Here is a 56,063-nt window from a genome sequence, read left to right on the forward strand (position 1 = left end):
TTTGAACTTTTGCTTTGTCACAGGATGTCGCTACAGGGTCAGGAGTGTGGTGATCTGATCCTAATTTCGGCTAAAAGTTCGATTTATTCAACAAAGCCATTCACCGGTTATCAGATAACGCCCTGGCTGGCCGCTGAAGGTGGCTATGATTATCTGGGCAATATGCAGCTTAATGGTAAACAAGGCGCCCCGGGCGCCAGAATGAAAAGCCAGGGCCTGCAGCTGTCGCTGAAAGCCAGCTACGGATTAACTGATAGCTGGGACATTTATACCCGCGCCGGCGCGATGGGTTATCGTGCTGAATCCGACAGTCGTGGGCATAACAAATTTGAAACCGGCGTCCGCCCCCTCGTGGCAGTGGGTACCGAATATGCCTTCACCCCTGCCCTGGCGGGCCGCCTTGAATACCAGTGGGTCAGCAATGTGGGTAACACAAATCAGATTGGTGTTAGCGCTGATGCCAGCAGCCTCACCGCCGGGGTGGTATATCGCTTTGGTCAACACGATAACGCTCCAGCGCCTGCTCCGGCGCCTGTCGCGGCCCCGGCAACGGTAGCGCCAAAAACGTTTAACCTCAAATCAGACGTTATGTTCGCGTGGGATTCAGCCACCCTCACCACGGAAGGTAAGGCAGCCATCACCCGGTTGTACAACTCCCCTGAATTACAGGCCGCCAGAAATCACAGCACCACGGTCATCGGCTATACCGACCGTATGGGGGATGCGGCTTACAACCAGGCACTCTCTGCCCGCCGGGCACAAACCGTGGCCGACCAGCTTGTTGCCCTCGGGATGTCGCCGTCGCAGGTCACCACCGAAGGACGAGGCTCTCGTGATTCGGTTACCGGCGGCAGTTGTGATTATCTTAATAGTCATGCGCTGGTTAAGTGCCTCGCGCCGGACCGCCGAGTACTGGTGCAAATCTCCGGCCAATAATCGCGCCACTTCCTTGTGTCTGTTAGTCTTTTGCCCGATCTCCCATCGGGCTTTTTTTTATCCGTACCCGCCATCATGATCTTTTCGTTGCCGCCACTTAGCGCCGGGCTAGCGTGACCAATTCACGGTTAATCACCTCAAGTCCCTGAATATTCTGTTGCTGCAAATAAATCGCGTTCATTGCGGCCAGATCGCCAAGGTGTGTCAGGGCAGCAAATACCTGCCGGGCCTCGCTGTGCGGATTCATCACATCTTCACCGTGGATGTCCCGCAAGTAATCATCTTTCAGCGACTGGCTCAGACGGTTAATCTGCTGGGCGCTATCCTGGTAATAATGTTGCAGCGTATCATCTGACGGATGCAGGCTATTGTCTGCGGTAACTATCGGTACTGGCAGGGCGTTTACCCGGTGCACCTGGGTCATACTGGCCGAACTGCACCCGGCCAGTAGCAGGGTAGTTAACAGCACTGCAGATCGTAAATTCATGGTTCCCCTTATGGACTTGTCCATCATCTGGTCAAGGCGCAAAGGGATACTTTAGCCGTCGGGGGGGAGCAGGAACCAGCGAGGGTTTGTTTATAAATAAACCACTGCGGCCTGATAAGCAGGCAAAAAAAAGACGCCATCAGGCGTCTCTTTCTTAAATATTGGTACCGAGGACGGGACTTGAACCCGTAAGCCCTATTGGGCACTACCACCTCAAGGTAGCGTGTCTACCAATTCCACCACCTCGGCACAGAACTTAGTGCGGGATATCGCTGGTCGGCTTAGCCGGTGCAGCTGGCTGGGTCTGCTCAGACTGTGCTGGCTGACTCAGGTTTTCCCACTCGCTTCCTTTGCTGGTTTTGTTACTGTTGATATTACCCAGAGCCAGGCTCATGATGAAGAACAGCGCCGCCAGAATTGCCGTCATACGGGTCATGAAGTTACCAGAACCACTTGAACCGAACAGCGTGGCGGAAGCGCCTGCACCAAAGGAGGCTCCCATATCAGCGCCTTTACCTTGTTGCAGCATAATCAAACCCACCAGGGCGATGGCTACAATAAGGAAAACTACTAACAGAGCTTGATACATAATTAACCTGTTCCTTGCGGGTCATCCGCATACCAAAGCTTCACCAGTCAAAGCGGGACATTTATCTTCCCACTGAAGCGGGTGTGAATACTAACCAATGGCTGTCACCTTAGCAAGCCCATTTTCTGAATAACGTATTGATTGAATAAATTTTCAGCACACTATTTCAATCTCTGGATAAAAGTTGCCAGCAGTGTCGCAAAACCGGCCGATTTCCGTCGCGATTACACCAGATAGTAATCGGAATATCGCAGGTAAGCGCTGGATCCTGGGGACAAAATTGCACCAGTTCGCCGCTGGCCAGTTGCTCTGCGACTGTTGACTCCGGTAACCAGGCCAGCCCGAGGTGGCGCAGCACCATTTCGCGGATACTTTCACTTAGCCCGCTTTCAAACACTTTATAGAGCCGTTTCTGTAGCCGGGCCTCTGCCGGGGCCACAATGCGCCGCACAAAGGTATAGTCGCTATAACACAGCCAGGGTATCGGCGCGTCATCCACCATCGCGGCCTGATAAAGCCGCGCTGAGATAACCGGAATAAAGCGCTCATAGCGCCACACCGTACTTTGCAGGTGCCCGGCAATCTCTACCGTGGGGTGGGCATCAGTCGAATCATAGGTGACCAGCAGATCCACCTGGCGGTTGAGCAATGCCTCAAAATGGTTATCTACCCCCTGTACAGAGGCATTAACCGTAAAGCTCAGGGACTGCGCCTGCTGGCGCAAGTAGCTGATGATATCGGGCAGCACATTGACTGACAGAGTATGCAGGCTCACCATCACCAGCGTGTTGTCCGTAACCGGGGACAACGCCCCCAGTTCGCTGCGCGCCTCTGCCAGGGTGGTCAGCACCTGCCGGGCATAGGGTTCAAAACGCTGACCAAAATGGGTCAGGGTGACGGGGGTCGTGGTGCGATCAAACAGCGGCACCCCAAGGCTGGTTTCCAGAATTTTAATCCGTCGGCTCAGGGCCGGTTGTGTAATATGCCGCGCCGCAGCGGCCTGTGAAAAACTGCCGTATTGACTCAGGCACAAAAAATCCTCCAGCCATTTGCTGTCCATATGCTTTCCCTGTGGGTATGTCGTTTCGGTATAGCTGAATAAAAATTTGGCAATGGTACTGCCGCCCCTCTGCCTTTATGGTGGCGGCCAATAACAATAAAAAACCACCTGCTGCTGCATCACGCTAATTATCCCTTTTACTGAAGCGGAGTGGTTATATGTTTACCCTACTGAGTAACGCACGTATTTATGCACCACAAGATATGGGGGTCGGCTCACTATTATTATGCCGTGATCATATCGTCGCGCTCGATGAGCACATCCCTTCCCTGCCGTTTCCGGTTACCCATTATGACTGCCGCGGTAAAATTATCATTCCGGGCATTATTGATCAGCATATCCATCTGACTGGCGGCGGCGGCGAGGCCGGGTTTGCCAGCCGGACACCCCAGGCCAGGATGAGCGATCTGATTGCCGCCGGGATCACCACCGCGGTTGGCGTGCTGGGCACGGACGGGATCTCCCGCTCCCCTAAAGATCTGTATGCTAAAATGCAGTCGCTGAACAGCCAGGGCCTTCGGGCCTATATGCATACCGGCTCCTACGAGCTCCCCACCCGCACGATAACCGGCAGTGTCCGGGATGACATTGCGTTTATTCCCCATGTGCTCGGGGTCAAAATCGCCCTGGCGGATCACCGTAGTTCATTCCCCAGCCATCAGGAACTGTTGCGCCTGGTGAGTGATATTCGGGTTGCCGCGCTGCTGGCCGGGAAAAAGGGCGTGCTCCATGTCCATATGGGGGGGCTGCCTGAAGGGCTGGCGCCGCTGATGGCACTGTGCGATGCCGGGTTGCCTATCCACCATCTCTCCCCTACCCACCTGGCGCGCACCCGCCCCCTGTTTGAGCAAGCCGTTCAATTTGCGCTGCGCGGCGGCACCATGGATATCACCTCCGGCGGCAGCCACTTTGCCCCCCAGGAAGAGGTGGTAGCCGCGGCCCTGGCCGCCGGGGTACCGGCAGAACGCATCACTATCAGTTCCGACGGTAATGGCAGCGTTCCGCGCTTTAACAGCCAGGGAGCGGTAGAGGGCCTGTCTGCGGCGCCGGTGAATGGCAATATTACCCTGTTACCGCGGCTCATCGATAACGGTGTCCCGCCCGCCGAAGGCATTGCCATGATGACCGCCAATGTTGCTGACTCGCTGGGGATCACCGGCGGCCGCCTGCACCCCAGGGAGCGGGCCGATATCTGTGTGCTGAACGCGGACTTTTCCCTCTACCAGACCTTCGCCGCCGGGCAGTTGATGTATCGCGATGGTGAGTGTCTGGTACGCGGAAATTTTGAATAAGGAGCAGGAACTGATGCCATTACTTATTGCGCTGGTCGCTATCGTCTTTGCCGGTAGCCTGATCCTGAAACGCTATCATCCCCAGTCGGTACTGCTACTGACCGGGATCGCGTTATTATTGATTGCACAATTTACCCAGGGCACCAACCTCAGCACGCTGGTAAACAAGACCACCGGTCTGGGGCTGCTGGATGCGTTTGAATATATCCGCGATATTCTCAGCAGCCGCACCGGCGGGCTGGGGATGCAGATCATGCTGGTAGGCGGCTTCGCCACTTATATGTCGGTCACCGGTGCCAGCCAGGTGCTGGTGCGGATCGCCTCCCGGCCGCTGCAACGCCTTAACTCCCCCTACCTGTTGCTGGCGCTCGCCCTGGTGCTGGGGCAGTTTCTGTCGTTGTTTATCAGCAGCGCGACCGGCCTTGGCCTGTTGTTGATGGCCACTCTCTACCCGCTGTTGATTCGCCTGGGTTGCAGCCGTGCAGCGGTCGCCGCCGTGATCGCCAGTACCTGTGCGGTGGAATTTGGCCCGGGTTCCGGTAACTCTGTCCTGGCGGCCAAAACAGCGGGTATTGAGGTGGTGGATTACTTCGTCAATGACCAGCTGCCGGTTGTGGTACCGGTTATCCTGTTCGTGGCGCTGGTTCATGCCCTGACCCAGCGTTTTTTTGACCGGCGGACCCGCCAGGAGGCGGCGGCGACACCGCATGATCTCGCCGACAGCCTGAACCAGGGCCCGCAAGCCCCGCTGCTGTATCTGCTGCTGCCCATGCTGCCACTGGCGATTATGCTGCTGTGCAGTAAGCTGGTCTTTTCCTCATTGCGTATCACCATCGACACGGCGGTGCTACTTAGTCTGGCAATCGCCCTGCTGTGTGAGTATGTCCGCTGGCGTAATGCCCGGGAGGTGATGGCGGGGGTTCAGAAAGTGTTTGATACCATGGGCGGCGTATTTGCCAGCGTGATCACGCTGATTGTCGCCGGTGAGATCTTCTCCGCCGGGTTAAAAGCTATCGGTGCCGTGGATGCGCTGCTGAGCCTCTCCGGGGAAGCAGGGCTCAGCGCCGCGTCGATTATTCTGATGATGACCCTGGTCACCTTTGTGATCTCCGCCCTGATGGGGTCCGGCAATGCGGCGTTCTTCTCGTTTGCGCCGATGATCCCGCAAATCAGTGCGCACATTGGCAGTGATGTCGCGGTGATGATGTTACCGGTGCAGATCTCGGCAGGCATTGGCCGCACGCTGTCTCCGATTGCCGGGGTGATTATCGCCATTGCCGGGATTGCCGGGGTTTCACCGGTGGAGATTGTTAAGCGTACCGCCCTGCCGATGTTGAGCGGCTGGTTGCTGATGATTGTGATTACCTTCCTGCGCTCCGGGCATTTGCTGGCTATCGTGCCCTGGCTGGCGGGTCTGGTGGTTGTCGCCCTGGCGGCGGTTCTGTTGATGCGCCTGCGGCGCAAAGTCCCGCAACACGCCGCCTAATAATCAAAAGGCCCATGTTCAACATGGGCCTTTTTAACGGTGAACCGGGGTCAGAAGCAGTAATCAGACCGCTTTAACGGCATCGGCAATCCGGTTAGCCAGCGAGGTCACCAGGGTTTCGTTCTCGCCTTCCACCATCACGCGGATCAACGGCTCGGTACCGGATTTACGCAGCAGCACCCGGCCCCGGTTGCCCAGCTCCGCTTCTACCGCAGCCATGACGGCTTTCACATTGTCATTTTCCAGCGGATCGCCACTGCCGGCGGTATAGCGCACGTTAACCAGTATCTGGGGCAGCAGTTTCATACCGCTGCACAGATCTTGCAGGGTCATGTTATTGCGTACAATCGCGGTCAGCACTTGCAGGGCCGCGACAATACCGTCACCGGTGGTGGTTTTATCCAGCAGGATCACGTGGCCGGAATTTTCCGCCCCAATGCGCCAGCCTTTCTCTTTCAGGGTTTCCAGTACGTAGCGGTCCCCCACTTTCGCACGGGCGAACGGGATACCCAGATCTTTCAGCGCCAGCTCAAGGCCCATATTGCTCATCAGCGTGCCAACCGCCCCGCCCTGCAACTGGCCCTGGCGCAGACCTTCACGGGCAATAATGTACAGGATCTGATCCCCGTCCACTTTGTTCCCTTCGTGGTCCACCATGATAACCCGGTCACCATCGCCATCCAGCGCAATACCGAGGTCGGCTTTCTCTGCCAGAACCCGCTCCTGGAGCATACGCACATCGGTAGCGCCACAGCGGTCATTAATATTGGTCCCGTTCGGAGAGCACCCAACGGCAATGACGTCGGCACCCAGTTCACGCAGCACGCTCGGGGCAATGTGGTAAGTCGCACCATTGGCGCAGTCCACCACAATTTTCAGTGTGCTCAGGCTCAGCTCATTCGGGAAGGTGCCTTTGCAAAATTCAATATAGCGGCCAGCGGCGTCCACAATGCGCGCCGCTTTCCCGAGGTCCGCCGACTCAACGCAGCTGATCTCTTGTTCCAGGCTGTCTTCAATGGCCTGCTCAACATCGTCCGGCAGCTTGGTGCCTTCGGTAGAGAAAAACTTAATGCCGTTATCGTCATAAGGGTTATGGGAGGCGGAAATCACGATCCCGGCCTCCGCACGGAAGGTGCGGGTCAGGTAGGCAATAGCCGGGGTCGGCATCGGGCCGGTAAAGGCAGCTGACAGCCCCGCCGCCGCGAGGCCTGCTTCCAGCGCAGACTCCAGCATATAGCCAGAGATACGGGTGTCCTTACCAATAATGACCTGGCGGGAGCCGTTACGCGCCAGCACTTTGCCGGCAGCCCAGCCCAGTTTGAGAACAAAGTCCGGGGTAATCGGTGACTGCCCGACCTTGCCACGCACACCGTCAGTACCAAAATATTTGCGGTTACTCATAATATGTATTTCCCTTCGCAGAAAGCGTCGCCTCTACCACACGCATGGCGTCTACAGTCTCTTTGACATCATGAACCCGCAGGATCTGTGCCCCTTGCATGGCCGCAATCACAGCACACGCCAGGCTACCACTCAGACGTTGATCCGGGCCGACATTAAGCAACTGCCCCACCATTGATTTACGGGACATTCCCACCAGAAGCGGTAAACCAAAACGATGGAATTCAGCCAGCCGCGCCAGAAGCTGATAATTATGGCTGAGATTTTTACCGAAACCGAAGCCAGGGTCGAGCAACAATTTATCTTTCGGAATGCCGGCAGCGTCGCAGCGGGCAATATGGTCAGTAAAAAAGTGCATCACATCGGCAAAGACATCGTCGTATTTCGGGGCGGACTGCATGGTTTTCGGCTCACCCTGCATATGCATCAGGCACACCGGCAGCCCGGTTTCGGCGGCTGCCTCCAGCGCCCCGGGCTCCTGCAGGGAACGAATATCATTGATAATATGCGCCCCCACCCGGGCAGACTCACGGATCACCGCCGCTTTCGACGTATCCACGGAAATCCAGACCTCAAACCGCCGGGCGATAGCTTCCACCACCGGGATCACCCGCTCCAGCTCCTCTTCCGTGCTCACATCCGCCGCCCCGGGACGGGTAGACTCGCCGCCGATATCAATGATGGTGGCGCCCGCGTTAATCATCAGATTAGCGTGTTTAACCGCTTCCACCAGGGAGTTATGCTGACCACCGTCAGAAAAGGAGTCCGGCGTGACATTCAAAATGCCCATCACGTGAGGGTGGGTAAGATCCAGCGTAGTGCCCTGAGCGGTCAGAATCATTGCAGTTTCTCTCATAAATAATAGGGGTCACAAAAAAAAACCCCGGGCACATGGCCGGGGTTTTACGATTACTCACACGTGTCGTCTGACAGGATGATTATTTATCATCCAGCTGTTCAGACATGGTGTTGCCTGGGTTCGGTGTACGGGGTTCGTCTACCGGACGCGGCGCACGCGGTGTGCCGTTGCTGTCTGAATTACCGTTGGTGCCCGGATCTTCCCAGCCAGCCGGCGGGCGAACATCACGACGCGCCATCAGATCATCAATTTGCGGTGCATCGATGGTTTCATACTTCATCAGTGCATCTTTCATGGCGTGCAGAATATCCATATTGTCGTTCAGGATCTGGCGGGCACGACCGTAGTTGCGTTCAATTAACGCTTTTACTTCCTGGTCGATGATACGCGCAGTTTCATCAGACATATGTTTCGCTTTCGCCACGCTGCGGCCGAGGAACACTTCACCTTCTTCTTCGGCATACAGTAACGGGCCGAGTTTGTCAGAGAAGCCCCACTGGGTCACCATGTTACGGGCAATGGAGGTCGCGACTTTGATGTCGTTAGACGCACCGGTAGACACATGTTCTACGCCGTAGATGATTTCCTCTGCCAGACGACCGCCGTACAGCGTAGAAATCTGGCTTTCCAGTTTCTGGCGGCTGGCGCTGATGGCATCCCCTTCCGGCAGGAAGAAGGTTACCCCCAGGGCGCGACCGCGCGGGATAATCGTTACTTTGTGTACCGGGTCATGCTCCGGTACCAGGCGGCCGATAATGGCGTGGCCTGCTTCGTGGTAGGCGGTAGATTCTTTCTGCGCTTCCGTCATCACCATAGAGCGGCGTTCCGCACCCATCATGATTTTGTCTTTCGCTTTCTCGAACTCAACCATCGATACCACGCGTTTGTTACCGCGGGCAGCAAACAGTGCGGCTTCGTTGACCAGGTTAGCCAGATCCGCACCGGAGAAACCCGGGGTACCGCGGGCAATAATTGCCGCATCAACATCCGGCGCCAGCGGCACGCGACGCATATGTACTTTCAGGATCTGCTCACGACCACGAACATCCGGCAGCCCTACCACAACCTGACGGTCGAAACGGCCTGGACGCAGCAGCGCAGGGTCCAGTACGTCCGGACGGTTAGTGGCGGCAATCACGATGATACCTTCGTTGCCTTCAAAGCCGTCCATTTCAACCAGCATCTGGTTCAGGGTTTGCTCACGTTCATCGTGACCACCACCCAAACCGGCGCCACGCTGACGGCCTACCGCATCGATTTCATCGATGAAGATAATGCACGGTGCCGCTTTTTTAGCCTGTTCGAACATGTCACGCACGCGGGATGCACCCACACCAACGAACATTTCGACGAAGTCAGAACCTGAGATGGTGAAGAACGGTACTTTAGCTTCACCGGCAATGGCTTTTGCCAGCAGGGTTTTACCGGTCCCCGGAGGGCCAACCATCAGCACGCCTTTCGGGATTTTACCCCCCAGCTTCTGGAAACGGCTCGGCTCCCGCAGGTATTCCACCAGTTCGCCCACTTCTTCTTTTGCTTCGTCACAACCGGCGACGTCAGCGAAGGTGGTCTTGATCTGGTCTTCGGTTAGCATACGCGCCTTGCTCTTGCCGAACGACATGGCGCCTTTGCCACCGCCGCCCTGCATCTGGCGCATAAAGAAGATCCACACCCCAATCAGCAGCAGCATCGGGAACCAGGAAATGAAGATCGACGCCAGCAGGCTCGGCTCTTCAGGCGGTTCACCAACAACTTTTACGTTTTTGGTTAATAAATTATCAAGCAGCTTAGGATCGTTAACGGGGATATAAGTCGTGTATCGGTTACTATCTTTCTTGGTAACGTTGATCTCACGTCCGTTGATACGCGCTTCGCGAACCTGATCCTGATTAACTTCTTGCAGGAACGTAGAGTAATCCACTCTACGGCTATTAGACTCGCTGGGCCCAAAGCTCTGAAAAACTGATATCAGCACAACCGCGATGACCAGCCAGAGTATTAGGTTCTTCGCCATGTCACTCAAGGGATTAACCTCATATTACAACTGTGTTAAAAACAGCGTCAGGATACTATATATCCAGCGTCTTTCAAGCTTGCAGCCCAATACACTGGCCCCTTCCCCGCTGAAAACGCTCGTAATGCGCCTTTTCAGATCCCGGGTAGAGTACCAGGTTACCGCTGCCGGAAAGACAGTCTGGTTATCATTTTCGCCCGGTCGCTACAATATAAACTTCACGTGAACGGGCACGGGAAGAATCCGGCTTACGAACCTTCACGGTTGTAAACAGGGAGCGAATTTCCCTTAGGTACTCATCGAAACCTTCGCCCTGGAACACCTTCACAACAAAACTACCGCCGGGGGCAAGAACATCCCGACACATTTCAAGCGCCAGCTCCACTAAATACATAGAGCGGGGAATATCGACTGCAGGGGTCCCACTCATGTTGGGCGCCATATCGGACATCACCACCTGCACTTTACTATCACCTACTCGTTCCAGTAACGCTTTCAGCACTAATTCATCACGAAAGTCGCCCTGAAGGAAGTCCACACCAACGATGGGATCCATCGGTAAAAGATCGCAAGCGATGATACGACCGCTGCCACCAATTAAGCTAACCACATATTGTGACCAGCCACCAGGCGCAGCCCCGAGATCAACAACCGTCATTCCCGGTTTAAAAAGTTTGTCACTTAGCTGTATCTCTTCAAGTTTAAACCAGGCACGGGAACGTAACCCCTTTTTCTGTGCCTGCTGAACATATTTATCGCTAAAGTGTTCCTGGAGCCAGCGGCTAGAGCTGGCAGAACGCTTTTTACCTGTCATTTCACATTCCATCCGGGTTCATCGACAGCGACTTGCCAAAAAATGCGCAGTTGCTATTTGGCTATAAGTGGGAGATGGCGGTAGAATGACCCGTTTTCAATCCCAACCTAAGCAAAAATATACGATGAATCTGAGTACTAAACAAAAACAGCACCTGAAGGGTCTGGCACATTCGCTCAAGCCGGTTGTTCTGCTTGGCAATAATGGTTTGACCGAAGGGGTACTGGCCGAGATTGAACAAGCGCTTGAGCACCATGAGTTAATCAAGGTGAAAATTGCCTCGGAAGATCGCGAGACTAAAACCCTGATCGTGGAAGCTATCGTGCGGGAAACCGGCGCCTGTAATGTACAGGTCATCGGTAAAACGCTGGTGCTTTATCGCCCAACTGCAGAGCGTATAATTTCACTTCCCCGCTAAAAACCCGTTCAGTCAGGCGATTTTTTGCCCTGAAGCAGCGGATTCCCCCGTGGTGATACGAAAATGCCACGGGCCGCTTGCGGGTAAAAGGCCGGTTAACGGCCTTTTACCATGCTTTACAATCTACAATAAGCTTTACGCTCTGGATATCAGAGATAGTCAACTTTCGTGATTTCAAACTCAACCATCCCCCCAGGGGTGTTGATAGCCACCACATCATCCTGCTCTTTCCCCACCAGACCGCGGGCGATCGGCGAGTTTACCGAGATCAAGTTCTGTTTGAAGTCCGCTTCGTCATCACCAACAATGCGATAGGTTACTTCTTCATCGCTGTCCAGATTCAGCACGGTCACTGTCGCGCCAAAAATCACTCGGCCATTATTGGGAATTTTAGTGATATCAATAACCTGAGCATTAGACAGCTTCGCTTCGATATCTTTAATCCGGCCTTCACAGAACCCTTGTTGTTCACGGGCGGCGTGATATTCGGCATTTTCTTTCAGATCGCCGTGTTCACGCGCATCGGCAATGGCGGCAATGATTTCCGGGCGGCGTACCGATTTCAGAAAATCCAGCTCTTCGCGCAATCTTTCAGCACCACGTAATGTCATCGGAATAGCTTGCATTGTTATACCTCTTTTAATCGGCCTGCAGGTGAGCAACCCTGTGGTTACTGCGCTTGTGGCCCCGGGGCAGCAGTACCAGCCCGGGAAATAAACAAAAGAAAACCGACCCAGAAGTCCTCCGGGTCAGTGTGATATGGCATTTTGATAAATATTTTACCGCGAAGTTCCGCGGGGGTCACCCACCGTTTACTTTACAGGGTGTTGCACCGTAGTATGACGGGCACGTTTCCCGGCCGTAACGCGAGATTATGCGATTTTCCAGATTTGTGGTTGGATTGACCACCGTCGTGGCACTCAATGCCCAGGCAGCAAATGTAGAAGAATACGTCAACCAGTTACCAGCCGGGGCCAACCTGGCAATGATGGTACAGAAGGTCGGAGAGAGTGCGCCGCTGGTGGAGTATCACAGCCAGCAGATGGCGTTGCCTGCCAGTACCCAGAAAGTCATCACGGCGCTGGCCGCCCTGTTACAACTGGGGCCTGATTACCGGTTTACCACCACGCTGGAACGCCGCGGCGAAGTGAAAGATGGCGTACTGACCGGGGATCTGATCGCCCGGTTTGATGGCGACCCCACGTTCCGCCGCCAGAGCCTGCGCAATATGGTGAATGCGGTGAAAAAGGCTGGTATTAACCGGATCACCGGTAATGTGGTGATTGATACCTCGGTCTTCGCCAGCCACGACAAAGCCCCGGGCTGGCCGTGGAACGACATCAGCCAGTGCTTCAGCGCCCCCCCTGCGGCGGCCATTGTCGATCGTAACTGTTTCTCCGTTACCCTGAATACCACCCAGCCCAATGAGAACGCGTTTGTCCGCATCGCGTCTTATTACCCGGTCAATGTCTTTAGCCAGGTCAAAACCCTCGCCAGGGGCGCCCCAGAGGCGCAGTATTGCGAACTGGACGTGGTTACCGGGGATCTTAACCGCTACACGCTGACAGGCTGCCTGACCCAACGCCAGGACCCGCTGCCGCTGGCCTTTGCGATTCAGGACGGTGCCGGCTATGCCGGGGCAATTCTAAAGCAGGAGCTGAAAACCGCGGGTATAAGCTATCAAGGGTCGCTGATCCGCCAGACCCAGCCAAACCCACCGGGAACCGTACTGGCCAGTACCCAGTCCCCGCCGCTGCACACGCTGCTGCGGACCATGCTGAAAAAATCAGACAATATGATTGCGGATACCGTCTTTCGCACCATTGGCCGCAGCTATTACAACGTGCCCGGGACCTGGCGCGCCGGGGCAGATGCGGTGCGCCAGCTACTGCGCAAAAACGCCGGTATTGACCTGGGCAATAGTATCCTGGTGGACGGCTCTGGCCTGTCACGCCATAACCTTATCTCCCCGGCCTCGATGATGCAGGTGTTGCAGTACATCGCCCAAAATGACAGCAAGCTCAATTTTATTTCGATGCTACCCTTATCGGGGCATGACGGAACCTTGCAGTACCGGGCGGGTCTACACCAGGCAGGCGTAGACGGTAAACTCTCCGCCAAAACGGGCTCTCTGCAAGGGGTATATAACCTGGCAGGCTTTCTGACCACGGCCAGCGGGCAGCGAGTGGCATTCGTCCAGTTCCTGTCCGGTTATGCCGTGCCGCCGGCCGATCAGCGTAACCGCCGTATTCCGCTGGTCCGCTTTGAGAGCCGTCTCTACAAAGATATTTATCAGAATAATTAAGCGATGAAACTACTGATTGTTGAAGACGACACACTGCTCCAGGAAGGATTGTCCATAGCGCTGCGCAACGAGGGCTATGCGCTGGATTGTGCCGGTACTGCCGCACAGGCAGACGCGTTTATGCAGTCCGGTGAATATAGCCTGGTTATCCTGGATCTCGGCCTGCCGGACAAAGACGGCGCCACCCTGCTGGGTGCCTGGCGGCGCAGCGGTAAGCAAACCCCGGTGTTGATCCTGACAGCCCGTGATGGTCTGGCCGATCGGGTTAACGGCCTCGATGCCGGTGCCGATGATTATCTGGTGAAGCCGTTTGCACTGGTGGAGCTACAGGCCAGGGTCCGGGCGTTGATCCGCCGCTATCAGGGGCAGAGCGACAATCTGATTACCCTCGATGATCTGGCACTTAACTTACAAACTCAGCAGGTGTATCTCGACGAGAAAGAGATAGAGATAACCCCGAAAGAGTTTGCCCTGCTGTCCCGGCTGCTGATGCGCGCCGGGCAAACGGTGCACCGCGAAACGCTGCAACAGGACTTGTACAGCTGGCAGGACGATCCCGGCTCCAATACCCTGGAAGTCCATATCCATAATTTACGCCGCAAGCTGGGGAAAGAGCGCATCAAAACTATCCGTGGTGTCGGCTACCGGCTGGAGAAATAACCGTGAACAGCATGCGCCAGCGTCTGATGATCCTGCTTGCCTGTATTTTGCTGTTTTTTCAGTTGCTGAGCGCTATCTGGCTATGGCATGAAAGCCAGGAGCAGATTGGTTTCCTGGTCAATGAGACCCTGAGCGCCAAAGCCCGTAACCACCATGTTGAAAAAGAAATTCACGAAGCAATTGCCTCACTGCTGGTGCCCTCACTGGTCATGGTTGGTTTTACCCTGCTGTTCTCTTTCTGGGCCATCAGTTGGATCACCCGCCCGCTTAACCGGCTGCGCGCCAGCCTGACGAACCGCTCGGCGGATAACCTCTCCCCGGTACCGATCTACTCCGATATGACGGAGATTGTCTCAGTCACCAATTCACTGAATCAGTTGCTGTCGCGCCTTGACCATACTATCCAGCAGGAGCGGTTATTTACCGCCGATGCGGCCCACGAGCTGCGCACCCCGCTGGCCGGGATCCGCCTGCATCTGGAGCTTATGGAACAACAGGGCAACACCCAGGCGAGCATGCTGGTCGCACGGATTGATCAACTGATGCACGCCGTTGAACAGTTGCTGATGCTTTCCAGGGCCGGCCAGGCCCTGGCCAGCGGCCACTATGCCACTGTGGGTTGGTATCAGGATGTGGTCTCCCCTTTGCAGACCGAGATAGCAGAACTGCTCAGCCAGCGGGGGCAGCAGCCCATATGGCCAGCGCCATCAACCCTGAGTGCCCAGGGGGACGCGGTGCTATTACGCCTGATGCTGCGTAACCTGCTGGAGAATGCCTCCCGCTACAGCCCGGAGAACAGCACCATCGAAGTGCGCATTGAAGCGCGGGACAACGGCACCTGCCTGCGGGTTCTCGACCAGGGGCCGGGTATTCCGGCGGAACAGCGCCTGAATATTACCGAGCCGTTCCGCCGCCTGGATCAGCGCTATGGAGGCTGCGGCCTCGGGCTGAGTATTGTTCAGCGTATTGTCCAATTACATCACGGTAAGTTACTGCTCGACGATCGCCCCGACAAGCCCGGCCTTGATGCCGCCGGCTGGTTCCCCGATCACATTTAGTGCGTGATGCAACACCCTTTGTGCGCCATAAATCGTGCGCAATAAAAAAGGCCCCTCAGGGGCCTTTTTTGTCACCGAACGACAGTATTAGTGCTGGTAGATTATCTCGACGCCTTCGTCGTCTTCATCGTCCCAGTCGTCATCCCAGTCTTCTTCCGCTTCATCTTCGACTTCTTCGAGCTGCTGGCGATGGTAGTCATCCCACATAAACTCGACTTTCTCTGGCTGTTTGTCCTGCTCAGCGCTGGTTACCGGGTTGTCGATGATAAACTGCATCACATCCCAGCACAGGTCCTGGACGCCATTATGGCTGGCGGCGGAGATCAGATAATGTTTATCTTCCCATCCCAGGGCCTCTACAATCGCCTGTGCTTTGGTTTCGGCTTCAGCATTGTCCATCAGGTCGATTTTGTTAAACACCAGCCAGCGTGGCTTAGCGGCCAGTTTTTCGCTGTATTTCTCCAGCTCGCCAACAATAATGCGGGCGTTTTCCACCGGATCGGAACCGTCAATCGGATCGATATCAATCAGGTGCAGCAGTACCCGGCAGCGCTCGAGGTGTTTGAGAAAACGGATCCCCAGGCCGGCGCCGTCCGCCGCCCCTTCGATCAGCCCCGGAATATCCGCGACCACGAAGCTTTTTTCGCTATCCATACGCACCACGCCCAGGCTAGGCACCAGGGTGGTAAACGGATAATCCGCCACTTTCGGCTTCGCGGCAGACACCGCGCGAATAAAGGTCGATTTACCGGCATTCGGCATTCCCAGCATCCCGACATCGGCCAGCAGCATCAGCTCAAGCTGCAGATCGCGTTTGTCCCCCGGCGTACCGTTGGTTTTCTGGCGCGGGGTACGGTTAACGGAAGACTTAAAGCGGGTATTCCCCAGGCCGTGCCAGCCGCCTTTGGCAACCATCAGCCGCTGGCCGTGGGTGGTCATGTCGCCCATGGTTTCGCCGGTGCCCTGGTCAATAACCCGGGTACCGACGGGGACTTTAATTGAGACGTCTTTACCGCGTTTACCGGTACAGTCACGGCTCTGGCCGTTTTCGCCACGCTCAGCGCGGAAGGACTTTTCAAAGCGGTAATCAATCAGGGTGTTAAGGTTTTCGTCCGCTTCCAGCCAGACATCACCACCGTCACCGCCGTCACCGCCGTCCGGACCGCCCCTCGGGATATATTTTTCACGACGGAAGCTTACACAACCGTTGCCGCCATCACCGGCAACAACCAGGATCGTTGCTTCATCAACAAACTTCATTTTACTTCTCCGTAAATCATTCGCCCGAACGAGGCACCGGTACCACAGCGTCTTTCCTGCGCCAGCGTCCCCAAAGACGATGACCAATCGCGGAATACATCGCGCCTGAAACCACAACACATGCCCCGATGTACCCCAGTATATTCAGGGTTGGCGCGGCGAAAATATCAGGCCAGGCGAGCGACAGCAAATCAGAAAACAGCAACGTAAACAGCGGGGTCAGCGTTATCAGGGCACTTACCTGCGCTGCCTGCCAGCGCGCCATGGCCTCAGCCAGTGCGCCATAACCGATCAGGGTGTTCAGCCCGCAAAAAAGAAGACACGCGAGCTGCCAGCTATTCAGTTGCATGATCACCACCGGCTTCGCCAGTGGGAACAGCGCTATTGTACATAAAGTGTACAGCAAAAGAAGGATTTGTTGCGAGGCGAGGCGGCGTAATAATACTTTCTGCGCGACCCCATAACTGACCCAAACCATTGCTGCACTGACCCCGAATATCACCCCCCAGGTGTAATCCGTAAGCCGGGTAAAAATCTCCACCAGGCTGGTATTAAAAAACATCACCAGCCCACACAGCAACATCAGTGCACCTATCACCTGCGTGCCGCGCATTTTCTCCTTCAGGACCACCACACTGGCCACCATTAAACCAACCGGGGAAAGCTGGCCGATGACCTGCGACGCTGTCGGGCTCAGGTACTGAAGTGAGGAACTGAATAAAATAAAATTGCCGAATAACCCACCGGTTGCGACGGCAAGAACGCCCAGCCAGCGCGGTTTACGAAACAGTTTCAGGGACGGTAACTGGCCGCGTAGCGCCAGGATAACCGCCAGACCCGATCCCGCCAGCAGGAAGCGATAAAACACAATCGTTGCCGGCTCCATCGCCGGCAACACTTGCTTCATGGCAATCGGTAATACACCCCAAAACATGGCGGTGGTAAGTGCCAGAAGTATCCCGGCAACTGCCTGCTGATTCATACTATCACTCCCTGTAGTACACTGCCGGGCTTAGTATTCAGGTATTGCTGCGGTGCAACCAAAGGACGCCAGGTCCCCCGGCATTAGAATGTAAAAAGCCCCGCAACATGTGCGGGGCTTCAGTCCGTTTCCGGGACACGAAAAACTTATTCAGCTTCGATGCTGATAAATTTACGATTTTTCGGGCCTTTAACTTCGAACTTAACTTTACCGTCAGCCAACGCGAACAGAGTGTGGTCTTTGCCGCAACCTACGTTGCTGCCAGCGTGGAATTTAGTACCACGTTGACGAACGATGATGCTGCCAGCCAGAACTGCTTCACCGCCGAAGCGTTTTACGCCCAGACGTTTGGATTCGGAATCGCGACCGTTACGAGTTGAGCCGCCAGCCTTTTTATGTGCCATTTAATCTGCTCCTCTGTATTAAGCGCTGATGCCAGTAATTTTAACATCAGTGAACCACTGACGATGGCCCTGCTGCTTACGATAATGTTTACGACGACGGAACTTGACGATTTTAACTTTCTCGCCACGACCGTGAGCCACAACTTCAGCTTTGATTACGCCGCCATCAACGAAAGGAACGCCGATTTTGACTTCTTCACCGTTTGCGATCATCAGCACTTCGGCGAACTCAATGGTTTCGCCAGTTGCGATGTCCAGCTTTTCCAGGCGAACGGTTTGACCTTCGCTTACTCGGTGTTGTTTACCACCACTTTGGAAAACTGCGTACATATAAAACTCCGCTTTCCGCGCACACCTTGTGTGATTCAGGGGGCGCTATAAATATTCACAATAGGGCGCGAATATTACGCAAATCGGGTGGCTTTGACAAGAGCGATCATCAATCTGCGTAGAAAAAAAAAGCAACCGGCCCAGGTACGTTTATCTGTCTCGTTTTTTAAGTACAATCTGTACTACATTATGCATCTTCCGCCCCGTCATTCGTTGGGGGGGTATGTGGTAAACAGGACGATAGCCAGACTTTTGCGATGAATCTTGAAAATATAACTGAATTAACCGCGCAAGATATGGCGGGCGTCAATGCAGTGATCCTTGAGCAGCTCAGTTCCGATGTGCAACTGATAGGCCAGGTGGGCTATTACATTGTCAGTGGCGGGGGGAAACGTATCCGCCCGATGATTGCCGTATTGTCTGCCAGGACCCTGGGCTACCAGGGGGATGCTCATATCAACATTGCTGCACTTATCGAATTTATCCACACCGCAACGCTGCTCCACGACGATGTTGTCGACGAGTCAGACATGCGACGGGGGAAAGCGACGGCAAACGCGGCATTTGGTAATGCCGCCAGTGTACTGGTAGGGGATTTTATCTATACCCGTGCTTTCCAGATGATGACCGGGCTTGGCTCTCTGAAAGTGCTGAAAATCATGTCCGAAGCGGTCAATGTCATTGCCGAAGGCGAAGTATTGCAGTTGATGAACGTTAACGATCCGAACATCACTGAAGAGAACTATATGCGGGTGATTTACAGCAAAACCGCCCGTCTGTTCGAAGCCGCTGCGCAGTGCTCTGCTATTTTGGCCGGGGCGGATGATGCTCAGGAGGCGGCGCTGCGCGATTATGGCCGCTATCTGGGGACCGCCTTCCAGCTGATTGATGATCTGCTGGATTACAGCTCTGACGGCGCCACCCTCGGCAAGAACGTCGGTGACGATCTTAACGAAGGCAAGCCAACCCTGCCCTTGTTACACGCCATGCGTCACGGCACGCCAGAGCAGTCCGCCATGATCCGTAGCGCGATTGAACAAGGGAATGGGCGCCACCTTCTTGAGCCGGTACTGAGTGCCATGGCCGATTGTGGTTCTCTGGAATGGACCCGCATGCGGGCCGAGCAAGAAGCCGATAAAGCCATCGCCGCCCTGGCGATCCTGCCCGATTCTCCCCACAGGCAGGCACTGATCGGCCTGGCCCACATCGCCGTTCAGCGCCAGTTCTGATAGCCACTCCGCGCCACGCTCTGGCGCGGAGATATCACAGTTTACGTCCCGGTTTGCACTGCTAAACACCCTAACCTCAACGCTTACTCACGCTTTTGAACATATTTATGGAAAATACTGGAATCACAACACGTCTTTGGGTGTTATTGATGGGCTGACGTAAGAGGCCGTCAGGAAAGTATCCCCTAAAGTTTACGCGTAAAAATCATACAGGAAGAGGATATGGAACCCAAATTTGTAGACTGGCATCCGGCTGATATTATCGCTGCATTGCGCAAGCGTGGCACTTCTCTGGCGGCAGAATCTCGCCGGGCAGGATTAAGCTCATCAACCCTGGCAAATGCCCTGACCCGCCCGTGGCCAAAGGGTGAAATGCTGATCGCCAAAGCCATTGGCGTGACCCCAAAAGAGATCTGGCCATCCCGTTACCACAACCCATTTACCCATGAGTATATTGATCGCACCCGGTTCATGCGCGACAAGTCGGCCCGCTAATCGGTCATCCCGGCCACACACCGGCAAGCGCACTGGCGCACCACAAAAAAAGCCGCTCACAGGGAGCGGCTTTTCATCATTAATTTCTTAAAAGCGTGGATAAACGATTAACCTTCGTTTTTAACCCGGGTGATATTGGCACCCAGCGCGGTCAGTTTATCTTCAATACGCTCATAGCCACGGTCGATATGGTAGATACGATCGACGATGGTTGCCCCATCAGCGATACAACCCGCCAGTACCAGGCTTGCCGAGGCGCGCAGATCGGTCGCCATCACCTGGGCTGCAGACAGTTTCTCTACCCCGTGGCAAATGGCCGTATTGCCTTCCAGCTCCGCCCGTGCGCCCATACGGATCAGTTCCGGTACGTGCATAAAACGGTTTTCGAAGATTGTTTCGGTTATCACACCGGTACCTTCTGCCACCAGGTTCAGCAGGGTGAACTGCGCCTGCATGTCGGTAGGGAAGCCCGGGTGCGGCGCGGTGCGCACATTGACCGCCTTCGGACGCTTACCGTGCATATCCAGCGAGATCCAGTCGCTACCGACTTCGATATCCGCCCCGGCTTCACGCAGTTTGGCCAGCACCGCATCAAGGGTGTCCGGCTGGGCATTACGGCATACAATTTTACCGCCAGAAATCGCCGCGGCCACCAGGAAGGTACCGGTTTCGATACGGTCCGGCAGAACGCGGTATTTACCACCACCAAGGCGCTTAACCCCTTCGATGGTAATACGGTCACTGCCCATACCGGTGATTTTGGCCCCCATGGCGTTGAGGAAGTTGGCCGTATCGACAATTTCCGGTTCCCGGGCGGCGTTCTCAATCACCGTGGTCCCTTCAGCCAGGGTTGCCGCGGTCATGATGGTAACCGTGGCGCCAACGCTGATTTTGTCCATCACGATATGGGCGCCTTTCAGGCGTCCATCAACCGTTGCCTTTACATAGCCTTCTTCCAGCTTAATATCGGCACCCAGCTGCGCCAGGCCACTGATATGCAAATCCACCGGACGGGCACCAATCGCACAGCCGCCCGGCAGGGAGACCTGGCCCTGACCAAAACGCGCAACCAGCGGCCCCAGGGCCCAGATAGAGGCACGCATGGTTTTCACCAGGTCGTACGGCGCGCAGTAGACATTGACGTCGCTGGCATCAATCCAGACAGACCCGTTACGCTCCACTTTGGTCCCCAGTTGGCTGAGTAACTTCATGGTGGTATCGATGTCTTTCAGTTTCGGGACATTCTGGATTTCAACGGGTTCCTCTGCCAGCAAGGCAGCGAAAAGGATGGGCAGTGCGGCGTTTTTTGCCCCGGAGATTGTCACTTCACCACTTAACCGGGTCGGCCCCTGCACACGAAATTTATCCATTCACCTGTTCTCTGTTATCAAATCACATTGCTGGCGGCCGTCAGCCGTCAGCTCAAAAACCGTTTAGCTTGCGGTCACGGGCCCATTCCTGAGGGGTATACGCTTTGATGGATAACGCATGGATGCGGTTATCGGCGATATATCCCATCAGCGGCGCGTAAATCGCCTGTTGTTTTTTTACTCGACTCATGTCGGCGAACATCTCACCTACCGCGATAACCTGAAAATGGCTACCGTCACCGGAGACGAGAACTTCTTCAAGCGGCAGTGCGTTCATCAGCACAGCCTGAATTTCATGATTTTCCATGGGATCTATTCGTCGGCTAGTAAAACAGCCACACATCTTAGAGGAAAGTGGAGCCGTCTTAAATATGAAAAAAAAGCCCCAAAGCAAGATTTTTGGGGCCGTGTGAGTAACGTACTGAAAACGCTCAGGCTACGTCGAAGGGGATCACCTCAGGCGGTAAATTGTACAACTTGACCAGCGTATGTAAGTTTTCATCGCTTCCGGTGACCACCGGGGTATGCCCCAGGTCACGGGCCAGCGCCACCAGATGGATAAGCAACGCAACGCCGCCAGTATCCACCCGCTGTACGCCGCTGAGATCGATCCGTTGCAGCCGGGATACCACCTCCTCCCTGGCGTCCCACAGGGGCAGCAGCGTATCGCTGCCCAGTTCCCCGGTGAGCATCAGACAATCATCCTGCAATGACCACTGCAGCGCTTCAGACATTATTTTTTCTCATCCAGAGTGATCGGCTGGTGAGAGATAGACTTCAGCTGCGCTGTCAGGCCATCAATCCCTTTGGTGCGCAGCAAATCGCTCCATTCGTTCTGTTTGGTGGTGATCATGCTGATACCCTCAGCAATCATGTCGTAAGCCTGCCAGTTACCGGTCTGGCTATTTTTACGCCACTGGAAGTCCAGACGTACCGGCGGGCGGCCGTTCGGGTCAATAATGGTCACGCGGATTGCCACGATATCAGCATTGCCCAGCGGTTGCTCCGGGGCTATCTGATAGGTCTGGCCGTGGTACATGGCCAGCGCCTGGCCGTAAGCCTGTTTCAGGTACTCACGGAAGGCGACAAAATAGGCGTCACGCTGGGCCGGGGTGGCCTGCTGATAGTAGCGGCCAAGCACCAGCGCACCGGCATATTTCACCTGCACATACGGCAGGAGTTCCTGATCAACGATATTGCGCAGGTAGTCCGGGTTTTGGCGGATTTGCGGCTGCTCATTTTTCAGGCGGCTAAATGTCTTTTGTGCCGCTTCGTTCATCAGTTTATAAGGGTTGGACTGGTCTGCCGCCTGGGCACTAACCAGTGGAGCGATCGCCAGCACGGCGACCATAAACAGGCGCTTTAACATGGGTGTCATCTCCAGGGTTAATTAGTAGCGCCAGCGTGGGGCGCTGCAGTCTCGGTATTATTCCCGTCATTACTGGCAGGAGCATCACCACTATTCTTATTCGAGCTGTCATTACTCTTGTAAAGGAACTGACCAATCAGGTCCTCCAGAACCATCGCTGACTTGGTATCCTGAATGGTGCCGCCATCTTTCAGGATAGCAGTGCCCATTTCCGGATCGCTGAAACCGACGTTCAGCGCCAGATATTGTTCCCCCAGCAGGCCAGAGGTACGGATTGCCAGCGAGCTGGTGTCTGGAATTTTATTGTAGCGATCATCAATGTCCATGGTCACGCGCGGCAGGTAGTTGGTCTGGTCCAGCGTGATATCACTGACCCGGCCAATCACCACCCCGCCAATACGCACCGGAGAGCTCACTTTCAGGCCACCGATATTGTCAAAGGTTGCAGAGATGCTGTAGGTGGGTTCACTGCGCAACGAGGTCACATTCGCCACTCGCAGGCAAATAAAGACAATGGCAATCAGCGCGACCAGCAGAAAAGCGCCAACCCAGATTTCAATTTTTTTGGTTTGCATGACTTAATTCCCGAACATCAGTGCAGTAAGTACAAAATCAAGGCCCAGTACGGCCAGAGAGGCGTGAACCACAGTGCGTGTTGTTGCGCGGCTGATCCCGGCAGAGGTCGGCACCGCATCATAACCATTAAACAGCGCAATCCAGGTAACCGTGATAGCGAACACCAGGCTTTTCAGAATGCAGTTAACCACATCCATCTGCCAGTCCACCGCAGACTGCATAGAGGACCAGAAGAAACCGGCATCAATCCCCTTCCAGGTCACCCCCACCAGCGCACCGCCCCACACACCGACCGCCACAAAAATCATCGACAGCAGCGGCAGTGAGATAACCCCGGCCCAGAAGCGCGGCGCAATCACCCGGCGCAGCGGATCCACCGCCATCATTTCCATGCTGGAAAGTTGTTCGGTGGCTTTCATCAGGCCAATTTCCGCCGTCAGAGCGGACCCGGCGCGCCCGGCAAACAGTAACGCGGCGACTACCGGCCCCAGTTCACGCAGCAAGGCCAGTGCCACCATCATCCCCAGGCTGGACTCTGCCCCGTAGGTGGTGAGCACCAGGTACCCCTGGAGCCCCAGCACCATACCGATAAACAGGCCGGAGACCATAATAATCAGCAGCGACAGTACGCCGACATTGTATAGCTGGCGGACCAGCTGCGGGAAATGCTTGCCAAATGCCGGTTTACCCACCAGCGCATTAAACAGCATTAACCCGGCGCGACCAAAAGCAGCGCAGGTATTAATCCCACGACGCCCCAGCGACGCCAATGCATTAAGCAACATGAATCAATTAGCTCCCTGTTCCTGGTAATAAATCTGATACATAGTCTCTGGCGGGGTAGCGGAACGGCACCGGGCCATCCGCAATGCCATCAAGGAACTGGCGCACGCGAGGGTCGGGATTATGCTCAAGCTCATCAGCAGAACCATGAGCCACGATTTGTTGATCGGCAATAATCCATGCGTAATCAGCAATGCTCAATACTTCCGGTACGTCATGCGACACCACAATACAGGTCATCCCAAGGGAGCTGTTCAGTTCAGAGATCAGTTTTACCAGCACCCCCATAGTGATCGGATCCTGGCCGACGAACGGTTCGTCAAACATGATAAGATCCGGCTCCAGCGCAATCGCCCTTGCCAGGGCGGCGCGGCGCGCCATGCCGCCGGAAAGCTCTGACGGCATTAAATTTGCCGCACCCCGCAGGCCGACCGCTTCCAGCTTCATCATTACCGTGCTGTGCAACAGGGGTTCCGGTAACTGAGTGTGCTCCCGTAAAGGGTAGGCAACATTCTCAAATACTGTTAGATCGGTAAACAGTGCCCCGGACTGAAATAACATGCTCATATGTTTACGCACGGTATACAGACGAGAGCGGGACATGGCCGGAATGTTTTCGCCCTGAAAGAGAATCTCCCCGCATTCCGGCGGAATTTGGCCGCCGATTAATTTCAGTAGGGTGGTTTTCCCGATCCCGGATGGCCCCATGATGGCGGTAATTTTTCCCCGGGGTACAGATAGCGAGATATTGTCGAATATACGCCGGCTGCCGCGAGAAAATGTCACTCCCCGCACCTCGACCAAATTCGTCTGTGCCTGGCTCATTCGATTATCCTTCCAGCCATTATTGATACAGTGATATTCATCAGTCGCCCCAAAAGTTGCGCCTGAAAATGTTACAAGCGCAATATATTTGCAGAATCTTACCAGTAGCGGTATACGAAAGCTGGCATTTGTTTTACTTTTCCGCGCGATAAAGTCAGAATTACTTGCTAAGCAAGGTCATACCGGCGTTTAGCGTCAGCCCAAATATCGCCAGCCACGGGACCGGCAATTATACCCGCGTTATAGGATTTCTTATGCTACTGGCTACCAGCCTGTTAATTATCGGTTTATTCCTGGTGGTTTACGGTGCCGATCGACTGGTATTCGCCGCCTCCATGCTGTGCCGGGGTATGGGCCTGTCACCGCTGCTGATCGGCATGACCGTGGTGAGCATCGGCACGTCGCTGCCGGAGATAATGGTATCCACCGCCGCCGCCCTGCACAACCAGCCAAATTTGAGCATTGGTATTGCGCTGGGTTCCAATACCACCAATATTTTACTGATCATGGGATTAGCGGCGCTGCTGCATCCTTTTACCGTGCATTCTGATATTCTGCGCCGCGAGATACCGCTAATGTTGGTTGCCACCCTGCTGTGCGGCCTGGTGCTTATGCATGGTCAGCTTAGCCGATTAAATGGCATCATTTTGCTAATCGCGGCTGTTATTTACCTGTGGTTCACCGTTAAAATTGCTCGCCTTGCGCAGCGGCACGGTAACGACAGTTTAACCCGTGAGCAAATTGCCGAGCTGCCCGGTGACGTCAATCGCCCGGTGGCGTTTTTATGGCTGGGGGTGGCGCTGATTATCATGCCGATGGCTACCCGAATGGTGGTGGATAATGCCACGGTGGTGGCGCATTACTTTGGTATGAGCGAGCTGCTCATCGGGCTGACGGTTATCTCTGTCGGGACCAGTCTACCCGAGCTGGCCACCGCCATTGCCGGCGCACGCAAGGGTGAAGATGATATCGCGATAGGCAATATAATTGGTTCTAATATCTTCAATATTGCTATCGTGCTGGGAATACCCGCGCTGGTGTCCCCCGGGGCTATAGACCCGCTTGCATTCTCCCGGGACTACCTGGTTATGCTGGTAGTCTGTGTCATTTTCACCACGCTTTGCTGGCGCTCGCGTCATCATATTGGTAAACGAGCAGGCGCCTTTTTGTTAGGTGGATTTGTGGTATGGATTACGGCCCTGATTGGCAGGCCCTGGTAAGCCCCCATGACGGCGCTATCACATAATCAGATAAACTGAGAACGCATTATGTCCCATGTAGAATTGCAGCCGGGTTTTGACTTTCAGCAGGCAGGTAAGGATGTCCTGAGGATTGAACGTGAAGGCCTGGCCCAGCTCGATCAGTATATTAATGATGATTTTTCGCACGCCTGCGAAAAAATAGCCCATTGCCGCGGTAAAGTCGTGGTGATGGGGATGGGTAAGTCCGGGCATATTGGCCGCAAAATGGCGGCCACCTTTGCCAGTACCGGCACCCCGGCATTTTTTGTCCACCCCGGTGAAGCCGCCCACGGCGATCTGGGGATGGTCACCCCCCAGGACATCGTGATCGCGATTTCTAACTCCGGTGAGTCTAATGAAATCCTGGCGCTGATCCCGGTCTTAAAACGTCTCCATGTGCCGCTGCTGTGCATGACTGGCCGCCCGGAAAGCACCATGGCGAAAGCCGCAGATATCCATCTGTGCATTCGGGTTCCCCAGGAAGCCTGCCCCCTGGGACTGGCCCCGACCACCAGCACCACGGCGACCCTGGTGATGGGGGATGCGATGGCGGTGGCCCTGTTGCAGGCCCGGGGCTTTACCAAAGAAGATTTCGCCCTCTCCCACCCCGGTGGCGCACTGGGCCGTAAGCTGCTGTTGCGGGTCAATGACATTATGCACACCGGTGACGAAATCCCTCATGTCAGTAAAAACGCCACCCTGCGCGATGCGCTGCTGGAAATCACCCGTAAAAATCTTGGTATGACGGTGATTTGCGACGCTGACATGAAAATTGCCGGGATCTTTACCGATGGGGATTTGCGCCGGATACTGGATATGGGCATTGATTTACACCAGGCAAAAATTGTCGACGTCATGACACCCGGCGGCATTCGCGTACGCCCAGGCATTCTGGCCGTGGATGCGCTGAATGTCATGCAATCGCGCCATATTACCTCGGTGATGGTAGCTGATGGTGACCAGTTAGTTGGTGTGATACATATGCACGACCTGCTGCGCGCAGGCGTGGTGTAACTGCAGAAAGGTAAAGTCTGAATGAGTAACCCGCAAGCCACCATAGACACCTGTTATGGGCCCGTGAGCGCTGATGTCATGGCGAAAGCCCGGGAAATCCGGCTGTTGATTCTCGACGTTGACGGTGTCATGTCTGACGGGCTGATTTATATGGGTAATAATGGTGAAGAGCTGAAAGCGTTTAACGTGCGCGATGGCTACGGTATTCGCTGTGCGCTGACATCCGGGATTGATGTCGCCATTATTACCGGCAGAAAGGCAAAATTACTGGAAGATCGCTGCCACACCCTCGGCATCAATCATCTGTATCAGGGGCAGTCAGATAAACTGATTGCCTTTGCCGATCTGCAAACCCGGCTGGGGATACCCGCTGAGCAGATAGCCTATATTGGCGATGATCTGATCGACTGGCCGGTAATGCAAAAAATTGGGTTAAGTGCGGCAGTTGCTGACGCGCACCCCCTGCTGTTACCCCGGGTGGACTACGTTACCCGGATTAATGGCGGCCGCGGTGCAGTACGTGAAGTCTGTGATTTGCTGCTCCTGGCACAAGGAAAACTTGATGAAGCCAAAGGGCAATCCATATGAGTAAAACCAGGCGCTGGGTTATCATCCTGCTCGCCCTGCTTGTTCTGGTGCTGATTGGCGTGAATCTGGCCGACCGGGAACAACAAACGCCGGTGACCACGGACACCAATGAGCCAACATACAAAAGTGGCTATTCCAGTACCCTGGTCTATAGCCCACAGGGGGCGCTGACATACCGGCTGATTTCGCAGCATACCGAGTATTTTGCGGCTGAATCAGTTTCCTGGTTTACCGACCCGGTGGTCACAAGCTTTGATGATCAGCAGATCCCCACCTGGTCAATTAAGGCAGATCGCGCCAAACTGACTAATGACAGAATGCTGTATCTTTATGGTCATGCTGAGGTCAACGCACTGACGCCTGACTCTCAGCTACGTAAAATCACGACGGATAATGCCCAGGTGAATCTGGTAACGCAGGACGTTACCTCTGACGATCTGGTGACGCTGTACGGCACGACATTTAATTCCAGCGGCCTGAAAATGCGCGGTAACCTGCGCAGTAAAACTGCCAAGCTGATTGAAAAGGTTAGAACTTCATATGAAATTCAAGATAAACAAACTCAGCCTTAATCTGGTCATCACCGGGGCGCTGATGGCGGCGAGCCTGCCAGCCTTCGCGGTTACCGGGGACACCGATCAGCCTATCCACATCGAATCCGATCAGCAGTCGCTGGATATGCAGGGTAACGTAGTGACCTTCACCGGTAACGTGGTGGTCACCCAGGGCACTATCAAAATCAATGCCGATAAAGTCGTGGTTACCCGCCCGGATGGCCAGAGCGGCAAAGAAGTGATTGATGGCTACGGCAACCCGGCCACCTTCTACCAGATGCAGGACAACGGCAAACCGGTAAAAGGCCACGCGGCCAAAATGCACTATGAGCTGGCCAATGACTTTGTCGTGCTGACCGGTAACGCCTACCTTGAGCAGCTGGACAGCAATATCAAGGGTGACAAAATCACCTATCTGGTTAAGCAGCAGAAAATGCAGGCGTTCAGCGAAAAAGGCAAACGCGTGACCACGATTCTGGTGCCGAATCAGATTCAGGATAAAAGCGGCAGCAACAAATCACCGGCACAACACAAGAGTAACTGATTCGATATGGCAACATTAATTGCGAAAAATCTCGCGAAGGCTTACAAAGGCCGCCATGTGGTGGAAGATGTCAGCCTGACGGTGAACTCCGGCGAGATCGTCGGCCTGTTGGGGCCTAACGGTGCAGGGAAAACCACCACCTTTTACATGGTGGTCGGGATTGTTCAGCGCGACGCCGGCAACATCATTATTGATGACGAAGATATCAGCTTACTGCCGCTGCATGCCCGCGCCCGCCGCGGCATTGGCTATCTGCCCCAGGAAGCGTCCATCTTCCGCCGCCTGAGTGTCTATGACAACCTGATGGCGGTCTTACAGATCCGCGATGATCTGACCACCGAGCAGCGTGAAGATCGCGCCAACGAGCTGCTGGCAGAGTTCCATATTGAACATCTGCGCGACAGCCTTGGCCAGTCGTTATCCGGGGGTGAACGCCGCCGGGTGGAAATTGCCCGGGCACTGGCGGCCAATCCTAAGTTCATTCTGCTGGATGAGCCCTTCGCCGGTGTTGACCCGATTTCCGTTATCGACATCAAAAAAATCATTGAGCACTTGCGCGACAGCGGCCTTGGGGTTTTGATAACAGACCATAACGTACGTGAAACACTCGCGGTCTGCGAACGGGCTTATATTGTTAGCCAGGGCCACTTGATCGCCCACGGGACCCCGAAAGAGATCCTGGAAAACGAGCAGGTTAAACGCGTGTATCTTGGGGAAGACTTCAGACTCTGATAGGGTAGGAAGATTCACCGGCGATCTTGTACCGTCTGGCCAGGCCAGCGGACGATCCGGAGGAGATAAAGCGGCGAGACAGCAAGCGGGTTACCGCCGCACGATAACCATTGATGATCCGCCCAGGCACATACGGCCAACGCGGGCATCTATACCTGAGGAAGTTTGCACTGAACATGAAGCAGGGTTTACAACTACGGCTTAGTCAACAGCTGGCGATGACGCCACAACTACAACAGGCGATCCGTCTGCTGCAGTTGTCCACGCTGGAACTCCAACAGGAACTACAACAAGCCCTGGAAAGTAACCCACTGCTGGAGCAAACCGACACGCATCAGGAAGTGGACACTCAGGAACCAGCCGATAACGAAACCCTCGACAGCCGCGATGCGCTGGAACAAAAAGAGATGCCGGAGGAGCTGCCTCTGGACGCCAGCTGGGACGAGATCTACACCGCGGGTACCTCCTCCGGTAGCGGCGCAGACTACTTTGATGATGAACTCCCGGTCTACCAGGGGGAAACCACACAAACCCTTCAGGATTACCTGATGTGGCAGGTCGAGCTGACGCCGTTTTCCGATACCGATCGCGCCATCGCCACCTCTATCGTTGATGCCGTGGACGATACCGGGTATCTGACCGTCTCGCTGGAAGAAATTCGCGAAAGCATTGGCGATGACGCGCTGGACATCGATGAGATCGAAGCGGTGCTCAAGCGGATCCAGCGCTTTGATCCGATCGGCGTGGCCGCAAAAGATCTGCGCGACTGCCTGCTGATCCGGCTTTCTCAGTACAGCAAAGATACCCCCTGGCTGGAAGAATCCCGGCTTATCGTCCGGGAGCACCTTGATCTGCTGGCAAACCATGATTTCCGTACCCTGATGCGCGTCACCCGCCTTAAAGAAGAGGTTCTCAAAGAGGCGGTGAATTTTATTCAGTCCCTCGACCCCCGTCCCGGCCAGTCAATCCAGACCGGCGAACCGGAATATGTTATCCCGGATGTGCTGGTGCGTAAGCATCAGGGGCTCTGGACGGTGGAGCTGAACAACGACAGCATCCCGCGCCTGCAGATAAACCAGCAGTACGCCGCCATGGGGACCAGTGCCCGCAACGATAGCGACAGCCAGTTTATTCGCAGTAACTTGCAGGAAGCCCGCTGGCTTATCAAAAGCCTTGAAAGCCGCAATGACACGCTGCTGCGCGTCAGCCGCTGTATCGTCGAACAACAGCAGGCGTTCTTTGAGCACGGCGAAGAGTATATGAAACCGATGGTGCTGGCGGATATCGCCCAGGCTGTCGAGATGCATGAATCCACAATCTCGCGGGTGACCACCCAGAAGTATCTGCACAGTCCGCGCGGGATTTTTGAGCTGAAATATTTCTTCTCCAGTCATGTGAATACGGAAGGCGGCGGGGAAGCCTCCTCCACGGCGATTCGCGCACTGGTGAAGAAGTTAATCGCGGCGGAAAACCCCGCAAAACCCCTGAGCGACAGTAAACTCACCACGATACTCTCTGACCAGGGCATTATGGTGGCAAGGCGCACTGTGGCTAAATACCGTGAGTCATTATCGATTCCTCCGTCAAACCAGCGTAAACAACTGGTCTGACTCAACCATAAGGAAGACACTATGCAGCTCAACATCACAGGAAATAACGTCGAAATAACCCCGGCTCTGCGCGAGTTTGTGACGGCGAAATTTGCTAAATTGGAGCAGTATTTTGAAAGGATTAATCAGGTCTACATTGTGTTGAAAGTGGAGAAAGTCAGTCATATTGCGGAAGCAACGCTACACGTCAATGGCGGGGAACTGCATGCCAGCGCCGAAGGCCAGGACATGTATGCGGCCATTGACGGGCTGATCGATAAACTGGCCAGACAGCTCAATAAACATAAAGACAAACTAAAACAACATTAATTGTCCAGGCGTTCGCCGATCTCTGCGGCCCAGATCCCCCGGATCGCGGGCCGCAAATACGACGGCGCTTAGGTGAAATTATGACAAATAACGATTCGGAATTTTTGCTCAGTAGCGTCCTTAACCAGGATTGTACTCGCAGTGCGGTGCACTGCCAGAGTAAGAAACGCGCACTGGAAATTATTAGTGAACTGGCGGCAAAACAGCTTAGCTTACCTCCGCAGGTGGTGTTTGAGGCAGTATTAACCCGGGAGCGCATGGGAAGCACCGGGATCGGTAACGGGATTGCCATTCCGCACGGTAAGCTGGAAGCCGACACCCTGCGCGCTGTGGGGGTATTTATTCAGCTGGAAACGCCGATCGCGTTTGACGCTATCGACAACCAGCCGGTGGATCTGCTGTTTGCCCTGCTGGTGCCCGCAGACCAGACCAAAACCCATTTACACACACTGTCTGTGGTTGCCCGTCGCTTAGCAGGTAAAACCATCTGCCGCCGCCTGCGCGCTGCCCAAAGTGACGAAGAGTTATATCAGATAATCACCGAAGAAAGTCGCGATAGCGGCAGCAACAGCGACGCGGAATAAAATGCGCCGCAGCCCCCTGCGGCAATCTCTGTATTTATCGTTATGAGATGTGGGAGAGAGTGTTCATGGTGCTGATGATTGTCAGCGGCCGCTCAGGTTCAGGGAAGTCGGTGGCGCTACGTGCCCTGGAGGATATGGGGTTTTATTGTGTCGATAACCTGCCCGTCGTGTTATTGCCCGAGCTGGCAAAAACCCTGCATGACCGCCACGTATCCGCGGCGGTGAGCATTGACGTGCGTAATATGCCGGAGTCCCCGGAGGTCTTTGAGCAGGCGATGCAAAACCTGCCTGAAGGCTTCTCTCCGCAGTTACTGTTCCTGGACGCTGATCGCAATACCCTGATCCGCCGCTATAGCGACACCCGTCGTTTACACCCGCTATCCAGCAAGAATTTATCCCTGGAGAGCGCCATCGATGAAGAAAGCAACCTGCTGGAGCCGCTGCGCTCCCGGGCAGACCTGATTATCGATACCTCGGAGATGTCGGTACACGAGCTGGCAGAGATGCTGCGCACCCGGTTACTGGGCAAGCGCGAACGTGAGCTGACCATGGTGTTTGAGTCCTTCGGCTTCAAACACGGTATCCCGATTGACGCCGACTATGTGTTCGACGTGCGCTTCCTGCCAAACCCACACTGGGACCCGAAACTGCGCCCGATGACCGGGCTGGATAAACCGGTGGCTGCGTTTCTCGATCGCCACACCGAAGTCCACAATTTCATTTATCAGACCCGCAGCTATCTTGAGCTATGGTTACCTATGCTGGAAACCAATAACCGTAGCTACCTGACGGTTGCGATTGGCTGTACCGGGGGGAAACACCGTTCGGTGTACGTTGCCGAGCAGCTGGCTGACTATTTCCGCTCCCGGGGCAAGAATGTGCAGTCACGCCACAGAACCCTGGAAAAACGCAAAACATGACCGTGAAACAGAGTGTTGAAATCACTAACCGGCTGGGGATGCACGCCCGGCCGGCCATGAAACTCTTTGAACTGGTGCAAAGCTATGACGCTGAAGTCCTGCTGCGCAATGAAGCGGGCACCGAAGCAGAAGCCAGTAGCGTGATTGCCCTGCTGATGCTGGACTCCGCCAAAGGCGGCCATATCGAGATTGAAGCCAGCGGCCCCCAGGAGCAGGAGGCGTTAAGCGCCGTGATTGCCCTGTTTAATGCCGGGTTCGACGAAGACTGATCCTAGAACACATGGCGGGTGGGAACACCTGCCATGCTCCCGCTTCCCTGCGGCTTTCCGCCGCTATCGCCGCTATCAATGCAACGCATTACGCCGCAGGTAGCCTTCACCCCCCAACTGGCGCATCTGGCGCATGATCCACTGCTGGCGGGTGCGGACATAACCGGACGGAGCATCGGCCCGGTAGCGTATCGGGTTAGGTAATACCGCCGCCAGCAGCGCCGCTTCAGAAATGGTCAGCTGTTTTGCCGGTTTATGAAAATAGTGCCGGGACGCGGCCTCAACCCCAAAGATCCCGTTGCCAAACTCCGCAATATTCAAATAGACCGTCAGAATACGCCGCTTGCTCCACACCGTTTCGATCCCAACCGTCAGCCCTGCCTCCAGCCCTTTGCGCACCCAGCTGCGGCCATCCCACAAAAACAGGTTTTTCGCGGTCTGCTGGGACAGCGTAGACGCCCCGCGAATCCGTTTTTCATGCCGTTCGTTGTGGTCAAATGCCAGCTGAATCGCCTGCACATCGAACCCCCAGTGCTGCGGGAATTTTTGGTCTTCGGCCGCGATGACCGCCAGCGGCATCCAGGGGGAGATGTCGTCCATCCCCACCCAGTCAGAATGCGCCACATAGCCGACGTTGCCCCCCAGCCATGCGCTGACCTGGCGCTCAACCATCACCGCAGAAAACGGCACCGGCATCACGCTGAACAGCAGGATCCCCAGTAGCCAGATCCCCGCAACACAAAGCACCAGGCGTAACAGTGCACACCGCAGACGGTAAAATATGCCGCCGTGCTTCATGCACTCAGAGCCAACACGCGGGCCACCAGCTTCTCAATCCCCGTTGCCGCCTCGGCAATATTCTCCGCCAGCATATAGGCCGGTGTGGTCACCACGTTGTGCTCTTCATCGACCACAATATCATCTACCGGGCAGGGAACATGCTCACCGCCGCGCGCTTCGATAGCCTCGGCGGTATCCGGATCGGTGCCGATAGTAAAACGCACCGGAAGCGCCAGCAGGCCGGGTAACATGGCTGGCGCAATACACATAAATCCCAGCGGTTTACCGGCGGCGTGGCAGGCCTGCACCAGCTGTTTTAACTGCGCATCGACCTGGTAATCACTCCCCGCGCTGGCAAAATCACACAGATTTTTAGCGGCGCCAAATCCTCCCGGAACAATCAGGGCATCCAGCTCGCTGCTGTTGGCCGCCGATAACGGACGAATCTGGCCCCGGGCAATACGGGCCGACTCGACCAGGACATTCCGGCTCTCCGCCAGCGGCTCGCCGGTCAGGTGGTTAATCACATCGTGCTGGGGTTTATCCGGCGCAAAACAGACCGCTTCTGCACCCTGGCGGGCTATCGCCAGTAACGTGATAACAGCCTCATGAATTTCGCTACCGTCATACACGCCACAACCACTTAAAATAACACCAATTTTTTTCATCCGTCGCTCCCCCGGCAGTGCCGCTGTTAGCCGGTATCAGCCAAACTGATATCAGCGTTCCGCTTCACATATTTTACTGATTCTTGTAACAAATATTTTAAGGTTTGCTATCTTATCCCTGACTGTTTTCGCTTTCACAGGCGCCGCTGTGCCTGAACAATAATCTACTCAGCAGCGGCGTTACCGTTTCCCTGGTGTTGGCGCAGTATTCGCGCACCCCGGTTTACCGGGGTCATTTTTTAGTGTCGTGTTCAGCAACCCACGCTTTCAGTATGGCCACGTTCCCCTGCCAGTCCTGCTTCACCTCTTCAATCCAGTCGCCGACATTGTCCCACCAGGCCGGCAGATCCGGGCTCTGAATCTGCTGCCCAAGCTGCTGTATATGGCGCAAACCAATCGATCCCGCAGCGCCTTTAATTTTGTGCCCTTCTTCGACAATGCCTTTCTGATCCCGGGCGGTAAAGTTGGACTCCAGAATATTCAGGTAGCCCGGCATCATTTTCTCAAATACCGCCAGCCCGTCGGTGATCAATTTTGGCCCTACCAGCTCCAGGTACTGGCTCAGCATCTCGGTATCCAGGACGTGATCTTTCGGTGTCTGCTGCTCAGTCATCGCACTCTCCTTATCCTGTTCTGGTCTATCCCAGAACTTTTTGATCATGGCCGTGAGGGCCGGTACCGCCAGCGGTTTGCTCAGCACATCATCCATACCGGCATCAAGGTATTCGCGTTTATCTCTCAGTACATTCGAGGTCAGCGCCACCAGCGGGGGTAAATCGTCAGGCTGATAACGGCGGTGCAGCTCCCGGGAGATATCCAGGCCGGTCATATCCGGGAGCTGAATATCCAGCAGCACCAGGTCATATTCCCCCGGTGCAAAAGTATCGAGCGCGGCCTGACCGGTCATGGCGACATCGACACTGTTGCCGAGTTTCTCCAGCACCGAGCGGGCAACAATCACATTCAGCTCGATATCTTCCACCAGCAGCACATGCAGTGCCGGTAATGGCACATCATCGCCCTGGCTCTGCTCTGCCGCGTCTTCATCCGCATTCGGTGCATGCACCGTCAGGCTAAAGGTTGCCCCTTTCCCCGGCTCGCTGGCGACCACAATATCGCCGCCCATACTCTTCGCCAGGCGGCGGGAGACCGCCAGACCAATACCAGTCCCGGTGGCGGGTTTCCCGCCGTGGCTGTCCATAACCTGATAGTACATGGCGAAGATTTTATCCTGTTCATCCGCCGGGATACCGATCCCCGAATCCTGCACATCGACATGGAGCATCTGGTTGTTGTCGTAACGCACCCGCACCGTGACGCTACCGCCCTGAGGGGTAAATTTCACCGCGTTGCTGATGAGGTTCCACAGAATCTGGCGCAACCGGGTGCTGTCGGTCACCACTTTATGGGGCATGGGCTGGGCGGATTCGAGCACGAAGCGCAACCCTTTTTGCTGGGCCTGGAGGCCGGACAGGTTCTCCAGATCCGACATAAACCCGGTGAAGTCCATCACCTGATTATCTAACTGAACTTTGCGCCGCTCTATCTTATCCATATCGATAATATCGTTGAAAATATTACCCAGCGTCACGGCGGAGACATGGATCGTTTTGAGGTATTTCTCCTGCTCGCCGGTCAGGTCGGTATCCAGCAGAATACGGCTCAGCCCAACAATGCCGTTGAGCGGGGTACGCAACTCGTGGCTGATGGTGGAGATAAACGTGGTCTTATCGCGGCTGGCGCGCTCCAGCGCATCCTGGTAACGCTTACGCTCGGTGATATCGCGGCCAAAGCCCATCAGGCCGTGGCGCATCCCCACCCGGTCGTAATATGGCACTTTGCGAATTTCAAAACAGGCTTTACGGCCATCGGGATAATCCAGCCACTGCTCATAGGTGAGCGAGACATTATGGCGGAAGACTTTCTCATCGGTTTCAATGACTTTTTCTGCGGTTTCCGGCGTGTACACATCACAGGGCTTGAGGCCAATCAGCTGTTTTTCGCTTTTGCCCGTCAGCAGCTCCATCGCCCGGTTACAGCCGGAAAAATACTGCTCTTCGTTGCGGTAAAACACCAGGTCCGGGGAGGCATCCAGAAAGGAACGTAAGAAGGAGGACTGTTGCTCCAGCTGCACCTGGGTCTGGGCGCGCTCCTGCATCTCAATTTGCAGTTGTTCGAGGGTAGAGTGGCGCTCCGCTTCGGCTTTTTCGCGGTCGGCAATCTCCTGGTTCAGTTGGGTGATATTGTCCTTTAACTGGATATTGAGCTTAAGATCGCGCTCGCGCATCTCTTCCAGCTTTTCCACCAGCCGGGATAACCGCCGCCGGGACTCTTCCAGTTGCTCCACCACCACCGACAGGAAATAGACCGCCCAGGGCGTAATCAGTAACCCGAAGAAGATCGAGCGAATAACATCAATGCTTTCTATCTCGCCACTCAGCACCATGGTCACTGCCATCTGTACTGCCATCGCGAGAATAACTAAAGCCAAAGCCAGCAATAATGAGAAGCGGACCAACCCCAGCTTCATCATTAAATCAACGTAGTATTGCGCCAGTAAACGGATTTGCTTCATGGAAGAGCCCTTCGCTGAGTGTCCGTTCAATCATACCGGAAAACCGGCGAAATACTCAGGTTTCAGAAGATTGCGGCCACTGCCACGGCGTCCCTAATGCCGATCCCTGAACGCCGTGCTGGTTCATCCAGCGATCCAGCTCAACCATACCGGTCCAGCGGTTCTCACACCATAGCGGGGCAAGCAGTGTCGGGCGCCGGGCACTGGCAGAAATACGGTGGTAAATCACCTCCGGCGGCGTATGGCGGATCATCTCCCCGGCAATACGCACGTAATCATCCAGTTCAATACCGGCCAGGCGGCCCGCTTGCCAGGCTTTTGCCATGGTGCTGCCGGTAACAATATGCAGCGGGTGCAGTTTAATGCCGTCCACCCCGGTGTCGACCACCCGCGCCAGGGTATCAAGGCACTCGGCGTCGCTCTCCCCCGGCAGGCCAACAATCAGGTGACTGCACACTTTCAGCCCCCGGGCCCGGGCCCGCGCCGTAGTCTGCTGATAGCAGGCGAAATCATGGCCCCGGTTAATGCGGTGCAGTGTTTTATCCTGGGCGCTCTGTAGCCCCAGCTCCAGCCACACTTCATAACCTTCATTACGGTAATCACTCAGCAGATCCAGCACGCTGTCCGGCACACAATCCGGGCGCGTACCGACGCACAGCCCCACCACGCTGGCCTGGGCCACGGCCTGCTGATACATAGCGCGCAGCACCTGCACTTCAGCCCAGGTACTGGTATAGGCCTGGAAATAGGCCAGATACCGTTTCGCGCGGTTAACCCGCTGGGCCTGGTCTGCCAGTTGTTCGGCAATGGAATGGTACTGTTGGGCTTCATCGGCAAACGACGCGACATTACAGAAAGTGCATCCTCCCCGGCCAATGGTGCCGTCGCGGTTTGGGCAACTGAATCCCCCGTGCAGGGTTAATTTATGGACTTTTTGCCCATAACGGCGTGATAAATCACCACCAAACATATTGACTAATTTCTGTAACTGCATAATCTGGAAGGCCGGCCCATAAAAGGGGCTTAGCCTGCCATTTTTTGCTCACTCTGGCGATGACCTGGATCAAGCGCCGGGAGCACTGCATTTATTGAATATTAATTCAAAATTAACGCCATTTTAGTCATCATTCTGCCGATTACTTTTCCTTATATCCGCCACTAATTTTTAAAAATTATCTCCCACAGTGAAAAACAGTGTCATGACTGGCTTTGTGGGCCAATAGCAACACATTATGCTGGATAATTATTGACGGATAGCACGGCGTGGTAATGATTTCGCCAGATATTAGTGAGACAGATCACATTACATTCCTTCTCCCAGGGTAGTTCAGCCCGACAATTAATTAGTTTTTATCGTTAAAAATCAAAATATTAAATACAAACCCATCGACTAATTCAGCGATAAGTATGCCATTTGACCTGAGTGCAGATTATCGCTAAGTTGGGGATCCGCTGGAAGCTTTGTCGACGGGTAGTCTATCCGTCATATTTATGCAGTAATTGAGATTCCCTCTGAGCAAGTCCTCACTACTTGTGAATCCGCTGCGAAGGCCTTAAGGAGAGCGAATAGTGCGCTGGGTATAACGCGCGCGCCTGTCGCGGCTCTCTTTTCGCGCCTGCACGCAAACGGTATCGGGAATCCCGCAGAGCCTGGGGAGGTTCACTGATATGTTGTACGATAAATCCCTTGAGAAGGATAACTGTGGTTTCGGCCTGATCGCCCACATAGAAGGCGAACCTAGCCACAAGGTAGTGCGTACTGCTATTCACGCACTGGCCCGTATGCAACACCGTGGCGCTATCCTTGCGGATGGCAAAACCGGCGACGGTTGCGGCTTACTTTTACAAAAACCCGATCGCTTTTTCCACGTGGTGGCCGAAGAGCGCGGCTGGCGTTTAGCCAAAAACTACGCGGTCGGGATGCTGTTCCTCAGCCAGGATGATGAGAAAGCCCAGGCGAGCCGCCGCATTGTTGAAGAAGAGCTGCAGCGGGAAACCCTGTCGATTGTCGGCTGGCGCGACGTCCCCACTAACCAGGACGTTTTGGGGGAGATTGCCCTCTCCTCTCTGCCGCGTATTGAGCAAATTTTTGTTAATGCCCCGGCAGGCTGGCGCCCGCGTGATATGGAACGCCGTCTGTTTATTGCCCGCCGCCGCATTGAAAAACGGATTCAGGACCAGGACAAAGATTTCTACGTATGCAGCCTGTCCAACCTGGTCAATATCTATAAAGGTCTGTGTATGCCGGCAGATCTGCCGCGCTTCTACCTGGACCTGGCTGACCTGCGCCTGGAATCGGCCATCTGCCTGTTCCACCAGCGCTTCTCAACCAATACCGTACCGCGCTGGCCCCTGGCTCAGCCGTTCCGTTATTTAGCCCATAACGGTGAAATCAACACCATCACCGGTAACCGCCAGTGGGCCCGGGCCCGTACCTATAAATTCCAGACCCCGCTTATCCCGGATCTCCAGGCGGCAGCGCCGTTTGTTAACGAAACCGGTTCAGACTCCAGCTCGCTGGACAATATGCTGGAACTGCTGCTGGCCGGCGGGATGGACATCATCCGCGCCATGCGCCTGCTGGTGCCGCCAGCCTGGCAGAATAACCCGGATATGGACCCCGAGCTGCGCGCCTTCTTTGATTTTAACTCCATGCATATGGAGCCCTGGGATGGCCCGGCGGGTATCGTGATGTCCGACGGGCGCTTCGCCGCCTGTAACCTTGACCGTAACGGCCTGCGCCCGGCGCGCTACGTAATAACCAAAGATAAACTGATCACCTGCGCGTCTGAAGTGGGTATCTGGGATTATCAGCCGGACGAAGTGCTGGAAAAAGGCCGCGTCGGCCCCGGCGAACTGATGGTTATCGACACCCGTAGTGGCCGTATCCTGCATTCGGCGGAAACCGATAACGATCTCAAAAGCCGCCATCCGTATAAAGCGTGGATGGAGAAAAACGTCCGCCGCCTGGTGCCTTTTGAAGATCTGCCTGATGAGCAAGTGGGCACCCGGGAAATGGACGACGATCTGCTGTCCAGCTACCAGAAACAGTTTAACTACAGCAATGAAGAGCTGGATCAGGTTATTCGCGTGCTGGGTGAAAATGGCCAGGAAGCGGTTGGTTCGATGGGGGATGACACACCGTTTGCGGTGCTCTCCAGCCAGCCACGCATCATTTATGACTATTTCCGCCAGCAGTTTGCCCAGGTGACGAACCCGCCTATCGATCCGCTGCGCGAAGCCCATGTCATGTCGCTGGCCACCAGCATTGGCCGGGAAATGAACGTGTTCTGCGAGGCAGAAGGCCAGGCCCACCGGCTGAGCTTTAAATCGCCGGTCCTGCTTTATTCGGACTTCCGCCAGCTGACCACCCTCGAAGAGAATCACTACCGGGCGGATACGCTGGACATCACCTTTGATGCCACCGAAACCACCCTCGAACAGACCATTGCGGCCCTGTGCGATAGCGCCGAACAGATGGTACGTAACGGCACGGTATTGCTGGTGCTGTCGGACCGCAACATTGCCAAAAACCGGCTGCCGGTTCCGGCTCCGATGGCGGTGGGCGCTATCCAGACCCGCCTGGTCGAACAGAGCCTGCGCTGCGATGCCAACATCATTGTGGAAACCGCCAGCGCCCGCGATCCGCACCATTTTGCGGTGTTGCTGGGCTTCGGCGCCACCGCCGTCTACCCGTACCTCGCCTACGAAACCCTGGCCAAACTGGTCGACAGCCGAACCATTGATAAGCCCTACCGGGCGGTGATGCTTAACTACCGTAACGGGATCAATAAAGGGCTGTACAAGATCATGTCCAAAATGGGCATTTCGACTGTTGCCTCTTACCGCTGCTCCAAACTGTTTGAAGCCGTTGGCCTGCACGATGATGTGGCCCTGGGCTGTTTCCAGGGGGTAGTAAGCCGCATCGGTGGCGCGAACTTCGCTGACTTCCAGCAGGATCTGCTGAACCTGTCTAAACGCGCCTGGCTGGCCCGTAAGCCGCTGGATCAGGGCGGGTTATTGAAATACGTCCACGGCGGCGAATACCACGCCTACAACCCGGACGTTGTACGCACCCTGCAACAGGCGGTACAAACCGGTGACTATCAGGACTATCAGCAGTATGCCCGGCTGGTGAACGAGCGCCCGGTAGCAACCCTGCGCGATATGCTGCGCATCACCCCGAACGGTGAAGCTATCAGCGTTGATAACGTCGAACCCGCCAGCGAGTTGTTTAAACGCTTCGATACGGCAGCCATGTCGATTGGCGCCCTGAGCCCGGAAGCCCACGAATCCCTGGCCGAAGCCATGAACGGATTAGGCGGCAATTCAAACTCCGGTGAAGGGGGCGAGGACCCGGCCCGCTACGGCACTAATAAAGTCTCCCGGATTAAGCAGGTGGCTTCTGGCCGCTTCGGGGTTACCCCGGCCTACCTGGTTAACGCCGATGTTATCCAGATCAAAGTGGCTCAGGGGGCAAAACCCGGTGAAGGTGGCCAGTTACCGGGGGATAAAGTCACCCCGTATATTGCCAAACTGCGCTACTCCGTCCCGGGCGTTACGCTTATCTCCCCGCCGCCGCACCACGATATTTACTCTATCGAGGATCTGGCCCAGTTGATTTTCGATCTGAAACAGGTCAACCCGCAGGCGATGATCTCGGTAAAACTGGTTTCTGAACCCGGGGTCGGCACTATCGCTACCGGGGTCGCGAAAGCCTATGCGGACCTGATAACCATCGCCGGTTACGACGGCGGCACAGGGGCCAGCCCGCTCTCTTCCGTGAAATATGCCGGTTGCCCCTGGGAACTTGGCCTGGTGGAGACCCAGCAAGCCCTGGTGGCCAACGGCCTGCGCCATAAGATCCGCCTTCAGGTGGATGGCGGCCTGAAAACCGGGGTCGATATTATTAAAGCCGCGATCCTCGGGGCCGAGAGCTTTGGCTTTGGTACCGGCCCGATGGTGGCGCTGGGTTGTAAATACCTGCGTATTTGCCACCTCAACAACTGTGCGACCGGTGTGGCGACCCAGGACGAAAAACTGCGTAAGAACCACTACCACGGCCTGCCGTTCAAAGTGACCAACTACTTTGAATTTATCGCCCGGGAAACCCGTGAGCTGATGGCGCTGCTGGGGGTCACCCGGCTGGTGGATCTGATTGGCCGTACCGACCTGCTCACCGAGCTGGAAGGGCTGACCGCCAAACAGCAGAAGCTGGAACTGCATCGTCTGCTGGAAACCGCGGAACCGCACCCGGGGAAAGCGCTGTATTGCACCGAGCACAACCCGCCGTTTGATAAAGGCGATCTGAATGCCCAGTTGCTGAAACAGGCCCAGCCGTTTGTGGATGAGAAGCAGAGCAAAACCTTCTGGTTTGATATCCGCAATACTGACCGCTCCGTGGGGGCGACGTTGTCCGGCTATATTGCCCGCCAGCATGGCGACCAGGGGCTGGCATCCGATCCGATTAAAGCGCACTTCAGCGGTACCGCTGGCCAGAGCTTTGGGGTCTGGAACGCCGGTGGGGTGGAATTACATCTGACTGGCGATGCTAACGACTATGTGGGTAAAGGTATGGCCGGCGGCGTGATTGCTGTCCGCCCGCCGGTGGGCTCCGCTTTTCGCAGCCACGACGCGAGCATCATCGGTAATACCTGCCTGTATGGCGCAACCGGTGGCCGTTTGTATGCCGCAGGCCGCGCCGGTGAGCGCTTCGGGGTGCGTAACTCCGGCGCGATCACCGTGGTCGAAGGTATTGGTGATAACGGCTGTGAATATATGACTGGCGGGATTGTCTGCATTCTGGGCAAAACCGGGGTTAACTTCGGGGCCGGGATGACCGGCGGCTTCGCCTATGTACTGGACGAAGACGGGGAGTTTCGCAAACGCGTCAACCCGGAACTGGTTGAAGTACTGGATGTCGATGATCTGGCCATCCACGAAGAGCACTTACGTGGGCTTATCACCGAACATGTCCATCTGACCGGCTCCCAGCGCGGGGAAGAGATCCTTGCCAACTGGCCAGCATTTGCCGCGAAGTTCGCGCTGGTTAAACCGAAGTCCAGTGATGTGAAGGCATTGTTGGGTCACCGTAGTCGTTCCGCAGCAGAGCTGCGGGTGCAGGCGCAGTAAGGGGTAGCGATGAGCCAGAACGTATATCAATTTATCGACTTGCAGCGTGTTGATCCGCCGAAAAAACCGCTCAAGATCCGCAAAATTGAATTTGTAGAGATCTACGAAGCATTTTCCGAAAACCAGGCCCAGGCCCAGGCAGATCGCTGTTTGTCCTGCGGTAACCCCTATTGCGAGTGGAAGTGCCCGGTACACAACTACATCCCTAACTGGCTGAAACTGGCCAACGAGGGGCGCATCATTGAGGCGGCAGAACTGTCCCACCAGACCAATACCCTGCCGGAAGTGTGCGGCCGGGTCTGCCCACAGGACCGTCTGTGTGAAGGCTCCTGCACCCTGAATGACGAGTTCGGTGCCGTCACCATTGGCAATATCGAGCGTTACATCAACGATAAAGCCTTTGAAATGGGCTGGCGGCCGGATCTGACCGGCGTAAAGCAGACCGGTAAGCGCGTGGCCATTATTGGTGCAGGCCCTGCGGGGCTGGCCTGTGCCGACGTGTTAACCCGTAACGGGGTTAAGGCCGTGGTTTATGACCGCCACCCGGAGATAGGCGGCCTACTGACCTTTGGCATTCCGGCCTTTAAGCTGGATAAAAGCGTGATGACCCGCCGCCGGGAAATCTTCACCGGTATGGGCATTGAGTTCCAGCTCAATACCGAGGTGGGCAAAGATATCACCCTCGATGCGCTGCTGAGTGAATACGACGCGGTATTCCTTGGGGTGGGGACCTATCAGTCTATGCGCGGCGGCCTGGAAAACGAAGAGGCCCCGGGGGTTTACGATGCCCTGCCGTTCCTGATTGCCAATACCAAACAGCTGATGGGCTTTGGGGATTCCGCTGACGCGCCATACACCAGTATGGAAGGCAAGCGCGTGGTGGTGCTGGGCGGCGGTGATACCGCCATGGACTGTGTGCGTACCTCGGTACGCCAGGGGGCCACTCACGTGACCTGCGCCTACCGCCGCGACGAAGAAAATATGCCGGGCTCACGCCGGGAAGTGAAAAACGCCCGTGAAGAAGGGGTGGAGTTTCAGTTCAACGTGCAGCCGCTGGGTATTGAGATCAACGCCAGCGGCAGAGTCTCTGGTGTGAAGATGGCCCGCACCGAAATGGGAGCCCCGGATGCTAAAGGCCGCCGCCGGGCGGAAATTGTCGCCGGGTCGGAGCACGTGGTACCGGCGGATGCCGTGGTAATGGCGTTTGGTTTCCGCCCACACAGCATGGAATGGCTGGCAGCCCACAGCGTGGAGCTGGACACTCAGGGCCGGATAATCGCCCCTGAAGGGTCAGAAAACGCCTTCCAGACCAGTAACCCGCAGATCTTCGCCGGTGGTGATATCGTGCGGGGATCGGATCTGGTGGTGACCGCCATCGCCGAAGGCCGCAAAGCCGCAGACGGGATCCTGAATTACCTTGAGGTATAGTCTTGAGGTGTAACTTGAGGTGTAGCCTGGCAGCATAGCCAGCACACAGAAAGTAAAAAGGAGCTGATATCAGCTCCTTTTTTTATTGGTACTTTTATTAGTACGCCCTGTGGCCGGGTCTTATTTCACCACGCGTAATGCCGGACGGCCACCACGCGGCGGCGGCGGATCATCATCGGGGTCGTTATCATCGGCGTGATCGGGCTTATCGCCGTCGATCACCGACATAACGGTTTCACTATCCCCGGCAGAAGCATCCTCATCATTCAGGCTTACCGGCTCTTCATCGTAGGCGGCTTCTGGCTCAAACATGGTACCAGCACCGTTTTCACGGGCATAAATAGCCAGCACCGCGGACATGGGGACAAAGACCTGGCGTGGTACCCCGCCGAAGCGCGCACTGAAGCGCACTTCGTCATTGGTCAGTTCCAGATTACCCACGGCACGCGGCGCGATGTTCAGAACGATTTGCCCGTCGCGGGCGTACTCCATCGGCACCTCAACCCCTGGCTGGTTCACATCCACCACCAGATGAGGCGTCAGCTGGTTGTCCAGCAACCAGTCATAGAAAGCCCGCAGCAGATACGGACGACGTGGAGAGAGCTGCGACATATCCATGATGCTTAGCCCCGACCGTGCAGACGCATTTCCCGCTCGGCTTCAGTCAGCGATGCCAGGAAAGAATCACGCTCAAAGACACGGGTCATATAGCCTTTCAGCTCTTTAGAGCCCGCACCGCTCAGCTCAATACCCAGCAGCGGTAAACGCCACAACAGCGGAGCCAGACAGCAGTCAACCAGGCTGAACTCGTCACTCAGGAAGTACGGCTTCTGGGTGAACACTGGCGCAATTTCCAGTAAACCTTCGCGCAGGTGCTTACGCGCGGTTTCCGCTTCCTGAGCAGTACCGGTATTGATGATGTTCATCAGGCTATACCAGTCTTTCTCAATACGCTGCATGTACAGGCGGCTCTCACCGCGCGCAACCGGGTAAACCGGCATCAGCGGCGGGTGCGGGAAGCGTTCATCAAGGTATTCCATGATGATGCGGGACTCCCACAGTGTCAGCTCGCGATCTACCAGAGTCGGCACGCTTTGGCTTGGGTTCAGATCGATAAGATCTTGCGGCGGGTTGCCCGCTTCCACATGCTTAATTTCAAAGCTGACACCCTTTTCAGCCAGGACAATGCGCACCTGATGGCTATAAATATCAGTAGGACCAGAAAACAGCGTCATTACCGAACGTTTGTTGGCAGCGACAGCCATGAAAACCTCCAGGTATTATTCAGTATATACTTCAGCCAAACTACGCCCGCAGGCTGTCTGACAAAAAACCGTACCCGCCGTGTTTATTTCACCCCAACCAGGCGGCTAAAACATAAACAGATACTGGCATTTGGGCACAAAATTGGATGATAGTTTACCAGATTTTGACGGCAGTGTGGTGAAGTGATTGCCATTCGTCACATAAATACTGAAAAATCATTCGATTACAGTAGATAAGCTTTTCCCAGGCATAAAAAAACCCGGTCCATGACCGGGTTTTTGCGCCAAAAGCTTTCTGCCAGAGGCAGAAAACAATTAACGTTTGGAGAACTGCGGACGACGACGTGCTTTGCGCAGACCAACTTTTTTACGTTCCACCTGACGGGCGTCACGAGTAACAAAGCCAGCTTTACGCAGTTCAGCGCGCAGGGATTCGTCGTACTCCATCAGAGCGCGGGTGATACCGTGACGGATCGCACCAGCCTGACCAGAGATACCACCACCTTTAACGGTGATGTACAGATCCAGTTTCTCAACCATGTCGACCAGTTCCAGCGGCTGGCGAACTACCATGCGGGCAGTTTCGCGACCGAAGTACTGTTCCAGAGAACGCTGGTTGATAACGATTTTGCCGTTGCCCGGTTTGATGAACACACGTGCAGCGGAACTTTTGCGGCGACCAGTGCCGTAGTATTGATTTTCAGCCATTGCCATAATCCCGATTAGATGTCCAGAACTTGCGGTTGCTGTGCCGCGTGGTTGTGCTCGTTGCCAGCGTAAACTTTCAGTTTACGGGCCATAGCACGACCCAGCGGGCCCTTCGGCAGCATGCCTTTAACCGCGATTTCAATCACACGCTCAGGACGGCGGGCAATCATCTCTTCAAAGGTCGCTTGTTTGATACCACCGATGTGACCAGTGTGGTGATAGTACACTTTGTCAGAACGTTTGTTGCCGGTTACAGCAACTTTTTCTGCGTTCAGAACGATGATGTAATCACCAGTATCGACGTGCGGAGTGTATTCCGCTTTATGCTTACCGCGCAGGCGACGAGCCAGTTCGGTAGCCAGACGGCCCAGAGTTTTACCGGTCGCGTCAACAACATACCAGTCACGCTGTACGGTTTCTGGTTTAGCTGTAAAAGTTTTCATTAAAAGCTTACCCAAATAATTAGTTACACGTTGGTGAACACCCAAACGCCTAAAATCTGTTGAGGTTCACACGACATAGTCCAGTAAACCTACCCCTTCGGATACGTTTCACCGGCACTCGAAAGTTTCGGGAAAAAAACTTTGTTGTAACGTGGGGTCGCAGGATTATAGGGAAACAGGGGTCAAAGATCGACCCCTTTTTACGTTTGATTACCGGTTTCTGGCTATTATTTTGTCCAGACCGCCGCCCGGACAAGGCATTTTACGGGCGATGCGGCAGTTTGAGGTACTCTTCGCTCTGCATTTCCTGCAGCCGTGACAGGCAGCGCTGAAACTCAAACTTCAGGCGCTCCCCGCTGTAAATGTCATATAAAGGTACCGCCGCGGAGACAATCAGCTTCACATGGCGCTCATAAAATTCATCCACCAGGGCAATAAACCGCCGGGCCTCGCTCTCCAGCCGGATATCCATCACCTGAACATTGCGCAGGAACACCGTATGGAACTGGCGCGACAAGGCAATATAGTCATGCTGGCTGCGGGCATCGACACACAGCGTGGTGAAATCAACCAGCAGCGTCTGGTTCACGGTACCGAAGACCGTCATCGGCCGGTGATTCACCTCCAGCACGGACTCGCCCTCCGCCGGGCTGCCGGCCAGGGCGCTGTACAGCTTCAGCATTTGCGCCTGAGTTTCATCATTTAGCGGGGAGAGCCACAAATGGGCCTGGGTTAAAGTGCGCAACCGGTAATCAATCCCGGCATCAACATTCATAATGTCGCAGTGGGCTTTAATGGCCTCAATGGCCGGCAGGAAGCGGGCGCGCTGCAGGCCATTACGGTACAACGCATCCGGCGGGATATTCGAGGTCGCCACCAGGGTGATCCCCCGGTCGAATAACGCTTTCATCAGGCCACCGAGCAGCATGGCATCCGTAATGTCGGAGACAAAAAACTCATCAAAGCAGATCACATCCGCCTGGGCTTTGAAGTCATCCGCCACCATGTTCAGCGGGTCGCTGTGGCCCTGCAACCGGCCCAGCTCTTCGTGGACCCGCAGCATAAAGCGGTGAAAGTGCAGCCGCAGTTTACGCTCACCGGGAATACTCTGATAAAACATATCCATCAGCCAGGTTTTCCCCCGGCCAACGCCGCCCCACATATATAAGCCACGTACCGACTCAGGTTTGGCGGTCGTATTGCGCTTGCCAAATAGCCGCCCGAGGGTCGACTTCATTTTGCCCCCCCCGTCAGCGGTGGGTTGTGCCGGCTTCTGGCTGAGTTCCTCCCAAATGATGTTCAGGCGGTTTACCGCTTCGCGCTGGACGTCATCCGGTTTGTAGTTGCCCTCATCAAGGGCCAGTTGATATCGCGATGTCGGAGAAAGGCTGTGCATGGTGTTATTCTTATTCCTCGGAAACCCGTGGCGACGAGCTTCCCGGTTGACTAAAAAAAGGCCGTTCTACACTAAGCGATAGTGCGTCAGGATTCCACTTCTGTGAGATTAACGGTTATAGTGCTGGTATCGCGCGATGGCACGGAGCTAACCGAAAGGCCTCGCAGTCACACCCTACGGACACACAAGATAACGGGAGAAGTTCATGACCTGGGAATATGCGCTTATTGGGTTAGTGGTTGGCATCATTATCGGTGCCGTTGCCATGCGGTTTGGGAACCGCAAATTGCGCCAGCAGCAAGCCTTGCAGTATGAGCTGGAAAAGAACAAAAACGAGCTGGAGCAGTATCGTGAAGAGCTGGTCAGCCACTTTGCCCGTAGTGCCGAATTGCTGGACAATATGGCCACCGACTACCGCCAGCTGTATCAGCATATGGTGAAAAGCTCCAACAACCTCCTGCCGGAAATGACTGACGAAACCAACCCGTTTCGTAGCCGCCTGGGCGAATCTGAAGCCAGCAACGATCAGGCACCGGTCCAGATGCCGCGCGACTACTCCGAAGGCGCCTCCGGCCTGTTACGCGGCGAGCGTCCGACCCGCAAGTAATCCGCAATTTCTCGCATTTTTCACCGGGGCGCCATATTTGACGCCCCTTTTTCATTCAACAAGCACTATTCTGGAAAGTGTTTGTCTCAGTTCCCATATGTCAGGATAAGACGACAGCATGATTTGTTAACAAATCATTGTTAAATCGTTGAGAATTAAATAATATCAGGATGTTTTGGGTCTTTTTCCTTTACGATGGTGATGAGAGCCTGTTGCAATGAATAAATCTCCTTTGCTGTTAACTGCATTAGCGTTAAGTGTTGGCTTAACCCTCTCCAGCCCGCTCCCGGTGGCGGCAGCTATCCCATCGGCAGTGCCCGGACAAGGCGCGTTACCAAGCCTGGCGCCAATCCTTGATAAGGTATTACCGGCGGTTGTCAGCGTACAGGTCCAGGGCGCAGCAGCGGCGGCACCGGATGCCGCTGATGGCCAGCCCCCTATACCGGGGATACCCGGTATGCCCGGTATGCCGCCCCGTGGCCCACAACAATTTGAAGGGTTAGGCTCCGGCGTGATTATTGATGCGGCCAAAGGCTATGTCCTGACCAATAATCACGTTATCAGCCAGGCGAACAAAATCAGTGTCCAGCTGAATGACGGGCGCGAATTTGATGCCAAACTGATCGGCGGCGATGAGCAGAGCGATATCGCCCTGCTGCAACTTCAGCATCCGCAAAATCTGACCCAAATTCACGTGGCGGACTCCGACGCGCTGCGGGTGGGTGACTTTGCCATTGCGGTGGGTAACCCCTTTGGCCTCGGGCAGACGGCCACCTCGGGTATCGTCTCGGCACTGGGCCGCAGCGGCCTGAACCTCGAAGGGCTGGAAAACTTTATCCAGACCGATGCCTCAATTAACCGCGGTAACTCCGGCGGCGCCCTGCTCAACCTTAACGGGGAGCTGATCGGCATTAACACCGCCATCCTCGCCCCAGGGGGCGGAGGCGGCAGTATCGGCATCGGTTTTGCTATCCCGAGTAATATGGCGCTGACCCTGGCAAAACAACTTATCCAGTTCGGTGAAGTGCGCCGCGGTCTGTTGGGTATTCGCGGCACCGAAATGAGCGCCGATATCGCCAAAGCCTTTAACCTCAATGCCCAGCGCGGCGCGTTTGTCAGTGAAGTGCTGCCCGGTTCAGGTTCTGCCAAAGCCGGTATCAAAGCCGGGGATGTGATTGTCAGCATGAACGGTAAATCGCTGTCCAGCTTTGCAGAACTGCGGACCCGTATTGCCACAACTGAACCCGGCAGCAGCGTGAAGCTGGGATTACTGCGTAACGGCAAGCCTCTTGAGGTTACCGTCACCCTCGATAAGAGCACCGCATCGACCGCCAGTGCCGATATTATCTCCCCGGCGCTGCAGGGGGCCACGCTGAGCGACGGGAAACTGAAAGACAGCTCCCCGGGGATCAGCATTGATAATATCGACAAAGACAGCCCGGCCGCACAGTCAGGGCTGAAACAAGGCGATATCATCGTGGCCGTGAACCGTACCCGGGTACGAACCATTGCCGATATGCGTAAATTGCTGGCAAACAAACCACCGATTCTTGCACTGCGCGTGGTACGCGGCGATGATGTGCTCTATCTGTTACTGCAACAGTAAGTGGCTGAAAAGCGGACACCCGGCCCCGGGTGCCCGCACTTTTACCTTGTGTTGCCTTTGACCCACGCGGGCTATCCTGAACTATGATATTGAAGCTTCTTCGTCCGGTTATCCTTGGCCTGATCGTCTCTGCGCTGCTGCTGGCGCTGGTGCCTTCCCTGCGCAATAGCATTGCCCCTTTTTCGCCACGCTACGACAGCGCCGACGAAACCCCCGTTAGCTACAACGCCGCGGTGCGCCGCGCGGCCCCGGCGGTGGTCAATATTTACACCCGCGGGCTGAATGCCACTACCCCCTCGCAGAACCGGCTCACGCTCGGCTCCGGGGTTATCATGGATAACCGGGGCTATATCGTCACCAACAAGCACGTCATTAACGACGCAGAGCAGATAATCGTGGCGCTCCAGGATGGTCGCTTCTTTGAGGCGCTGCTGGTGGGCTCTGACACGCTGACCGATATCGCCGTGCTGAAGATCAATGCCACCAGCCTGCCCACCATCCCGATTAACCCGCACCGTACGCCACACGTCGGTGACGTGGTGATGGCGATAGGTAACCCCTATAACCTCGGCCAGACCATCACCCAGGGGATAATCAGCGCCACCGGCCGCGTAGGCCTGAATCCCTCCGGGCGGCAGAACTTCTTACAGACCGATGCCTCAATTAACCACGGGAACTCCGGGGGGGCCCTGGTCAATACGCTTGGCGAACTGGTGGGGATTAACACCCTCTCTTTCGATAAGAGCGCCGACGGCGAAACGCCAGAAGGTATCGGCTTTGCGATCCCTACCCGGCTGGCCACCAAAATTATGGATAAGCTGATCCGCGATGGCCGGGTGATCCGCGGCTATATTGGCATCAGTGGCCGGGACAATATGCCGCTCCACGGCCCCACTGCCGGGCTTGACCAGTTGCAGGGCATTATTGTCAATGAAGTTGCCCCGGATGGCCCGGCGGCACTGGCCGGGGTCCAGGTGAAAGACATTATCGTTGCGGTTAATCACACGCCGGCGGTCTCGGTGCTGGAAACCATGGACCAGGTGGCAGAGATCCGCCCCGGTTCAGTGATCCCGATGGATATCATCCGCGATGGCCACAAATTGACACTGAATATCACGATTCAGGAATACCCCTCGACCAATTAAGGCAGCGCCATAAAAAAACCGGAAGCCTGGCTTCCGGTTTTTTTATGGCTCACGTACTGCCTGATACTTAGCGGGCGACAAATGCCTCGCCCAGGGCGATATCTTTATTGAGGGTCTCCAGCATGCCGTCCAGCGCCTGCTGCTCAAACGGGCTCAGCGTGCCGATAGCTTTACGCTCTACCACGCCATTCTTGCCCAGCAGCAGCTGTTGTGAGAAGAAACGGGCATATTGGCCGTCACCCTCAACGTAAGCGCACTCCACCACCCCCTGCTCACCCTGTAATGCCCGTACCAGCGACAGCGCAAACCGCGCAGCTGCCTGCCCCATAGAGAGGGTAGCCGAACCACCGCCGGCCTTCGCTTCGACCACTTCTGTCCCGGCGTTCTGGATACGTTTGGTCAGATCGGCGATTTCCTGATCGGTAAAACTCACCCCCGGAATGCGGGAGAGCAGCGGCAGAATGGTAACCCCGGAATGGCCACCGATCACCGGCACGTTAATTTCTGCCGGGTGTTTATCTTTCAGCGCGGCCACAAAGGTGCTGGAGCGAATAATGTCGAGGGTGGTCACCCCGAAGAGTTTGTTCTTATCGTACACCCCGGCTTTTTTCAGCACCTCCGCCGCAATCGCCACCGTAGTGTTTACCGGGTTAGTAATGATCGCAATGCAGGCTTTCGGGCAGGTATTCGCTATCTGCTGCACCAGGTTTTTGACGATCCCGGCATTCACATTAAACAGGTCGGAACGATCCATGCCTGGTTTGCGGGCTACGCCAGCAGAAATCAGGACAACATCTGCCCCTTCCAGGGCCGGTGTAGCATCTTCACCTGCAAACCCTTTAATGCTGACATCGGTAGGTATATGGCTCAAATCCACAGCAACACCGGGGGTGACAGGTGCAATATCATAAAGAGAAAGTTCTGAACCTGAAGGTAGCTGGATCTTGAGTAGTAGGGCGAGCGCCTGACCGATACCGCCGGCCGCGCCGAGGACTGCAACTTTCATCCTGAACTCCTTATAAAGGTAAGCAAATGAGTGCCGTTACTCCATGTGGAGGCGAACATAATCCACGGATAAGGCAATTACAATCTTCCCGCCGCGAGAATGCGAGCTTACGCAATCGGTTAGCGAAAAAGCCGCCTTATTGAGGATAACTCAACATATTTTGCTGGGTCACTTCTTCGTTTATGCGTACTGCAAATAACCGCATTACTTTCACCTTAGTCAGCATTCAATAAACATGTAACTAACCAACCATTTACTTTTTGGCGAAAATATGACTCACAACACAAAGATATAATTATTGATGGCTTTTTGGTAAAATTCACCTTCTGCAAAAATCACCCCGCCCTTTATTTTCAGTTAAAATTTGAATAAAAATTCATTCAACTGCATAATAATGTCAATTCCAGCCTAATTTACGGTGAGCTATGCGAGTTTCATCAAAACAAGAAGACCTTATCAAAGCATTTAAATCTATTTTAAAAGAAGAGAAATTCAGTTCTCAGGGCGAAATTGTCCAGGCGTTACAGGAACTTGGCTTCGAAAACATTAATCAGTCTAAAGTATCCCGCATGCTGACTAAATTTGGCGCGGTCCGTACCCGCAACGCCAAAATGGAGATGGTCTACTGCCTGCCAGCGGAACTGGGCGTCCCTACTACGTCCAGCCCGCTGAAAAACCTGGTACTGGACATTGATTACAACCACTGCGTGGTTGTTATCCACACCAGCCCCGGGGCGGCACAGCTGATTGCCCGCTTGCTGGACTCCCTGGGTAAAGCAGAAGGGATCCTCGGCACCATTGCCGGTGACGACACCATCTTCACCACCCCGGCCAATAACTTCACCGTGAAAGAGCTTTACGAAGCGATACTCGCCTTGTTCGACCAGGAATTATAATTTCCGGTCTTTGCCGTCGCCCCGGCGGCGGTTTTTGCCGGTCGCCACGCCCTGCTGACTGCCCGCCCGAGTACTGACTGATAACGCCCCTCGTTATATTCCTACACGGAATAACTATCCCGTCTTGTTATTATAAACTTTCATTACAAAATAGTTAGCATGGTATTAATTTATTACGTTATTGGTGTATAATCATCACATAGAAATAATCACTCACGTGATTAAAAGATAATAACGACGAGGTAATACAGATGAACATCAAAAACGCTATCGCTACTATCAGTGTCCTTTCCATCGTCTCTTTTGGCGCGCTGGCGGCTGATGCGATTAATGGCAACCAGGCGGTAAACCGCGAGGCCATCGGGACCATTACGGTGAGTCAGATCGGTGGCACCCCGATGGACATGAACGCCGCGCTGAGCCAAAAAGCCGACCAGAACGGGGCCTCTGCATACCGTATTATCGAAGCCCGTACCGGTAACACCTGGCACGCGACTGCCCAGCTCTATAAATAACATTCGCGCCATATACCAGCCCTGACCAACCTTCCGGTGAGTGAACAGACAGGAAGCCATCTCCCCACCGGCGCAATGTGGAGCCGTCCCATGAAAAATACCCGATTTGCCCTTGCCGCCCTGGGCCTGCTGGCCACCGTCTCTTTCGGGGCCGGGGCCACCGCCAGTGAAATCAATGCCGATCAGGCCCGTAACCTGCACCCCATGGGCAGCATTGGGGTCAGCCAGATTGCCGGCTCCCCATCCGATTTACTCGCCCGGGTTGCCCGTAAGGCCACCCGGGAAGGGGCCGGCAGCTATATGATAACGGAACTGCATCAGGGAAATAACTGGCACGCCACCGCAGAACTTTATCAATAATCCTTATCGCCCCCGGGAAACCGGGGGGCATTTCCGGGCAGAATCACGTTAAACCTCAATCACCCTTCCAGCACTTCCTCAGCCTTATCAAACAGCAATATCAATGCCCCATAACGCCGTCGCGCGGCGTTGAGTAGGGCATCCCCCAGGCTATCAATATGCTGTGCCGGTAAGTATAAAAAAGCCGACGCATAGCGTCGGCTTTAGAGTGGGTGCCTGAAGGTCCCCGGGGTAAACTGTCGCTTAGCTATCCGTCAGGGCATTCTGGTATTTATCAAGAATTTGCGTCAGACGTTTCACCGTAGCAATCACCTGTGGCGGCGCCTCCCAGGTTTGCAACTTATCCTGGTAAATCTCCAGCTCTCCCAGTAAGCGGGTAAAGTAGCGCCGCCGTTTAACATCACTGGTTGATGAGGTCACCAGATCCGCCGTCTGCCGTAACTGACGGTGGAAGGCAGACAACTCCTCATTAACCGGGATCGGCGCATCACGCAGCCGCTGGTGGGCAATAATCAGCAACAGCGCCAGGCGGAATTTCGCCACGTCATCCGGGAACTTCGTCAGCAGTAAAAACAGCTGCTGGTACAGGGCGGGCAGATGGTTTTCTTTACGCCGGGCGTGTTTAGTGGTCATGGCAGAAACCGCCGCGGACATAAACTGGTTCAGCAGGCTGCGACCGGTGCGGGCTTTCGAGGTATCGCGGATCAGCAGGATAACGATCAGGGCAATAAAACAACCGATTATCTGCCCGATGGCGCTATCGAGGAACGAGTTGAAATGGAACGTCATCGGGTTGTCCAGCACCAGGATGTTGATGGTACACGGCAGCGCCCCCAGCGACCCCAGTTTGCGTTTTTGTACCTCCACCCCGAGAAAGAACCCCAGCAAGCCAAGCGAGATACACAGCAACAGCATACTTTGCTGGGTATGTGGCAGCACAAACAGGAAGTAAAACGCCCCCAGTGGCAGTGCTATCAGCGTACCGGCCACAAAATCCACCGCCACCATTGCCGGGTTAGGCGTGCGCATCGCCAGCGAGGTGACCACCGCTATCATTATCATGGCATTGGCCCCGGACTGCCAGCCGGTCCACAGCCAGAACAGCGTCCCCAGTAAACAGGAGATAGCCGTGCGCCAGCCATTGATCACCGCATGGTGATGCTCGG

At 55.2% G+C, this 56,063-nt stretch carries 58 protein-coding genes, 1 tRNA gene and 1 pseudogene (1 of these 60 running past the window's edge); 28 read left to right on the forward strand and 32 right to left on the reverse strand.

The window, feature by feature from the left end:
- Positions 1–936: porin OmpA (ompA, locus tag F9C28_RS07790; protein WP_199014672.1), on the forward strand; the 936-nt coding region annotated here is incomplete at its 5' end.
- 97 nt (positions 937–1,033) lie between these two features.
- Here ompA and F9C28_RS07795 read toward each other — a convergent pair.
- The 4 genes from F9C28_RS07795 to F9C28_RS07810 all read right to left on the reverse strand — a co-directional run bounded on the left by F9C28_RS07795 (position 1,034) and on the right by F9C28_RS07810 (position 3,072).
- Positions 1,034–1,423, reverse strand: coding sequence for a hypothetical protein (locus tag F9C28_RS07795; RefSeq protein WP_199014673.1), 390 nt, complete (start codon positions 1,421–1,423; stop codon positions 1,034–1,036).
- Positions 1,424–1,585: 162 nt separating this feature from the next.
- A tRNA-Leu gene (locus F9C28_RS07800) sits at positions 1,586–1,672 on the reverse strand.
- Positions 1,673–1,679: 7 nt separating this feature from the next.
- The gene (gene secG, locus F9C28_RS07805) at positions 1,680–2,012 is read right to left on the reverse strand and encodes a preprotein translocase subunit SecG (RefSeq protein WP_199014674.1); all 333 of its coding nucleotides are present in this window, start codon (positions 2,010–2,012) and stop codon (positions 1,680–1,682) included.
- A 166-nt stretch (positions 2,013–2,178) separates the two neighbouring features.
- Positions 2,179–3,072 (reverse strand): LysR family transcriptional regulator, encoded by an 894-nt coding sequence (locus F9C28_RS07810; protein ID WP_199014675.1) that lies wholly within the window; start codon positions 3,070–3,072, stop codon positions 2,179–2,181.
- 158 nt (positions 3,073–3,230) lie between these two features.
- Between F9C28_RS07810 and iadA the strand changes: the two genes are divergently transcribed.
- Positions 3,231–4,364, forward strand: coding sequence for a beta-aspartyl-peptidase (gene iadA / locus F9C28_RS07815; protein ID WP_199014676.1), 1,134 nt, complete (start codon positions 3,231–3,233; stop codon positions 4,362–4,364).
- 13 nt (positions 4,365–4,377) lie between these two features.
- Positions 4,378–5,850, forward strand: coding sequence for a C4-dicarboxylate transporter DcuC (dcuC, locus tag F9C28_RS07820; protein WP_199014677.1), 1,473 nt, complete (start codon positions 4,378–4,380; stop codon positions 5,848–5,850).
- 63 nt (positions 5,851–5,913) lie between these two features.
- On the opposite strand, the gene glmM is transcribed toward dcuC, so the two are convergent.
- The 4 genes from glmM to rlmE form a co-directional block, all read right to left on the reverse strand.
- The gene (glmM, locus tag F9C28_RS07825; protein ID WP_199014678.1) at positions 5,914–7,251 is read right to left on the reverse strand and encodes a phosphoglucosamine mutase; all 1,338 of its coding nucleotides are present in this window, start codon (positions 7,249–7,251) and stop codon (positions 5,914–5,916) included.
- Entirely contained in the window at positions 7,244–8,092 is an 849-nt protein-coding gene (folP, locus tag F9C28_RS07830; protein ID WP_199014679.1) for a dihydropteroate synthase, read from the reverse strand. Before folP ends, glmM begins: the two co-directional genes overlap by 8 nt.
- Before the next feature lie 97 nt (positions 8,093–8,189).
- Positions 8,190–10,124, reverse strand: coding sequence for an ATP-dependent zinc metalloprotease FtsH (gene ftsH / locus F9C28_RS07835; RefSeq protein WP_199014680.1), 1,935 nt, complete (start codon positions 10,122–10,124; stop codon positions 8,190–8,192).
- 187 nt (positions 10,125–10,311) lie between these two features.
- A complete protein-coding gene (gene rlmE / locus F9C28_RS07840; RefSeq protein WP_199014681.1) occupies positions 10,312–10,938 on the reverse strand; it encodes a 23S rRNA (uridine(2552)-2'-O)-methyltransferase RlmE in 627 nt (208 codons plus the stop codon).
- Between the two features lie 124 nt (positions 10,939–11,062).
- Here rlmE and yhbY point away from each other — a divergent pair, with 124 nt between their 5' ends.
- Positions 11,063–11,356: a ribosome assembly RNA-binding protein YhbY gene (gene yhbY, locus F9C28_RS07845; protein ID WP_034920336.1), complete on the forward strand. Its 294-nt coding sequence runs from the start codon at positions 11,063–11,065 to the stop codon at positions 11,354–11,356.
- 149 nt (positions 11,357–11,505) lie between these two features.
- Here yhbY and greA read toward each other — a convergent pair whose 3' ends face one another.
- Positions 11,506–11,982 (reverse strand): transcription elongation factor GreA, encoded by a 477-nt coding sequence (greA, locus tag F9C28_RS07850; RefSeq protein ID WP_199014682.1) that lies wholly within the window; start codon positions 11,980–11,982, stop codon positions 11,506–11,508.
- A 248-nt stretch (positions 11,983–12,230) separates the two neighbouring features.
- Between greA and dacB the strand changes: the two genes are divergently transcribed.
- The 3 genes from dacB to pmrB are packed head-to-tail and all read left to right on the forward strand — an operon-like array spanning position 12,231 to position 15,379.
- Complete coding sequence (gene dacB, locus F9C28_RS07855; RefSeq protein WP_199014683.1) at positions 12,231–13,661, forward strand: serine-type D-Ala-D-Ala carboxypeptidase; 1,431 nt, start codon at positions 12,231–12,233, stop codon at positions 13,659–13,661.
- Positions 13,662–13,664: 3 nt separating this feature from the next.
- Positions 13,665–14,321 carry a two-component system response regulator PmrA gene (pmrA, locus tag F9C28_RS07860; protein ID WP_199014684.1) on the forward strand — a complete coding sequence of 219 codons (657 nt, stop codon included), beginning with the start codon at positions 13,665–13,667 and terminating at the stop codon, positions 14,319–14,321.
- 2 nt (positions 14,322–14,323) lie between these two features.
- Positions 14,324–15,379, forward strand: coding sequence for a two-component system sensor histidine kinase PmrB (gene pmrB / locus F9C28_RS07865; RefSeq protein ID WP_199014685.1), 1,056 nt, complete (start codon positions 14,324–14,326; stop codon positions 15,377–15,379).
- An 87-nt stretch (positions 15,380–15,466) separates the two neighbouring features.
- On the opposite strand, the gene cgtA is transcribed toward pmrB, so the two are convergent.
- From cgtA to rplU, 4 genes are all read right to left on the reverse strand, one after another.
- Positions 15,467–16,639, reverse strand: coding sequence for an Obg family GTPase CgtA (cgtA, locus tag F9C28_RS07870; protein WP_199014686.1), 1,173 nt, complete (start codon positions 16,637–16,639; stop codon positions 15,467–15,469).
- A 16-nt stretch (positions 16,640–16,655) separates the two neighbouring features.
- A complete protein-coding gene (locus F9C28_RS07875; RefSeq protein WP_199014687.1) occupies positions 16,656–17,621 on the reverse strand; it encodes a DMT family transporter in 966 nt (321 codons plus the stop codon).
- 146 nt (positions 17,622–17,767) lie between these two features.
- Entirely contained in the window at positions 17,768–18,025 is a 258-nt protein-coding gene (gene rpmA / locus F9C28_RS07880; RefSeq protein ID WP_002442024.1) for a 50S ribosomal protein L27, read from the reverse strand.
- An 18-nt stretch (positions 18,026–18,043) separates the two neighbouring features.
- Positions 18,044–18,355 (reverse strand): 50S ribosomal protein L21, encoded by a 312-nt coding sequence (rplU, locus tag F9C28_RS07885; protein ID WP_000271396.1) that lies wholly within the window; start codon positions 18,353–18,355, stop codon positions 18,044–18,046.
- Between the two features lie 257 nt (positions 18,356–18,612).
- Between rplU and ispB the strand changes: the two genes are divergently transcribed.
- Both ispB and sfsB read left to right on the forward strand, forming a co-directional pair.
- Complete coding sequence (gene ispB / locus F9C28_RS07890) at positions 18,613–19,584, forward strand: octaprenyl diphosphate synthase (RefSeq protein ID WP_199014688.1); 972 nt, start codon at positions 18,613–18,615, stop codon at positions 19,582–19,584.
- Positions 19,585–19,806: 222 nt separating this feature from the next.
- On the forward strand, positions 19,807–20,079 hold the full coding sequence (sfsB, locus tag F9C28_RS07895; protein ID WP_199014689.1) for a DNA-binding transcriptional regulator SfsB: 273 nt from the start codon (positions 19,807–19,809) through the stop codon (positions 20,077–20,079).
- 107 nt (positions 20,080–20,186) lie between these two features.
- Here the strand turns inward: sfsB and murA are convergent, their stop codons facing one another.
- The 7 genes from murA to mlaF form a co-directional block, all read right to left on the reverse strand.
- On the reverse strand, positions 20,187–21,449 hold the full coding sequence (gene murA / locus F9C28_RS07900) for a UDP-N-acetylglucosamine 1-carboxyvinyltransferase (RefSeq protein WP_199014690.1): 1,263 nt from the start codon (positions 21,447–21,449) through the stop codon (positions 20,187–20,189).
- Positions 21,450–21,501: 52 nt separating this feature from the next.
- Complete coding sequence (gene ibaG / locus F9C28_RS07905; RefSeq protein WP_199014691.1) at positions 21,502–21,756, reverse strand: BolA family iron metabolism protein IbaG; 255 nt, start codon at positions 21,754–21,756, stop codon at positions 21,502–21,504.
- Positions 21,757–21,880: 124 nt separating this feature from the next.
- A complete protein-coding gene (mlaB, locus tag F9C28_RS07910; protein WP_199014692.1) occupies positions 21,881–22,183 on the reverse strand; it encodes a lipid asymmetry maintenance protein MlaB in 303 nt (100 codons plus the stop codon).
- On the reverse strand, positions 22,183–22,818 hold the full coding sequence (mlaC, locus tag F9C28_RS07915; RefSeq protein WP_199014693.1) for a phospholipid-binding protein MlaC: 636 nt from the start codon (positions 22,816–22,818) through the stop codon (positions 22,183–22,185). Before mlaC ends, mlaB begins: the two co-directional genes overlap by 1 nt.
- Positions 22,819–22,835: 17 nt before the next feature.
- The gene (mlaD, locus tag F9C28_RS07920; RefSeq protein ID WP_199014694.1) at positions 22,836–23,393 is read right to left on the reverse strand and encodes an outer membrane lipid asymmetry maintenance protein MlaD; all 558 of its coding nucleotides are present in this window, start codon (positions 23,391–23,393) and stop codon (positions 22,836–22,838) included.
- Between the two features lie 3 nt (positions 23,394–23,396).
- A complete protein-coding gene (gene mlaE / locus F9C28_RS07925; RefSeq protein ID WP_199014695.1) occupies positions 23,397–24,179 on the reverse strand; it encodes a lipid asymmetry maintenance ABC transporter permease subunit MlaE in 783 nt (260 codons plus the stop codon).
- Between the two features lie 7 nt (positions 24,180–24,186).
- Positions 24,187–25,002, reverse strand: coding sequence for a phospholipid ABC transporter ATP-binding protein MlaF (gene mlaF / locus F9C28_RS07930; RefSeq protein WP_199014696.1), 816 nt, complete (start codon positions 25,000–25,002; stop codon positions 24,187–24,189).
- Between the two features lie 254 nt (positions 25,003–25,256).
- On the opposite strand from mlaF, the gene F9C28_RS07935 reads away from it, so the two are divergent.
- The 11 genes from F9C28_RS07935 to npr all read left to right on the forward strand — a co-directional run bounded on the left by F9C28_RS07935 (position 25,257) and on the right by npr (position 33,367).
- Positions 25,257–26,222, forward strand: coding sequence for a calcium/sodium antiporter (locus F9C28_RS07935; RefSeq protein WP_199014697.1), 966 nt, complete (start codon positions 25,257–25,259; stop codon positions 26,220–26,222).
- 48 nt (positions 26,223–26,270) lie between these two features.
- A complete protein-coding gene (gene kdsD / locus F9C28_RS07940; RefSeq protein ID WP_199014698.1) occupies positions 26,271–27,257 on the forward strand; it encodes an arabinose-5-phosphate isomerase KdsD in 987 nt (328 codons plus the stop codon).
- Positions 27,258–27,278: 21 nt separating this feature from the next.
- Complete coding sequence (kdsC, locus tag F9C28_RS07945) at positions 27,279–27,845, forward strand: 3-deoxy-manno-octulosonate-8-phosphatase KdsC (protein WP_199014699.1); 567 nt, start codon at positions 27,279–27,281, stop codon at positions 27,843–27,845.
- Positions 27,842–28,417: an LPS export ABC transporter periplasmic protein LptC gene (gene lptC / locus F9C28_RS07950; protein ID WP_199014700.1), complete on the forward strand. Its 576-nt coding sequence runs from the start codon at positions 27,842–27,844 to the stop codon at positions 28,415–28,417. Before kdsC ends, lptC begins: the two co-directional genes overlap by 4 nt.
- Complete coding sequence (lptA, locus tag F9C28_RS07955) at positions 28,386–28,943, forward strand: lipopolysaccharide ABC transporter substrate-binding protein LptA (protein WP_199014701.1); 558 nt, start codon at positions 28,386–28,388, stop codon at positions 28,941–28,943. Before lptC ends, lptA begins: the two co-directional genes overlap by 32 nt.
- A 6-nt stretch (positions 28,944–28,949) precedes the next feature.
- The gene (gene lptB, locus F9C28_RS07960; RefSeq protein ID WP_199014702.1) at positions 28,950–29,675 is read left to right on the forward strand and encodes an LPS export ABC transporter ATP-binding protein; all 726 of its coding nucleotides are present in this window, start codon (positions 28,950–28,952) and stop codon (positions 29,673–29,675) included.
- Between the two features lie 176 nt (positions 29,676–29,851).
- Positions 29,852–31,285, forward strand: a complete 1,434-nt coding sequence (rpoN, locus tag F9C28_RS07965; RefSeq protein WP_199014703.1) for an RNA polymerase factor sigma-54 — start codon at positions 29,852–29,854, stop codon at positions 31,283–31,285.
- 21 nt (positions 31,286–31,306) lie between these two features.
- Positions 31,307–31,594 carry a ribosome hibernation promoting factor gene (hpf, locus tag F9C28_RS07970; protein WP_199014704.1) on the forward strand — a complete coding sequence of 96 codons (288 nt, stop codon included), beginning with the start codon at positions 31,307–31,309 and terminating at the stop codon, positions 31,592–31,594.
- 80 nt (positions 31,595–31,674) lie between these two features.
- Positions 31,675–32,178 (forward strand): PTS IIA-like nitrogen regulatory protein PtsN, encoded by a 504-nt coding sequence (gene ptsN, locus F9C28_RS07975; RefSeq protein WP_199014705.1) that lies wholly within the window; start codon positions 31,675–31,677, stop codon positions 32,176–32,178.
- 65 nt (positions 32,179–32,243) lie between these two features.
- Complete coding sequence (rapZ, locus tag F9C28_RS07980) at positions 32,244–33,098, forward strand: RNase adapter RapZ (RefSeq protein ID WP_002442054.1); 855 nt, start codon at positions 32,244–32,246, stop codon at positions 33,096–33,098.
- Positions 33,095–33,367: a PTS phosphocarrier protein NPr gene (gene npr, locus F9C28_RS07985; RefSeq protein WP_199014706.1), complete on the forward strand. Its 273-nt coding sequence runs from the start codon at positions 33,095–33,097 to the stop codon at positions 33,365–33,367. Before rapZ ends, npr begins: the two co-directional genes overlap by 4 nt.
- A 75-nt stretch (positions 33,368–33,442) precedes the next feature.
- Here the strand turns inward: npr and mtgA are convergent, their stop codons facing one another.
- The 4 genes from mtgA to F9C28_RS08005 all read right to left on the reverse strand — a co-directional run bounded on the left by mtgA (position 33,443) and on the right by F9C28_RS08005 (position 38,384).
- Positions 33,443–34,165 (reverse strand): monofunctional biosynthetic peptidoglycan transglycosylase, encoded by a 723-nt coding sequence (mtgA, locus tag F9C28_RS07990; protein ID WP_199014707.1) that lies wholly within the window; start codon positions 34,163–34,165, stop codon positions 33,443–33,445.
- A complete protein-coding gene (gene elbB / locus F9C28_RS07995) occupies positions 34,162–34,815 on the reverse strand; it encodes an isoprenoid biosynthesis glyoxalase ElbB (protein ID WP_199014708.1) in 654 nt (217 codons plus the stop codon). The genes mtgA and elbB overlap by 4 nt, the downstream gene beginning before the upstream one ends.
- Before the next feature lie 232 nt (positions 34,816–35,047).
- Positions 35,048–37,390 (reverse strand): aerobic respiration two-component sensor histidine kinase ArcB, encoded by a 2,343-nt coding sequence (gene arcB, locus F9C28_RS08000; protein WP_199014709.1) that lies wholly within the window; start codon positions 37,388–37,390, stop codon positions 35,048–35,050.
- A gap of 55 nt (positions 37,391–37,445) precedes the next feature.
- Positions 37,446–38,384 carry a TIGR01212 family radical SAM protein gene (locus tag F9C28_RS08005; protein ID WP_199014710.1) on the reverse strand — a complete coding sequence of 313 codons (939 nt, stop codon included), beginning with the start codon at positions 38,382–38,384 and terminating at the stop codon, positions 37,446–37,448.
- Positions 38,385–39,058: 674 nt separating this feature from the next.
- Here F9C28_RS08005 and gltB point away from each other — a divergent pair.
- Entirely contained in the window at positions 39,059–43,522 is a 4,464-nt protein-coding gene (gene gltB / locus F9C28_RS08010) for a glutamate synthase large subunit (RefSeq protein ID WP_199014711.1), read from the forward strand.
- Positions 43,523–43,531: 9 nt separating this feature from the next.
- Positions 43,532–44,950, forward strand: coding sequence for a glutamate synthase small subunit (locus F9C28_RS08015; protein WP_199014712.1), 1,419 nt, complete (start codon positions 43,532–43,534; stop codon positions 44,948–44,950).
- 120 nt (positions 44,951–45,070) lie between these two features.
- On the opposite strand, the gene sspB is transcribed toward F9C28_RS08015, so the two are convergent.
- The 5 genes from sspB to zapE all read right to left on the reverse strand — a co-directional run bounded on the left by sspB (position 45,071) and on the right by zapE (position 48,762).
- Entirely contained in the window at positions 45,071–45,568 is a 498-nt protein-coding gene (gene sspB, locus F9C28_RS08020) for a ClpXP protease specificity-enhancing factor (protein ID WP_199014713.1), read from the reverse strand.
- Between the two features lie 5 nt (positions 45,569–45,573).
- Positions 45,574–46,215 (reverse strand): stringent starvation protein SspA, encoded by a 642-nt coding sequence (gene sspA / locus F9C28_RS08025; protein WP_199014714.1) that lies wholly within the window; start codon positions 46,213–46,215, stop codon positions 45,574–45,576.
- Positions 46,216–46,530: 315 nt separating this feature from the next.
- Positions 46,531–46,923, reverse strand: coding sequence for a 30S ribosomal protein S9 (gene rpsI / locus F9C28_RS08030; RefSeq protein ID WP_023480836.1), 393 nt, complete (start codon positions 46,921–46,923; stop codon positions 46,531–46,533).
- A 14-nt stretch (positions 46,924–46,937) separates the two neighbouring features.
- Positions 46,938–47,366, reverse strand: a complete 429-nt coding sequence (gene rplM / locus F9C28_RS08035) for a 50S ribosomal protein L13 (RefSeq protein ID WP_002442074.1) — start codon at positions 47,364–47,366, stop codon at positions 46,938–46,940.
- Positions 47,367–47,628: 262 nt separating this feature from the next.
- Entirely contained in the window at positions 47,629–48,762 is a 1,134-nt protein-coding gene (zapE, locus tag F9C28_RS08040) for a cell division protein ZapE (protein WP_199014715.1), read from the reverse strand.
- Positions 48,763–48,967: 205 nt separating this feature from the next.
- On the opposite strand from zapE, the gene zapG reads away from it, so the two are divergent.
- The 3 genes from zapG to degS all read left to right on the forward strand — a co-directional run bounded on the left by zapG (position 48,968) and on the right by degS (position 52,120).
- The gene (gene zapG / locus F9C28_RS08045) at positions 48,968–49,369 is read left to right on the forward strand and encodes a Z-ring associated protein ZapG (protein WP_199014716.1); all 402 of its coding nucleotides are present in this window, start codon (positions 48,968–48,970) and stop codon (positions 49,367–49,369) included.
- A 217-nt stretch (positions 49,370–49,586) separates the two neighbouring features.
- On the forward strand, positions 49,587–50,975 hold the full coding sequence (degQ, locus tag F9C28_RS08050; protein WP_199014717.1) for a serine endoprotease DegQ: 1,389 nt from the start codon (positions 49,587–49,589) through the stop codon (positions 50,973–50,975).
- 83 nt (positions 50,976–51,058) lie between these two features.
- Positions 51,059–52,120, forward strand: coding sequence for an outer membrane-stress sensor serine endopeptidase DegS (gene degS / locus F9C28_RS08055; protein WP_199014718.1), 1,062 nt, complete (start codon positions 51,059–51,061; stop codon positions 52,118–52,120).
- 67 nt (positions 52,121–52,187) lie between these two features.
- On the opposite strand, the gene mdh is transcribed toward degS, so the two are convergent.
- On the reverse strand, positions 52,188–53,126 hold the full coding sequence (gene mdh / locus F9C28_RS08060) for a malate dehydrogenase (RefSeq protein ID WP_199014719.1): 939 nt from the start codon (positions 53,124–53,126) through the stop codon (positions 52,188–52,190).
- A 425-nt stretch (positions 53,127–53,551) separates the two neighbouring features.
- On the opposite strand from mdh, the gene argR reads away from it, so the two are divergent.
- The 3 genes from argR to F9C28_RS08075 all read left to right on the forward strand — a co-directional run bounded on the left by argR (position 53,552) and on the right by F9C28_RS08075 (position 54,897).
- Entirely contained in the window at positions 53,552–54,022 is a 471-nt protein-coding gene (argR, locus tag F9C28_RS08065) for a transcriptional regulator ArgR (RefSeq protein WP_199014720.1), read from the forward strand.
- 251 nt (positions 54,023–54,273) lie between these two features.
- A complete protein-coding gene (gene yhcN, locus F9C28_RS08070) occupies positions 54,274–54,537 on the forward strand; it encodes a peroxide/acid stress response protein YhcN (RefSeq protein WP_199014721.1) in 264 nt (87 codons plus the stop codon).
- A 90-nt stretch (positions 54,538–54,627) separates the two neighbouring features.
- On the forward strand, positions 54,628–54,897 hold the full coding sequence (locus F9C28_RS08075) for a YdgH/BhsA/McbA-like domain containing protein (protein WP_199014722.1): 270 nt from the start codon (positions 54,628–54,630) through the stop codon (positions 54,895–54,897).
- A gap of 59 nt (positions 54,898–54,956) precedes the next feature.
- Here F9C28_RS08075 and F9C28_RS20095 read toward each other — a convergent pair.
- A pseudogene (locus F9C28_RS20095) lies at positions 54,957–55,019 on the reverse strand (barstar family protein); the annotation flags it as partial.
- Positions 55,020–55,140: 121 nt separating this feature from the next.
- A protein-coding gene (aaeB, locus tag F9C28_RS08080) for a p-hydroxybenzoic acid efflux pump subunit AaeB (protein WP_199014723.1) crosses the window boundary here: on the reverse strand, positions 55,141–56,063 show its 3' portion. It continues 1,042 nt past the right edge of the window; only the last 923 of its 1,965 coding nucleotides appear in the window; the start codon falls outside the window, past its right edge; the stop codon is at positions 55,141–55,143.

Source organism: Shimwellia pseudoproteus, from assembly GCF_016415625.1.
Lineage (GTDB): Bacteria > Pseudomonadota > Gammaproteobacteria > Enterobacterales > Enterobacteriaceae > Shimwellia > Shimwellia pseudoproteus.

Coding starts and splice junctions, on each gene's coding strand:
- F9C28_RS07795 (WP_199014673.1), bottom strand. CDS start 1,423: ATGAATTTACGATCTGCAGTGCTGTTAACTACCCTGCTACTGGCCGGG.
- secG (WP_199014674.1), bottom strand. CDS start 2,012: ATGTATCAAGCTCTGTTAGTAGTTTTCCTTATTGTAGCCATCGCCCTG.
- F9C28_RS07810 (WP_199014675.1), bottom strand. CDS start 3,072: ATGGACAGCAAATGGCTGGAGGATTTTTTGTGCCTGAGTCAATACGGC.
- iadA (WP_199014676.1), top strand. CDS start 3,231: ATGTTTACCCTACTGAGTAACGCACGTATTTATGCACCACAAGATATG.
- dcuC (WP_199014677.1), top strand. CDS start 4,378: ATGCCATTACTTATTGCGCTGGTCGCTATCGTCTTTGCCGGTAGCCTG.
- glmM (WP_199014678.1), bottom strand. CDS start 7,251: ATGAGTAACCGCAAATATTTTGGTACTGACGGTGTGCGTGGCAAGGTC.
- folP (WP_199014679.1), bottom strand. CDS start 8,092: ATGATTCTGACCGCTCAGGGCACTACGCTGGATCTTACCCACCCTCAC.
- ftsH (WP_199014680.1), bottom strand. CDS start 10,124: ATGGCGAAGAACCTAATACTCTGGCTGGTCATCGCGGTTGTGCTGATA.
- rlmE (WP_199014681.1), bottom strand. CDS start 10,938: ATGACAGGTAAAAAGCGTTCTGCCAGCTCTAGCCGCTGGCTCCAGGAA.
- yhbY (WP_034920336.1), top strand. CDS start 11,063: ATGAATCTGAGTACTAAACAAAAACAGCACCTGAAGGGTCTGGCACAT.
- greA (WP_199014682.1), bottom strand. CDS start 11,982: ATGCAAGCTATTCCGATGACATTACGTGGTGCTGAAAGATTGCGCGAA.
- dacB (WP_199014683.1), top strand. CDS start 12,231: ATGCGATTTTCCAGATTTGTGGTTGGATTGACCACCGTCGTGGCACTC.
- pmrA (WP_199014684.1), top strand. CDS start 13,665: ATGAAACTACTGATTGTTGAAGACGACACACTGCTCCAGGAAGGATTG.
- cgtA (WP_199014686.1), bottom strand. CDS start 16,639: ATGAAGTTTGTTGATGAAGCAACGATCCTGGTTGTTGCCGGTGATGGC.
- F9C28_RS07875 (WP_199014687.1), bottom strand. CDS start 17,621: ATGAATCAGCAGGCAGTTGCCGGGATACTTCTGGCACTTACCACCGCC.
- rpmA (WP_002442024.1), bottom strand. CDS start 18,025: ATGGCACATAAAAAGGCTGGCGGCTCAACTCGTAACGGTCGCGATTCC.
- rplU (WP_000271396.1), bottom strand. CDS start 18,355: ATGTACGCAGTTTTCCAAAGTGGTGGTAAACAACACCGAGTAAGCGAA.
- ispB (WP_199014688.1), top strand. CDS start 18,613: ATGAATCTTGAAAATATAACTGAATTAACCGCGCAAGATATGGCGGGC.
- sfsB (WP_199014689.1), top strand. CDS start 19,807: ATGGAACCCAAATTTGTAGACTGGCATCCGGCTGATATTATCGCTGCA.
- murA (WP_199014690.1), bottom strand. CDS start 21,449: ATGGATAAATTTCGTGTGCAGGGGCCGACCCGGTTAAGTGGTGAAGTG.
- ibaG (WP_199014691.1), bottom strand. CDS start 21,756: ATGGAAAATCATGAAATTCAGGCTGTGCTGATGAACGCACTGCCGCTT.
- mlaB (WP_199014692.1), bottom strand. CDS start 22,183: ATGTCTGAAGCGCTGCAGTGGTCATTGCAGGATGATTGTCTGATGCTC.
- mlaC (WP_199014693.1), bottom strand. CDS start 22,818: ATGTTAAAGCGCCTGTTTATGGTCGCCGTGCTGGCGATCGCTCCACTG.
- mlaD (WP_199014694.1), bottom strand. CDS start 23,393: ATGCAAACCAAAAAAATTGAAATCTGGGTTGGCGCTTTTCTGCTGGTC.
- mlaE (WP_199014695.1), bottom strand. CDS start 24,179: ATGTTGCTTAATGCATTGGCGTCGCTGGGGCGTCGTGGGATTAATACC.
- mlaF (WP_199014696.1), bottom strand. CDS start 25,002: ATGAGCCAGGCACAGACGAATTTGGTCGAGGTGCGGGGAGTGACATTT.
- F9C28_RS07935 (WP_199014697.1), top strand. CDS start 25,257: ATGCTACTGGCTACCAGCCTGTTAATTATCGGTTTATTCCTGGTGGTT.
- kdsD (WP_199014698.1), top strand. CDS start 26,271: ATGTCCCATGTAGAATTGCAGCCGGGTTTTGACTTTCAGCAGGCAGGT.
- kdsC (WP_199014699.1), top strand. CDS start 27,279: ATGAGTAACCCGCAAGCCACCATAGACACCTGTTATGGGCCCGTGAGC.
- lptC (WP_199014700.1), top strand. CDS start 27,842: ATGAGTAAAACCAGGCGCTGGGTTATCATCCTGCTCGCCCTGCTTGTT.
- lptA (WP_199014701.1), top strand. CDS start 28,386: ATGAAATTCAAGATAAACAAACTCAGCCTTAATCTGGTCATCACCGGG.
- lptB (WP_199014702.1), top strand. CDS start 28,950: ATGGCAACATTAATTGCGAAAAATCTCGCGAAGGCTTACAAAGGCCGC.
- rpoN (WP_199014703.1), top strand. CDS start 29,852: ATGAAGCAGGGTTTACAACTACGGCTTAGTCAACAGCTGGCGATGACG.
- hpf (WP_199014704.1), top strand. CDS start 31,307: ATGCAGCTCAACATCACAGGAAATAACGTCGAAATAACCCCGGCTCTG.
- ptsN (WP_199014705.1), top strand. CDS start 31,675: ATGACAAATAACGATTCGGAATTTTTGCTCAGTAGCGTCCTTAACCAG.
- rapZ (WP_002442054.1), top strand. CDS start 32,244: ATGGTGCTGATGATTGTCAGCGGCCGCTCAGGTTCAGGGAAGTCGGTG.
- npr (WP_199014706.1), top strand. CDS start 33,095: ATGACCGTGAAACAGAGTGTTGAAATCACTAACCGGCTGGGGATGCAC.
- mtgA (WP_199014707.1), bottom strand. CDS start 34,165: ATGAAGCACGGCGGCATATTTTACCGTCTGCGGTGTGCACTGTTACGC.
- elbB (WP_199014708.1), bottom strand. CDS start 34,815: ATGAAAAAAATTGGTGTTATTTTAAGTGGTTGTGGCGTGTATGACGGT.
- arcB (WP_199014709.1), bottom strand. CDS start 37,390: ATGAAGCAAATCCGTTTACTGGCGCAATACTACGTTGATTTAATGATG.
- F9C28_RS08005 (WP_199014710.1), bottom strand. CDS start 38,384: ATGCAGTTACAGAAATTAGTCAATATGTTTGGTGGTGATTTATCACGC.
- gltB (WP_199014711.1), top strand. CDS start 39,059: ATGTTGTACGATAAATCCCTTGAGAAGGATAACTGTGGTTTCGGCCTG.
- F9C28_RS08015 (WP_199014712.1), top strand. CDS start 43,532: ATGAGCCAGAACGTATATCAATTTATCGACTTGCAGCGTGTTGATCCG.
- sspB (WP_199014713.1), bottom strand. CDS start 45,568: ATGGATATGTCGCAGCTCTCTCCACGTCGTCCGTATCTGCTGCGGGCT.
- sspA (WP_199014714.1), bottom strand. CDS start 46,215: ATGGCTGTCGCTGCCAACAAACGTTCGGTAATGACGCTGTTTTCTGGT.
- rpsI (WP_023480836.1), bottom strand. CDS start 46,923: ATGGCTGAAAATCAATACTACGGCACTGGTCGCCGCAAAAGTTCCGCT.
- rplM (WP_002442074.1), bottom strand. CDS start 47,366: ATGAAAACTTTTACAGCTAAACCAGAAACCGTACAGCGTGACTGGTAT.
- zapE (WP_199014715.1), bottom strand. CDS start 48,762: ATGCACAGCCTTTCTCCGACATCGCGATATCAACTGGCCCTTGATGAG.
- zapG (WP_199014716.1), top strand. CDS start 48,968: ATGACCTGGGAATATGCGCTTATTGGGTTAGTGGTTGGCATCATTATC.
- degQ (WP_199014717.1), top strand. CDS start 49,587: ATGAATAAATCTCCTTTGCTGTTAACTGCATTAGCGTTAAGTGTTGGC.
- degS (WP_199014718.1), top strand. CDS start 51,059: ATGATATTGAAGCTTCTTCGTCCGGTTATCCTTGGCCTGATCGTCTCT.
- mdh (WP_199014719.1), bottom strand. CDS start 53,126: ATGAAAGTTGCAGTCCTCGGCGCGGCCGGCGGTATCGGTCAGGCGCTC.
- argR (WP_199014720.1), top strand. CDS start 53,552: ATGCGAGTTTCATCAAAACAAGAAGACCTTATCAAAGCATTTAAATCT.
- yhcN (WP_199014721.1), top strand. CDS start 54,274: ATGAACATCAAAAACGCTATCGCTACTATCAGTGTCCTTTCCATCGTC.
- F9C28_RS08075 (WP_199014722.1), top strand. CDS start 54,628: ATGAAAAATACCCGATTTGCCCTTGCCGCCCTGGGCCTGCTGGCCACC.